52 protein-coding genes (1 of these 52 only partly in view) are annotated in these 56,926 nt (G+C 63.4%); 19 read left to right on the forward strand and 33 right to left on the reverse strand.

What is annotated here, in order from left to right:
• Positions 1–2: 2 nt before the first annotated feature.
• The 10 genes from ACSSVY_RS12370 to ACSSVY_RS12415 form a co-directional block, all read right to left on the reverse strand.
• Positions 3–1,787 carry a peptidoglycan D,D-transpeptidase FtsI family protein gene (locus tag ACSSVY_RS12370; RefSeq protein WP_454269848.1) on the reverse strand — a complete coding sequence of 595 codons (1,785 nt, stop codon included), beginning with the start codon at positions 1,785–1,787 and terminating at the stop codon, positions 3–5.
• The gene (ftsL, locus tag ACSSVY_RS12375) at positions 1,784–2,131 is read right to left on the reverse strand and encodes a cell division protein FtsL (RefSeq protein WP_454269849.1); all 348 of its coding nucleotides are present in this window, start codon (positions 2,129–2,131) and stop codon (positions 1,784–1,786) included. The genes ACSSVY_RS12370 and ftsL overlap by 4 nt, the downstream gene beginning before the upstream one ends.
• Positions 2,128–3,120 carry a 16S rRNA (cytosine(1402)-N(4))-methyltransferase RsmH gene (gene rsmH / locus ACSSVY_RS12380; RefSeq protein WP_454269851.1) on the reverse strand — a complete coding sequence of 331 codons (993 nt, stop codon included), beginning with the start codon at positions 3,118–3,120 and terminating at the stop codon, positions 2,128–2,130. Before rsmH ends, ftsL begins: the two co-directional genes overlap by 4 nt.
• 3 nt (positions 3,121–3,123) lie before the next feature.
• On the reverse strand, positions 3,124–3,627 hold the full coding sequence (gene mraZ / locus ACSSVY_RS12385; RefSeq protein WP_454269853.1) for a division/cell wall cluster transcriptional repressor MraZ: 504 nt from the start codon (positions 3,625–3,627) through the stop codon (positions 3,124–3,126).
• A gap of 726 nt (positions 3,628–4,353) precedes the next feature.
• On the reverse strand, positions 4,354–5,757 hold the full coding sequence (locus ACSSVY_RS12390; protein WP_454269854.1) for a PepSY-associated TM helix domain-containing protein: 1,404 nt from the start codon (positions 5,755–5,757) through the stop codon (positions 4,354–4,356).
• A gap of 69 nt (positions 5,758–5,826) precedes the next feature.
• Positions 5,827–6,219 (reverse strand): hypothetical protein, encoded by a 393-nt coding sequence (locus ACSSVY_RS12395; protein ID WP_454269856.1) that lies wholly within the window; start codon positions 6,217–6,219, stop codon positions 5,827–5,829.
• Positions 6,220–6,239: 20 nt separating this feature from the next.
• The gene (locus tag ACSSVY_RS12400) at positions 6,240–6,791 is read right to left on the reverse strand and encodes a GNAT family N-acetyltransferase (RefSeq protein ID WP_454269857.1); all 552 of its coding nucleotides are present in this window, start codon (positions 6,789–6,791) and stop codon (positions 6,240–6,242) included.
• Between the two features lie 102 nt (positions 6,792–6,893).
• The gene (rpmG, locus tag ACSSVY_RS12405) at positions 6,894–7,061 is read right to left on the reverse strand and encodes a 50S ribosomal protein L33 (protein ID WP_007799108.1); all 168 of its coding nucleotides are present in this window, start codon (positions 7,059–7,061) and stop codon (positions 6,894–6,896) included.
• A gap of 127 nt (positions 7,062–7,188) precedes the next feature.
• Complete coding sequence (locus tag ACSSVY_RS12410) at positions 7,189–7,800, reverse strand: cell wall hydrolase (RefSeq protein WP_040650757.1); 612 nt, start codon at positions 7,798–7,800, stop codon at positions 7,189–7,191.
• 164 nt (positions 7,801–7,964) lie between these two features.
• A complete protein-coding gene (locus ACSSVY_RS12415) occupies positions 7,965–10,505 on the reverse strand; it encodes a putative PEP-binding protein (RefSeq protein WP_454269859.1) in 2,541 nt (846 codons plus the stop codon).
• A gap of 260 nt (positions 10,506–10,765) precedes the next feature.
• Here ACSSVY_RS12415 and ACSSVY_RS12420 point away from each other — a divergent pair, with 260 nt between their 5' ends.
• The gene (locus ACSSVY_RS12420; RefSeq protein WP_454269861.1) at positions 10,766–11,053 is read left to right on the forward strand and encodes a GIY-YIG nuclease family protein; all 288 of its coding nucleotides are present in this window, start codon (positions 10,766–10,768) and stop codon (positions 11,051–11,053) included.
• 165 nt (positions 11,054–11,218) lie between these two features.
• Here ACSSVY_RS12420 and glyS read toward each other — a convergent pair whose 3' ends face one another.
• Genes glyS through ACSSVY_RS12435 form a run of 3 tightly spaced genes read right to left on the reverse strand, consistent with a single transcriptional unit; the run spans position 11,219 to position 14,880 of the window.
• A complete protein-coding gene (glyS, locus tag ACSSVY_RS12425; protein WP_454269862.1) occupies positions 11,219–13,423 on the reverse strand; it encodes a glycine--tRNA ligase subunit beta in 2,205 nt (734 codons plus the stop codon).
• A gap of 3 nt (positions 13,424–13,426) precedes the next feature.
• Positions 13,427–13,951: a DUF6446 family protein gene (locus ACSSVY_RS12430; protein WP_454269864.1), complete on the reverse strand. Its 525-nt coding sequence runs from the start codon at positions 13,949–13,951 to the stop codon at positions 13,427–13,429.
• Entirely contained in the window at positions 13,951–14,880 is a 930-nt protein-coding gene (locus tag ACSSVY_RS12435; protein WP_454269866.1) for a glycine--tRNA ligase subunit alpha, read from the reverse strand. Before ACSSVY_RS12435 ends, ACSSVY_RS12430 begins: the two co-directional genes overlap by 1 nt.
• Before the next feature lie 188 nt (positions 14,881–15,068).
• Here ACSSVY_RS12435 and ACSSVY_RS12440 point away from each other — a divergent pair, with 188 nt between their 5' ends.
• Positions 15,069–16,817: a serine protease gene (locus tag ACSSVY_RS12440; protein ID WP_454269868.1), complete on the forward strand. Its 1,749-nt coding sequence runs from the start codon at positions 15,069–15,071 to the stop codon at positions 16,815–16,817.
• Between the two features lie 36 nt (positions 16,818–16,853).
• Here ACSSVY_RS12440 and ACSSVY_RS12445 read toward each other — a convergent pair whose 3' ends face one another.
• The 6 genes from ACSSVY_RS12445 to ACSSVY_RS12470 form a co-directional block, all read right to left on the reverse strand.
• Positions 16,854–17,795 (reverse strand): TonB family protein, encoded by a 942-nt coding sequence (locus ACSSVY_RS12445; RefSeq protein ID WP_454269870.1) that lies wholly within the window; start codon positions 17,793–17,795, stop codon positions 16,854–16,856.
• Positions 17,792–18,187 carry an ExbD/TolR family protein gene (locus ACSSVY_RS12450; protein ID WP_454269872.1) on the reverse strand — a complete coding sequence of 132 codons (396 nt, stop codon included), beginning with the start codon at positions 18,185–18,187 and terminating at the stop codon, positions 17,792–17,794. Before ACSSVY_RS12450 ends, ACSSVY_RS12445 begins: the two co-directional genes overlap by 4 nt.
• A complete protein-coding gene (locus ACSSVY_RS12455) occupies positions 18,184–18,567 on the reverse strand; it encodes a biopolymer transporter ExbD (RefSeq protein ID WP_454269873.1) in 384 nt (127 codons plus the stop codon). The genes ACSSVY_RS12450 and ACSSVY_RS12455 overlap by 4 nt, the downstream gene beginning before the upstream one ends.
• Entirely contained in the window at positions 18,560–19,240 is a 681-nt protein-coding gene (locus tag ACSSVY_RS12460; protein ID WP_454269875.1) for a MotA/TolQ/ExbB proton channel family protein, read from the reverse strand. Before ACSSVY_RS12460 ends, ACSSVY_RS12455 begins: the two co-directional genes overlap by 8 nt.
• Entirely contained in the window at positions 19,237–19,689 is a 453-nt protein-coding gene (locus tag ACSSVY_RS12465; RefSeq protein ID WP_454269877.1) for a hypothetical protein, read from the reverse strand. The genes ACSSVY_RS12460 and ACSSVY_RS12465 overlap by 4 nt, the downstream gene beginning before the upstream one ends.
• Positions 19,690–19,955: 266 nt before the next feature.
• Complete coding sequence (locus ACSSVY_RS12470) at positions 19,956–20,942, reverse strand: siderophore-interacting protein (RefSeq protein WP_454269878.1); 987 nt, start codon at positions 20,940–20,942, stop codon at positions 19,956–19,958.
• 232 nt (positions 20,943–21,174) lie between these two features.
• Between ACSSVY_RS12470 and ACSSVY_RS12475 the strand changes: the two genes are divergently transcribed.
• From ACSSVY_RS12475 to ACSSVY_RS12505, 7 genes are read left to right on the forward strand one after another with little or no spacing between them, the layout of a single operon-like run.
• Complete coding sequence (locus tag ACSSVY_RS12475) at positions 21,175–22,113, forward strand: helix-turn-helix domain-containing protein (RefSeq protein ID WP_454269879.1); 939 nt, start codon at positions 21,175–21,177, stop codon at positions 22,111–22,113.
• Between the two features lie 32 nt (positions 22,114–22,145).
• Positions 22,146–24,257 carry a TonB-dependent siderophore receptor gene (locus tag ACSSVY_RS12480; protein WP_454269881.1) on the forward strand — a complete coding sequence of 704 codons (2,112 nt, stop codon included), beginning with the start codon at positions 22,146–22,148 and terminating at the stop codon, positions 24,255–24,257.
• Positions 24,251–25,129: an ABC transporter substrate-binding protein gene (locus ACSSVY_RS12485; protein WP_454269883.1), complete on the forward strand. Its 879-nt coding sequence runs from the start codon at positions 24,251–24,253 to the stop codon at positions 25,127–25,129. The genes ACSSVY_RS12480 and ACSSVY_RS12485 overlap by 7 nt, the downstream gene beginning before the upstream one ends.
• Positions 25,126–27,090 (forward strand): Fe(3+)-hydroxamate ABC transporter permease FhuB, encoded by a 1,965-nt coding sequence (gene fhuB / locus ACSSVY_RS12490; protein WP_454269885.1) that lies wholly within the window; start codon positions 25,126–25,128, stop codon positions 27,088–27,090. Before ACSSVY_RS12485 ends, fhuB begins: the two co-directional genes overlap by 4 nt.
• The gene (locus ACSSVY_RS12495; protein ID WP_454269887.1) at positions 27,087–27,860 is read left to right on the forward strand and encodes an ABC transporter ATP-binding protein; all 774 of its coding nucleotides are present in this window, start codon (positions 27,087–27,089) and stop codon (positions 27,858–27,860) included. The genes fhuB and ACSSVY_RS12495 overlap by 4 nt, the downstream gene beginning before the upstream one ends.
• Positions 27,861–27,888: 28 nt before the next feature.
• Positions 27,889–29,589, forward strand: coding sequence for an ABC transporter ATP-binding protein (locus ACSSVY_RS12500; protein ID WP_454269889.1), 1,701 nt, complete (start codon positions 27,889–27,891; stop codon positions 29,587–29,589).
• A 17-nt stretch (positions 29,590–29,606) separates the two neighbouring features.
• Entirely contained in the window at positions 29,607–29,810 is a 204-nt protein-coding gene (locus ACSSVY_RS12505; protein ID WP_454269891.1) for a hypothetical protein, read from the forward strand.
• Positions 29,811–29,934: 124 nt separating this feature from the next.
• Here ACSSVY_RS12505 and ACSSVY_RS12510 read toward each other — a convergent pair whose 3' ends face one another.
• The 7 genes from ACSSVY_RS12510 to ACSSVY_RS12540 all read right to left on the reverse strand — a co-directional run bounded on the left by ACSSVY_RS12510 (position 29,935) and on the right by ACSSVY_RS12540 (position 37,294).
• Complete coding sequence (locus tag ACSSVY_RS12510) at positions 29,935–30,417, reverse strand: hypothetical protein (protein WP_454269893.1); 483 nt, start codon at positions 30,415–30,417, stop codon at positions 29,935–29,937.
• A complete protein-coding gene (locus ACSSVY_RS12515; RefSeq protein ID WP_454269894.1) occupies positions 30,414–32,504 on the reverse strand; it encodes an oxidoreductase in 2,091 nt (696 codons plus the stop codon). The genes ACSSVY_RS12510 and ACSSVY_RS12515 overlap by 4 nt, the downstream gene beginning before the upstream one ends.
• On the reverse strand, positions 32,501–33,199 hold the full coding sequence (locus ACSSVY_RS12520; protein WP_454269896.1) for a TetR family transcriptional regulator C-terminal domain-containing protein: 699 nt from the start codon (positions 33,197–33,199) through the stop codon (positions 32,501–32,503). Before ACSSVY_RS12520 ends, ACSSVY_RS12515 begins: the two co-directional genes overlap by 4 nt.
• 48 nt (positions 33,200–33,247) lie before the next feature.
• On the reverse strand, positions 33,248–34,369 hold the full coding sequence (locus tag ACSSVY_RS12525) for an ABC transporter ATP-binding protein (protein WP_454269897.1): 1,122 nt from the start codon (positions 34,367–34,369) through the stop codon (positions 33,248–33,250).
• Positions 34,366–35,166 (reverse strand): ABC transporter permease, encoded by an 801-nt coding sequence (locus tag ACSSVY_RS12530; protein ID WP_454269899.1) that lies wholly within the window; start codon positions 35,164–35,166, stop codon positions 34,366–34,368. The genes ACSSVY_RS12525 and ACSSVY_RS12530 overlap by 4 nt, the downstream gene beginning before the upstream one ends.
• Positions 35,163–36,098: an ABC transporter permease gene (locus ACSSVY_RS12535; RefSeq protein WP_454269901.1), complete on the reverse strand. Its 936-nt coding sequence runs from the start codon at positions 36,096–36,098 to the stop codon at positions 35,163–35,165. The genes ACSSVY_RS12530 and ACSSVY_RS12535 overlap by 4 nt, the downstream gene beginning before the upstream one ends.
• A gap of 71 nt (positions 36,099–36,169) precedes the next feature.
• On the reverse strand, positions 36,170–37,294 hold the full coding sequence (locus tag ACSSVY_RS12540; protein WP_454269903.1) for an ABC transporter substrate-binding protein: 1,125 nt from the start codon (positions 37,292–37,294) through the stop codon (positions 36,170–36,172).
• A 276-nt stretch (positions 37,295–37,570) separates the two neighbouring features.
• Between ACSSVY_RS12540 and ACSSVY_RS12545 the strand changes: the two genes are divergently transcribed.
• Positions 37,571–38,323 (forward strand): cupin domain-containing protein, encoded by a 753-nt coding sequence (locus ACSSVY_RS12545; RefSeq protein ID WP_454269905.1) that lies wholly within the window; start codon positions 37,571–37,573, stop codon positions 38,321–38,323.
• Between the two features lie 3 nt (positions 38,324–38,326).
• Complete coding sequence (locus tag ACSSVY_RS12550) at positions 38,327–39,658, forward strand: flavin monoamine oxidase family protein (RefSeq protein WP_454269907.1); 1,332 nt, start codon at positions 38,327–38,329, stop codon at positions 39,656–39,658.
• On the opposite strand, the gene ACSSVY_RS12555 is transcribed toward ACSSVY_RS12550, so the two are convergent.
• Positions 39,655–40,293 carry a TetR family transcriptional regulator C-terminal domain-containing protein gene (locus ACSSVY_RS12555; protein WP_454269909.1) on the reverse strand — a complete coding sequence of 213 codons (639 nt, stop codon included), beginning with the start codon at positions 40,291–40,293 and terminating at the stop codon, positions 39,655–39,657. The genes ACSSVY_RS12550 and ACSSVY_RS12555 overlap by 4 nt on opposite strands.
• A gap of 147 nt (positions 40,294–40,440) precedes the next feature.
• On the opposite strand from ACSSVY_RS12555, the gene ACSSVY_RS12560 reads away from it, so the two are divergent.
• Genes ACSSVY_RS12560 through ACSSVY_RS12580 form a run of 5 tightly spaced genes read left to right on the forward strand, consistent with a single transcriptional unit; the run spans position 40,441 to position 46,991 of the window.
• Positions 40,441–42,078 carry a phytoene desaturase family protein gene (locus ACSSVY_RS12560; protein ID WP_454269910.1) on the forward strand — a complete coding sequence of 546 codons (1,638 nt, stop codon included), beginning with the start codon at positions 40,441–40,443 and terminating at the stop codon, positions 42,076–42,078.
• Positions 42,075–43,634 carry a phytoene desaturase family protein gene (locus ACSSVY_RS12565; protein ID WP_454269912.1) on the forward strand — a complete coding sequence of 520 codons (1,560 nt, stop codon included), beginning with the start codon at positions 42,075–42,077 and terminating at the stop codon, positions 43,632–43,634. Before ACSSVY_RS12560 ends, ACSSVY_RS12565 begins: the two co-directional genes overlap by 4 nt.
• Complete coding sequence (locus ACSSVY_RS12570) at positions 43,631–44,803, forward strand: aminomethyltransferase family protein (protein ID WP_454269914.1); 1,173 nt, start codon at positions 43,631–43,633, stop codon at positions 44,801–44,803. The genes ACSSVY_RS12565 and ACSSVY_RS12570 overlap by 4 nt, the downstream gene beginning before the upstream one ends.
• Positions 44,804–44,821: 18 nt before the next feature.
• A complete protein-coding gene (locus tag ACSSVY_RS12575; RefSeq protein ID WP_454269916.1) occupies positions 44,822–46,201 on the forward strand; it encodes an aminotransferase in 1,380 nt (459 codons plus the stop codon).
• The gene (locus ACSSVY_RS12580) at positions 46,194–46,991 is read left to right on the forward strand and encodes a phytanoyl-CoA dioxygenase family protein (RefSeq protein WP_454269917.1); all 798 of its coding nucleotides are present in this window, start codon (positions 46,194–46,196) and stop codon (positions 46,989–46,991) included. Before ACSSVY_RS12575 ends, ACSSVY_RS12580 begins: the two co-directional genes overlap by 8 nt.
• Here ACSSVY_RS12580 and ACSSVY_RS12585 read toward each other — a convergent pair.
• The 3 genes from ACSSVY_RS12585 to ACSSVY_RS12595 form a co-directional block, all read right to left on the reverse strand.
• Positions 46,973–47,569: a GNAT family N-acetyltransferase gene (locus ACSSVY_RS12585; RefSeq protein ID WP_454269918.1), complete on the reverse strand. Its 597-nt coding sequence runs from the start codon at positions 47,567–47,569 to the stop codon at positions 46,973–46,975. The genes ACSSVY_RS12580 and ACSSVY_RS12585 overlap by 19 nt on opposite strands.
• On the reverse strand, positions 47,566–48,345 hold the full coding sequence (locus ACSSVY_RS12590) for a methyltransferase domain-containing protein (RefSeq protein ID WP_454269919.1): 780 nt from the start codon (positions 48,343–48,345) through the stop codon (positions 47,566–47,568). Before ACSSVY_RS12590 ends, ACSSVY_RS12585 begins: the two co-directional genes overlap by 4 nt.
• A 71-nt stretch (positions 48,346–48,416) precedes the next feature.
• The gene (locus ACSSVY_RS12595; RefSeq protein WP_454269921.1) at positions 48,417–49,220 is read right to left on the reverse strand and encodes an alpha/beta hydrolase family esterase; all 804 of its coding nucleotides are present in this window, start codon (positions 49,218–49,220) and stop codon (positions 48,417–48,419) included.
• 182 nt (positions 49,221–49,402) lie between these two features.
• On the opposite strand from ACSSVY_RS12595, the gene ACSSVY_RS12600 reads away from it, so the two are divergent.
• Complete coding sequence (locus ACSSVY_RS12600) at positions 49,403–49,798, forward strand: hypothetical protein (protein WP_454269923.1); 396 nt, start codon at positions 49,403–49,405, stop codon at positions 49,796–49,798.
• Between the two features lie 5 nt (positions 49,799–49,803).
• Positions 49,804–51,948: an ATP-binding protein gene (locus ACSSVY_RS12605; RefSeq protein ID WP_454269924.1), complete on the forward strand. Its 2,145-nt coding sequence runs from the start codon at positions 49,804–49,806 to the stop codon at positions 51,946–51,948.
• A 12-nt stretch (positions 51,949–51,960) separates the two neighbouring features.
• On the opposite strand, the gene ACSSVY_RS12610 is transcribed toward ACSSVY_RS12605, so the two are convergent.
• Positions 51,961–53,628, reverse strand: a complete 1,668-nt coding sequence (locus ACSSVY_RS12610; RefSeq protein ID WP_454269925.1) for an NAD+ synthase — start codon at positions 53,626–53,628, stop codon at positions 51,961–51,963.
• A 153-nt stretch (positions 53,629–53,781) separates the two neighbouring features.
• On the opposite strand from ACSSVY_RS12610, the gene ACSSVY_RS12615 reads away from it, so the two are divergent.
• Positions 53,782–55,194 carry an MORN repeat-containing protein gene (locus ACSSVY_RS12615; protein ID WP_454269927.1) on the forward strand — a complete coding sequence of 471 codons (1,413 nt, stop codon included), beginning with the start codon at positions 53,782–53,784 and terminating at the stop codon, positions 55,192–55,194.
• Here the strand turns inward: ACSSVY_RS12615 and ACSSVY_RS12620 are convergent, their stop codons facing one another.
• A complete protein-coding gene (locus tag ACSSVY_RS12620) occupies positions 55,195–56,724 on the reverse strand; it encodes a cryptochrome/photolyase family protein (RefSeq protein WP_454269928.1) in 1,530 nt (509 codons plus the stop codon).
• On the reverse strand, positions 56,718–56,926 hold the 3' portion of the coding sequence (locus ACSSVY_RS12625; protein WP_454269929.1) for an SDR family NAD(P)-dependent oxidoreductase. Its footprint extends 457 nt past the window's final position; the window shows 209 of its 666 coding nt (coding positions 458–666); the start codon falls outside the window, past its right edge; it ends in the stop codon at positions 56,718–56,720. Before ACSSVY_RS12625 ends, ACSSVY_RS12620 begins: the two co-directional genes overlap by 7 nt.

Below are 56,926 nucleotides of genomic sequence, written 5' to 3' on the forward strand. Positions count from 1 at the left end.
GCTTAATTCGATGTCAGGCTTATAGCAGCAAGCGGGCTGGGTTCAATCTCGGGTCGCAGCCCAAGCAAAGGGGCTACGCGACGTATGATTTCCGCGGCCACCGGCACGGCGGTCCACCCCGCGGTGCGGCGGGGCTCATCCCCAGAGGTCTCGACCGGCTCATCCAGCGTGACCACCAGCACATATTTCGGGTCATGCGCCGGAAACATGCTGGCAAAGGTAGAGATGACCTTGTCCTTGTAATATCCGCCCCCGCGTTCCTTGGGCTTGTCGGCAGTGCCGGTCTTGCCCCCCACCGCATAGCCGGGCACTTCGCCAAGGCTTGCCGTGCCCTCGGACACGACCTGCCGCAGCATCTTGCGCATGGCGGCCGATGTCTCTTCGGACATCACCCGCTCGCCCGGCGCGCGGGTCGGATCGCGCAAAAGCGTCGGCGTCACCCGACGCCCGCCATTGGCAATCGTTGCATAGCCCGCCGCCAGATGCATCGGACTGACCGACAGACCATGCCCGTAAGAGATCGTCATGGTCGACAAGTCTGACCAGTTCTTCGGCAAGAGCGGCGTGCTCCCCGAGGCTTCGGCAATCTCCAACTGCACAGGGTCGATAAAGCCAAGCTGATCGAGGAATTCGCGCTGCCGCTTGGCCCCGATTTCCAGCGCGATGCGCGCGGTGCCCACGTTCGAAGATTTGACGATCACCTTGGTGACGCTCAATTCCGGCCCGTAATTCTTGAAATCCCGGATACGGAACTTGCCCCATTGCATCGGGCTCTTGGTGTTGACGATCGTGTCCGGCGTGACAAGTTTCAGCTCCATCGCCTGCGCAATCGGAAACACCTTGAACGTGCTGCCCAGCTCATAAACCCCCTGCACCGCCCGATTGAAAAGCGGGCTGTCACTGGGACTGCCCGATGTCGGCAGTGCGGGACGATCATTGGGATCAAAATCCGGAAGCGAGGCCACCGCCACCACTTCGCCGCTCTTTGCATCCATCAGGATACCCGCCGCGCCTTTGGCGTTCATGATCTTCATGCCACCATAGAGCACCCGCTCCATCGCCGCCTGCACACTCAGATCGAGCGACAGAACAAGCGGTTCATGCGCCTGCGCCGGATCGCGCAGCCGCGCGTCCTGATGCCGCTCGACACCGGCGACTCCAACCAATTCGGCGGCATGCACCCCCTCACGGCCAAAACTGGTGCCGCCCAACACATGTGCCGCCAGCCGCCCATTGGGATAGAGCCGCATTTCGCGTGGGCCAAACAACAGACCTGGCTCACCGATATCATGCACCGCCTGCTTTTGCTCGGGGCTCAGCTTCCTCTTGATCCACAGGAATTTACGCGGCCCCGTGAAATCCTTGATCAGCCTTTCCCGCTCCAGATCGGGAAAAATCTCGACCAGCCGGTCAGCGGCATGGCCCGGATCAACCATCATTTGCGGCTGCGCATAGAGGCTATGCGTGTCGAAATTGGTGGCAAGGATGCGCCCCTCGCGGTCCACTATATCCGCGCGCTGTGCGAAGATCTGCGATCCGGCAACGCTGGTCGCCGGTTCCGCAGGCTCGGTTCCCGCCAATACCGCCATCCGTCCGCCCACAACGGCAAAGGCCGCAAAGAACACGGCAGACAGAACCAAAAGCCGCCCCTCGGCACGACGTCGCGCCCGGTCGCGCATCTCCTCATGCCGCAGGCGGATATTCTCGCGCTCGATGGCGTCGGGATTCTCGCCACGATTGCGGGCCTCTAGAATACGCGCCAACGGGCGCAGGGGGGTGCGGATCATGGGAACTGCTCCATGTTCGAGACATCAACAGGATTGGTGATCGGCAATTCGACCGGCTTGGGAAAGGCCACCTGATCCACCCGACCGAACTGATAGGGTTGCAGCGGCAAAAGACCCAGCTTGTCGTAGTTCAACTCCACCAGATCCATCAACCGGTCTGGCCGGTTGAGATAGGCCCATTCGGCATTCAGCACCCGAAGCCGCGCGCGCGCCTCGCCGATGCCGCGCTGCAACGCCTGCGCCTGCGCCTGCGCCTCTTGGGTCCGGTAATTCTCGCGATACGCCCAGAACGCCAAACCGATGACCGTGAGCGCGGTCAAAACACAAATCAGACTGCGCATCATCGCTCTCCTTTCAACATGGGCATCCCAAGCTGTGACCGTTCCGTACGCCCTGCCCGCACGTCCGTACGAACCGCCACGCGCAGTCGGGCCGACCGGGCGCGCGGATTGGCGGCCAGTTCGTCGTCATCCGGCCCGATCGCCTTGCGCGATTTGAGGGAAAATTGCGGCTCTTCACGCGCCATTTCAGGCGCGTGACGGCTGCCGGTGCCACCCCCGCCAGAGCGTAACTGCATGAATCTCTTGACCATTCTATCCTCGATGGAGTGAAACGTCACCACCGCCAACTGCCCACCGGGCCTCAACGCCCGCTCCGCCGCCTCTAACCCCTCGATAAGCGATCCATATTCGTCATTCACGGCAATCCGTATCGCCTGAAAACTACGGGTAGCCGGATGCGCCTGCCCCGGCTTGGAACGCGGCAAACAGCGCTCGACAATGCCCGTCAGTTGCAGCGTCGACTCGATCGGGGTGACTTCACGCGCCTTGACAATGGCCCGCGCGATCCGCCGACTTGCGCGCTCCTCCCCATAAAGATAAAGAATATCAGCGAGTTCCGCCTCATCTGTGGTGTTCACCAAATCTGCCGCAGTTGGCCCGTCCTGACTCATCCGCATGTCAAGCGGACCATCCCTCATAAACGAGAATCCCCGCTCCGCCCGATCCAACTGCATCGAAGACACCCCCAGATCGAGCACAACACCGTCTAGGTCTGCGGCATAGTCATCCATCTGCGCGAAATTGCCCTGCACCAACCGCAGCCGGTCGCCATACTCCGCTCCCCACTCCCGCGCCATCTCCAACGCCAGCGGGTCGCGGTCCACACCGACCACCTGATCCGCCCCCGCCTCAAGCAGCCCGCGCGCATACCCCCCAGCCCCCAGCGTGCCATCCAGCCACACGCCGCGCACCGGCGCCACCGCCGCAAGCAACGGGCGCAGCAGGACGGGGATATGTGGGGCGGTGTTTCTTGGGGCGGCGGCAGCAGCCATGGCTTACGCCCCTTTCGGTTGATCCAAGAGGATCAGCGGATCGAAATCCTCGGGGAAGTCTTCCAGCCAATTCTCGGTTTTCGACAATTCATCGGCGTCGTAGGTTTCAGGCTTCCAGATTTGAAACGTATCGCCTGCCGCGATGAAGAACGCCTCATCCTCAAGCTCGATCTTCTTGCGCAGCTTGGCCGGCAGCACCAGCCGCCCGGTTTCATCCACCGATGTGGGAAAGCTCTGTCCGTGGAACATTCGCTGCAGCATCTTGCGTTCCATAGATCCGCGCGGCAGGGCGTTGATCTTGTCATCGACCTCCTGCATCGCCTCAATGGTATAACACTCAAGGTAGCGCCGCCGATGGTCGCCATAAACGATGATCAGTTCGGGATTGAGGCCGTCGGTCCAGTTCGGGTCTGAGGCCTCGATCACACGGCGAAACAGGGCCGGGATTGATACCCTGCCCTTTCCATCCACCTTGTGGAGACTCTCGCCTCTAAATATCCGGCCCACTGTCCCGTTGGTCCCTTCTTATGCCCCAGCTTGAAAACGAACCCTTGAAACACGAAACGGCGGGTTGATCTGCTGCCACTGATCAACCCGCCGCCCTCGTCCCGCTTGAGCGGGGGGTGTCCGACTGCGCACGCCACCTGGGGGGATGTCTGCTCGCTCGCGCGCCGGATCTCTTTGTTCGATGAAAGCGGGGGCCTGTATGAAACCTGACTTGGGAGTTTTCGGGGTCTTTGCGCCCCTCTTTGATCCCGTCCTCATCGTGTAATCTTCATACAATGGGAAATGCTCCCATGGCAACGATTTTTTACGATACTCGATACAGTATCTAGTTCCTAACATACCCAGAAAACAACATCATGTGGCAAAGCATCACAGTATATTACCGTATATTGTGCACAATATTCAAATAATAACAATATATGCGCCAATACTTCTTCTAAAGAATGTCCCGTAATTTCCCAATAAGTTAATAACTTTTCCTCTTAAAAGCCATCTCGCCCCACAACTATTCCCCGAACAACCTCATAAACCCAAGCATCGACAATCGAAATTCCCAGAGTGATTCGCGGAAAACTGCTTATTTTTCGCAATAAAGCACCTCTATCCCATCCATTCCCATGCCAATGCCTCTTTTGGGCTACAAACGACAGAACCCCGCCTGATTGGCGGGGTTCTTGGAGTGGGGGCTGTTGCCAAGTCGCGACGATCAGGGGTGCGCGTAATCGCTCAACTCACCAATCGCCGCAAGGCAGGCACGCGAGACAGGATCAGAGCGTCGAGTGCGAGCACTGTGATCAACGTCACCCCCGCAAGCGGAAAGGCCAGCGACACCGCCAAACCGACCAGCACAGCTCCCTGCCACATCGGCATGTCCTTGGGCAATGGCGGCGCCGAGAGACGTCCGCCTGCCCCGGCGGGGCGGCGTTTCCACCACATCACCACGGAACTGACACACAGAAACAGAACCGCGAGGCAGAACACCGTATTGGCCAGCACACTCCAGAGCCCCATTGTGCCCATATGAAGCGCGATCCCTACCGCCATCGCCTTGCCCGCCAGCGAATAATCCGCAAAGCGCACATCGGCGAGGATATTGCCGGTATATTGATCTACATGCACCGTGCGGTCGCTGGTAGGATCGGTATTGTCAGTATTCATCGAGTCCCGGTTGATCGTCCAGACGCCAGTTTCGCCGTTGGGCAGGTTGAGCTGATACCGCGCGTCAAAGCCGATCTCGCGGGCGAGCACATCCAGCGTGTCGATATTGACGACGGTCCCGGGATCGACCCCCTCGTGCCCTGCGTGACTGCCAGAGGCCGGCATCGGTGTAAGCTCCAGCGCCCAAGGCACCTCTTTGCGATCATGGTTCATGCTGGCATGAATATCGTCCGAGAGCGGCACGTTATCCCATTTCTCAGCGGGAAACTGACTCCAGGCTTGAACCATCTTCTCGCCCCAGATGCCCGCCCAAGCGAGGCCCGAGACAAGAAAAAAAGCCAGAACAATGGATATCCAGAAGCCCAGAACTCCATGCAAAGACCGCCAGAGCGCCCGCCCACGCCCAAATGTGGGGATCAGTGCGGCACGCCAGCCTGCTTCTCGCGGCCACCACATATACAGACCCGTGGCAATCAGAACCATGCCGAGAGAGGCCGCAATTTCCAGCATGCGATCACCGGTCACGCCGAGCATCAACTCGCTGTGAATTCCATCTGCAAAGTCATACCAGCCAGAGCGGCGCGGGAAAATCTCCAGCACCTGCGCCGTATAGGGATCGACAACGACCATATTGGCCTCGCCCTCGAGATCGACACGGAAAATCGCGGCCAGATCATCGCGACGCGGGGCGACGTATTGTTTGAGCGTGCCGCCTGGAATAGCGCTGAGCGCGCCCTCAGCCTGAACCGATACAGACAGCGCCACATCTTGCGGCACCACCGGCGTGCGTTCTCCATCACGCCCATCAACCCATGAAATCCAGAGCATCATCATGCCGGTAACGGCCAATATGCAGAAGAACGGAATCACGAACAGACCGGCGTAAAAATGCCAGCGCCACGCCGCAAAATAGAACTTGTTGACCCCATGGCGCGCCTGCGCAGGGGTGTAGGCCGGATCAATCGACGTCATGTATATCTCCATCAGAGATGGCCCTCTAACGAGAGGGCAGAATTTGAAATGAGCAGGGGTTTAGAAAAATCAGACGCGCGGCGGAGCGCGGCTTTGTGGCAAGACATTCGACCTTGCCAGTCGCAGACCATGAGAGCCATCGGGCCGCAAATCCACGATGCGCGGAGCGAACCACGCCGTATAGGGCATCTCTGCGGACGGCAGTAGCATGCCATCGACCAGACGACAGGCCTCGCAACCGTTTGTCGCCTGATGCTTTGAATGCCCCGACGGATGGCCTTGCGCCACATGGTCTTCACAGAGATCCTGCGCTGAGCCACCCGCGGCGACAAAGGCAAGGTAGTCCGGGTCCATACTACGCGAACCATCGACGCGATGCGCAAAGCCCACGGCTGCCATCGCCACACTGAGGGCGAAGACCAAAATAAATCGTGGAAAAAGGCTCAATGAAACACGCATCATGGACGAAATCCTGACACAGGTTACAGAGTCGCACCAGCCTCAATTACCTCCGGTCGCAGCGCAATTCCTCGCTCCAACTCGTGGCACATCTGCGCGGCGGGCAGGCTCACTTCAGGAGACAGGCCCAGAACCACCTCGCCCATCGACTGAAATCCACCTGCAATGCAGAATGGCACGGCATTCAGAGGACAGAGGCAGTGCAGGCGATGCACGCCTGCCCGGCCCGCTGTCACCTTGAGATGCTCCAACAGAGCGCGGCCAATTCCCTGGCCCTGCCAATCCGGCGCAACGGCCAGATGCCGCAGATGCGCATGTCCCAGAGGGCAGGTCCGACCAAATGGGCTTATATCGCTCCAACCCGCGATGCCCCGCACATCCTCCCCGACCTCAGCCAGATAGTACCGCCCGCCGAACAGGAGCGTCGGTGCCGAGCGGGTGAGAATGGGGACGGCTTGGCGCACCAATGCCTCGGGATATACGCGTTGCATCTGCAGACCATAGGCCGCACGGAGCAGATCTGAGATCGCGGAATGATCGGCGGGAAAGACTGGGCGGATCAGAAACTCGGGCATTGGAGACACCTTGCGGTAAAATCACCGGCTACCGGAGCGCCCCAAAAGAAAAAGCCGCGCTCGGGTTGGCGCGGCTTTGGCTGTCTGGTCTGAAAGGGGATCTTACTTGATCTTGCCTTCCTTGTACTCGACATGCTTGCGCACCACGGGATCGTACTTTCGTACGGTCATCTTTTCGGTCATGGTGCGTGCGTTCTTCTTGGTCACGTAAAAATGGCCCGTGCCCGCGGTCGAGTTCAGACGGATCTTGATGGTCGTCGGCTTCGCCATTGGTTATCTCCTGCGCCGGGCAATCGGGTTACCCGTGAATATCTCATGAAGCCTGCCTTTTACCGACGCGTGCGCCCGAGTCAACCGCGATTGTCGTGAAAGTCAGCTATTTCCTTGTTCAACCCGCTCAGTTCGAGGACAGACGCGTCGGTTGCCGATAGAAATGATGCACGCCAATAGAGGCCGTGCGCGGAAACTGCCGGGCCCAACGCGGCGCGACAGCGCGGGTATGGTAATGCGTTGCGCCGCTGGTCAGGCTGCGAGGGGCACCATCGACCATCAACCGGGCAACTTTGCCCACGGTCTGATAGGCGGCGCGCTCTGCAATGACGTCGGAATGCCCGTCGCAAGTGTATGTAAATTGGCATTCATACTTTCGGCCGGTTCCCTGATGGATCACGCCGCAAACTGTATTGGGATAAGAGGGATCATCAACCCGATTCAGGATGACTTCGGCCACCGCGAACTGTCCCTTGATGCTTTCACCTCGGGCTTCAAAGTAAAGCGCCTCTGCCAGACAGCGCCACTCGGCTCCGCCTTCGGCTGGGCTTTGCTGATCAAGCCATGTGCTCGAATAGCTGATCTCGGTCTCTGGGCGGCTCAAATAGCTCGCCATTCTGTCACCTGAGATCGCGCGCAATGCGCGCATTTCCTGTTCCATCAATCGGGTCACGGGTGCGTCTGCGACGACCGGACCTGCCAACACTGCGAGTGCCGCAGCGAGTGCAATCCGTCTCATACATCTTCTCCAAGCCGATGGACGTATGGTCCACTGCATCAGCGCCCTCTAGACAAAAAGGCCCTTTGCGTCCACCCGAGCCACCGGCAAGTTCCCGCCTATGGCTTTTGCTGTCGCAAAAAGCACCTCGACTTTGTCTGATGTTGCGCAAACGGCGGGTCTGACTACCGCATCTTGTCTTTGACGGTCAGCTGTGCGGCAGCAAGTCGCGCCACCGGAACACGGAACGGAGAGCAGGAAACGTAGTTGAATCCGGCATCCCGGCAGAAAGCGATTGATTCGGGGTTGCCACCATGCTCACCGCAGATCGACAGGCTGATGTCAGGATTGGCCGCACGCCCGCGCTCTGCCCCGATCTTGAGCAACTCGCCCACACCATCGACATCGAGCATGTGGAACGGGTCTTCGGGATAGACGCCCTGCTTGACATACTCCGACATGAACCGCCCTGCGTCGTCACGCGACAGCCCATAGGTCATCTGCGTCAGGTCATTCGTGCCAAAGCTGAGAAAAGACACCAACGGCGCAAATTCACCGGCGCGCAACGCCGCGCGCGGCGTCTCGACCATTACGCCCAGATGATAGGTGAAATCGCGCCCAGTCTCGTTTCGCACTGCCGCTGCCACCGCATCGACCCGGGTTTTCACCAGCTCAACCTCACGCTTGGCACTGACCAGCGGAATCATGATCTCCGGCACCACCGGCGCACCGTCGCGACTGGCCTCGAGCGTTGCTTCAAAGATGGCCCGTGCCTGCATGTCGTAGATCTCGGGCACGGTGATACCCAGACGCACACCCCGCATGCCCAGCATCGGATTATATTCGCTCAGCGCCTCAACCCGCCGTGTCACATCCGACAAGGGCAGATCGAGCGCCTCTGCCAATTGCAGATGCCCCACCCGGTCGGTCGGCAGAAATTCATGCAGCGGCGGATCAAAGAGGCGAATACACACCGGAAGCCCTTGCATGATGCGGAACAAATCCGCCAGATCGGCCCGCTGCATCGGCAAGAGCCGCTCGAGCACGGCGGCGCGATCCTTGCTACCATCGGCAAAGATCATCTCGCGCATCACCGTCAACCGCTCGGTGTCAAAGAACATGTGCTCGGTCCGGCACAGCCCAATGCCACGCGCATCAAAATTGCGCGCAACCACAGCATCGGCGGGGGTGTCGGCATTGGCCCGCACCGCAATATCGCGCACATCATCGGCCCAACTCATCAGCGTCTGAAACGATTCATCCCGCGCGGCCTCGAGCAACGGGGTCTCTCCGGCCAAAACCAAACCGTTGGTGCCGTCGATGGTGATCACATCCCCAGCCTTGACCACCCGACGGTCGGGCATGGTCAATTGCTTGCGATGGGTCTGGAAATGGATTTCTGACGCCCCCACAACGCAGGGTAGGCCAATGCCGCGCCCGATCACCGCTGCATGGCTGGTCATGCCACCGCGCTCGGTCAGCACCGCCACCGCCGCATGCATGCCGCGAATATCCTCGGGGCTGGTTTCACGTCGCACGAGGATGCAGGGTTCGCCGCGCGAATGACCCGCCTGCGCTTCGGCGGCGGAAAACACCACCCGGCCCGTGGCGGCACCGGGACTGGCGGCAATCCCGCGCGCCAGCACATCGCGGGGCGCATTCGGGTCCACTTGACGGTGCAGCAATTCATTGAGCGAGCGCGGCTCGATCCGCATCAGCGCGTCGTCACGGGTAATGATCCCGTCCTCGGCCATGCGCACCGCAATGGCCACCGCCGCGCGCCCGTTGCGTGGCACCCGTAGACCGTCGAGAATCCAGACCTTGCCGTTCTCGATGGTGAACTCAGCCTGCATTTCCTCGCGCAGCTTTGCGCGCATCAATTCCGTATGCGCCCTGATCTCGGCAAAGGCGTCTGGCGCCAGTTCCTCGAGCGAGGGGCCGCGCGGGTCACGCGTCAGATAGAGCGCATCCACCCCGCCGCTCAGCGCATCGCGCCCTTGGCTCTGACTCAGGTAGCGTCCGATGATCTGGCGCGCGCCAGTCACGCCATTGACCAGTTGCATCACGCCAGAGCCGCATTCCCCCTGCCCCAACCCAAGCGCCAATTCCTGCACCACAAGGCCCAACCCCGCATCGGCAGGTGCGCCCTTGGCCTGCCGCAAGAGCCGCGCGGTGGTCCCCTCCCAGGCCCGCGCCATAGAGCGCAGCACCTCGGTCAATTGCTTGCCGGGATCTTGGGGGAATTCCTCTTCGGCCTCGACCTCATAGGCCTTGAGCGCTTGGCTGAGGCCCAGAACCGGGTCTTCGGACACATCCTCGAACACATCCGGGTCCAGCCGCGCCACATGGATCGCATAGGCCTGCACAAAGCGCAGATAGATGTCAGACGCCGCCTGCTTGCCGATCCGGTCCGACAGTTCGACAAACCGCGCATCGTTGATGCCAATGTTCAGAACGGCCCCCGGCCCACCCCAATCGGGGTCTTCGGACGAGGGGCGCACGCAAAGGAGCGGCGCATCGCCAAAAGGGGCGAGAAAGCGCGCCATATCCGGCACTTCCCCCGCCGCGATCCGGTGCACCGCCTCGAACGACAGCGCGATGGTGCGCGGCACCGGCAGATCGAGCCGCACAAGGCGTTGAAGACATTTCGCCCGCCCCCCGTGGGTGTGGGTCTGCACCGGGGCCGAAGGGGTGATGAGGGTGATATGGCTGTCGTCTTGCTGCACTGCGGCACCTTTCGTTTGCCCGCACCATACGCGCGTTGCGGCACAAGGCAAGGGAAAGGATGACGGCGTTGTGACAGCGGGGGCTGTGTGTCCAGCGTGGTAGGAAAACCCGCCCCGGGCTTGACCCGGGGCCTTGCCAATCAGGCACAGAGGCCCCGGGTCAAGCCCGGGGCGGGACGTCAAACCGCAACCAAGGCCTCCCTAGTCAAGGCCGGGACGGCGTTCACACCTTGGAAACCAAAATGCACCAAAACTGCGGAATGACACATTTCGTCTATATCATGGCGTCACGCCCCTTGGGTGCTCTTTACACCGGGCGCACGCGTGACCTGCGCAGCCGGGTCGAGGCGCACCGCGCTGGCCTGCCCACCCATACGGCGAAATACAATATCCGGCGGCTGGTCTGGTTCGAACCGCTGGACGATTTCGAAACCTCCCTCCGGGGGGAGTGGTCGATAAAACGCTGGCACCGCGCATGGAAGATTACACTGATCACCGGGGTAAACCCGGATTGGCGCGATATTACGTCAGAGATACCCGCCCCCTAACGCCCCGCCCCGGAGCCTCACCCGCCCCGGGCTTGACCCGGGGCCTCACCCGTCCAAAGCTTGACCCAAGGTCTCCCCAGCCCCGGGCTTGACCCGGGGCCTCCGTTTCTTTGGGCGAGGCCCCAGCTTTTCTAGGCGAGGCCCCGGGTCAAGCCCGGGGCGCGATCAGCCCTCGATCCGCGTGAGGTCCGCCGCTTGCAGGCAGATGTGCCGGATGCTGCTCAGCAGGTTCAGGCGGTTGCGGCGGATAACTTGGCTTTCGGCATTGACCTGCACGGCGGTAAAGAAGGCATCAATCGGTGCCCGCAGCGCCGCCATCGCCCCCATGGCCCCGGCGAAATCCTCGGCCTTGAGCGCGCTCGCAATCGCAGGCTCTGCGGTTTCGAGGGCGGCAAAGAGCGCCTTTTCCTCCGCCGTTTCCGCGAATTTCACATCCGCGCCGTAGGAATATTCCACCCCGTCCTTTTCCTCGGCTTGGGTGAGGATGTTGTTGGCGCGTTTGAAGCCCTGCAACAGGTTCTCGCCATCGTCGGTCTTGAGGAAATCACTGAGGGCGCGGGCGCGGTGGACCAAGAGCGTGAGATCGTCATTGCCGGGCATGGCCAGACAAGCGTCGATCACGTCGTGGCGGATGCCTTCGTCGCGCAGATGGACCTTGAGGCGGTCGTGGAGGAAGGAGAGGAGGTCGGGCGGAATATGCAGATCGGCTTCCATCGCGGTTTGATATTCTGCAGAAATTATCCCTGCAGCCTCTTCTTCCTCACTGGGAAAAAGAGCACGATCGCCCGCATATGCCTCTTTGGCGGCCAAGCGAAACCCGTTGTCTGTTTGCGGCTGATCACCACCGAGCGCAGCTTCAATCCAGTGCAAGAGTCGAGCCCGCACCCCATTCCCCAACACCAACCGAATAACCCCCAAGGCCGCGCGGCGCAGCGCGTAGGGGTCTTTCGAGCCAGTGGGCTTTTCGTCAATCGCCCAGAAGCCGCACAATGTGTCGATCTTGTCGGCCAGCGCCACCGCCACCGACACGGGCGCGCTTGGCACGGCGTCGCCCGGCCCTAGGGGCGAATAATGCTCTTGGCAGGCCGCTGCCACCTCTGCGGGCAGCCCCGCCGCCTGCGCGTAATAGCGCCCCATCAAGCCCTGCAATTCGGGGAATTCGCCCACCATGGCGGATTGCAGATCGGCCTTGGCCACCTTTGCCGCCTGCTCCGCCAAATCGGCATCGGCGCCCACATGCGGCGCGATTTCACGCGCGAGGGCTGCGATACGCGCGATGCGGTCGGCCTGCGACCCCAGCTTGTTGTGGAAGGTGACATGGGCCAGCCCTGCGCCCATCCCCTCCAACCCCTCGGCCTGCACGGTGCGCAGGTCGTTTTCCCAAAAGAATTTGGCATCCGACAGACGCGCCGCCAACACCTTTTGGTTGCCCGCAAGGATGGTCGCCCCCTGATCGGCGGTTTCGACATTGGCGACGGTGACAAAGCGTTCGATCCGGCCCGTCTTGGGGTTTTTCACCGAGAAAAACTTTTGATGCTCTTTCATCGAGGTTTGCAGCACCTCGGGCGGCAGACCCAAAAACCCCTCGTCGATCCGCCCCATCAGCACCACAGGCCATTCCACCAGCCCCGCCACCTCGGCCAATAGGCCGCGATCCTCGACCAGTTCCAAGCTCGAGGCAAAGGCCTGATTGCTGGCCTCTTGCCAGATATGCTCTGCGCGTTCTTCGGCCTCCAGAATGACATGCGCGCGGCGCAGTTTGGCGCGGTAATCGTCGAACGACGTGACGGCAAAACGCCCCGCGCCCATGAACCGATGCCCCTCGGTCGTGTTGCCCGCGCGGATGCCGTCCACGTCGAGATCGACGACCGTCACCTCGCCCGCCTCGTCGGTCAGAATGCAGAGGATGGAATGCAGCGGGCGCACCCAACGCAACGATCCAGCCCCCCAGCGCATTGACTTGGGCCAGGGGAAATTGCGGATGATCTTGTCGAGTTCCTCGGCCACAATCTCGGCCGCAGGGCGTCCGGCCTTGGTGATGGTGGCGAAATAAACCTGACCCTTTTTTTCGTCGCGGATCTCAAGCTGATCACGGCTCAGCCCCGCACCGCGCAAGAAACCCTCGATCGCCTGTTCGGGCGCATCGACGCGCGGACCTTTGCGCTCTTCTCGGGTGGTCGGGCTCTGGCCGGTCAATCCCTGCACCGTCAGCGCCAGCCGCCGGGGCGTGGAAAACGCCGCCGCCCCCGCATAGGTCAGCCCCGCCGCGACCAGCGCCTCGGTCAGGCGGGCGCGCAGATCGTCGGCGGCCTTGGATTGCATCCGTGCCGGGATTTCCTCGGAGAAGAGTTCGATCAAGAGGTCAGGCATGGCTCAGTATCCTTGGGGCGGTTCGGGGCAATCATCGGGGGCGGGCTGTCCGTCAAACACCACCTCGCCGCAGCGGTTGATCTGATGCCAGACATAGCCGCGCCCGTCCTCGGTGATGGCGACCACGCGGTCGACGCCGTAAATCACGTCACGCTGGCCCAGAAAGGCCAGCGCGCGGCCCTCTTCCAGCGCCTTGCCGATGGCCTGCGCATCGTAGCAGTCGAACCACTCGGGCGCGGTCAACGGCTCTGCCCGCTCGTAAATCTCATAGGTTTCGCTCAGCAGCGCATGGCTCATCGGGGTGGTGAAACAGGCGCGATAGCGGATCGGGCTGCTGTTGGCGTCAATGGCGGTAAAGCCGTCGTAGAGCACCGGTTCGGGCGCGCCCGTGACCAAGGAGGTCAGGACCACATCGTTGGTGCCATCCGCCGCCACCTCTTCGTAGAAGTGATACACTTGCAGATAATACATGGCCGCACCGGCCACCAATGCCGAAATCAAGATCGCCCCCGCCAGTATCTTGCCCATTATGCCGCCTGCCCCCCTGCCTCTGTCTGAACAAAGGCATCGGCGCATTGCTTGGCCAGCGCCCGCACCCGCCCGATATAGGCCTGCCGCTCGGTCACGGATATGACGCCGCGCGCATCGAGCAAGTTGAAGAGATGGCTCGCCTTGATACATTGATCATAGGCGGGATGTGCCATGATGATCCGCTTGCCGGTCTTGGGGTCAACGGCCTCTTGTGCGAGGATGGCCTGACATTCGGCCTCGGCCTCTTCAAAGTGGCGCAAGAGCACATCCGTATTGGCCACGTCGAAATTCCAGCGGCTGTATTCTTCCTCGGTCTGGCGAAAGACATCGCCATATTTCAGCGGAATAGGCGCTGCGGGATCGTTGAAGGGCATGTCCATCACATGATCAATGCCCAGCACATACATCGCCAGACGCTCAAGCCCATAGGTCAACTCGCCCGACACGGGCGCGCAATCATGCCCGCCGACCTGTTGGAAATAGGTGAATTGCGACACTTCCATGCCGTCGCACCAAACCTCCCAGCCCAGCCCCCAAGCGCCGAGTGTGGGGCTCTCCCAGTCGTCCTCGACAAAGCGGATGTCATGCAGGGCCATGTCGATGCCGATGGCGCGCAGGCTGCCAAGGTAGAGGTCCTGCATATCGGGCGGGCTGGGTTTGATCAGCACCTGATACTGGTAATAATGCTGGAGGCGATTGGGGTTTTCGCCATAGCGCCCATCGGTGGGGCGGCGCGAGGGCTGCACATAGGCCGCAGCCCATGGTTTTGATCCCAAAGAACGCAGCGTGGTGGCAGGGTGAAAGGTGCCCGCCCCCACTTCCATGTCATAGGGCTGCATCATGGCGCAGCCCTGAGCGGCCCAATAGGCCTGAAGCCGCAGGATAATCTCCTGAAAGCTGCGCGGTTTGTCGGTGGTGTCGCTCATGCCTGACCCCAATGCTGCCCCTGATTTGCCGCCCCTACCTAGGCCGGGTGTGGGGCGGGGTCAATCGGACGTTTGACGCGTAACACGCCTCAGCCCGGTCCAAATATTTCGAGTGCATCGCCCGGCAATTTTGTTAAAACGCCCAAAAGGTCTAAATGACCGTAACATGTCACGATTTAGGGAAGCTGATGGCGCGTTTTTTTCTGGGGTTCATCCTTGCGGTACTCATGGCCGCTCCCGCAGTACAGGCACAGGAGGACGTGGTCTGGGTCCAGATTGAAGCCCAGCCGAGCCTCAACGAAGCACAAATCGCAACCCGCCGCTATGCAGCGACGCTGGCGGATGTGAACGGGTTTTCACTCGGACGCGGCTGGTATGCCATAGCCCTTGGTCCCTACCGGCGCGACGAGGCCGAGCGCGTATTACAGGTCTATCGGGCAGAGGGCGTGATCGCTCGCGACAGCTACATCGCAGAGAGCAGCGATTATCAGCAACAATTCTGGCCGATTGGCGCGAACCTGCTCGCGCAACCGACCGTGCCCGCAGTCCCCATTCCCGATAGCCCACCTGTTGTATCGCTGGACTCCGCGCCGGAACCAGTCCCCACACCAGAGCCCGCGGATGAGACCCCGTCTGAGGCCCGCGCGAGCGAGAGCCTTCTCACCCGAGACGAGCGTGCAGATTTACAAGTGGCGATGGAATGGGCCGGTGTCTATGACGGCGCGATTGATGCGGCCTTTGGACAAGGCACACGCGCCGCTATGGCTCGCTGGCAGACACTGAACGGCTTTGACACAACAGGCATTCTCACCACCCGGCAGCGCGCCGAATTGCTGCGCCAATACAATGCGGTGTTTGATGGACTCGGTCTTGAGATCCTGCGCGACAATGCCACGGGCATTGCCATGGAATTGCCCACGGCGCTCGTTACATTTGAGCGTTACGAGCCGCCCTTCGCGCATTTCAACGCAGTGGGTGAGATCGAGGCCCGGGTACTGCTGATCAGCCAACAGGGCGACCGAGGCACCCTCGCGGGGCTCTACGATATCATGCAAACCCTTGAAATCGTGCCGGAAACAGGTCCGCGCAGTCTGGAGGGGGATAGATTCACGCTGATTGGCGAGGGGACGCAGAAGATTTCGCAAACGCAGGTCTGGCTGCGGGACGGCGAGATCAAAGGGTTCACCCTGATCTGGCCTGCCGGAGACGAGGCCCGCCGCACCCGCGTTATGGGCCGAATGCAGGACAGCTTTACCTGGCTTCCCGGCACACTCGATCCCACCGAGGGCGCCGGCGCGCAGGACATCGACTTGATCTCCGGGTTGGAAATCCGCAAGCCGAAGCAGTCGCGCTCTGGTTTTTACGTTGATGCGGGCGGTGCCGTATTGACCACCGCCGAGGCGGTCGAGAGCTGTGGACGGATCACAATCGACGAGAGCTACGAGGCCGACGTTGTCTTGGCCGATGCTGCCCTAGGGGTGGCCATCTTGCGTCCGCGGATGGCCCTTGCCCCTCTGCGTATTGCGACCTTTCAGGAATCCACACCGCGTTTGCTAAGTGATGTGGCGGTTGCAGGGTATTCCTATGGTGGCCTCCTGGGGGCGCCGACGCTCACCTTTGGGCAACTCTCGGAATTGCAAGGGCTGAACGGTGAGCCGCACCTCAAGCGCCTCGCGCTGGCCGCGCTGGACGGCGATGCCGGTGGCCCGGTCCTTGATGTTGGCGGCGCGGTGTTGGGCATGCTGCTGGCCCACGCACAGGATGGGCGGTCTCTGCCCGATGACGTCAGCTTTGCGGCCACCAATGGCGCGCTGCAAGAGGTGCTGACCCGTGGTGGCATCACCCCGCGCACCACCTCAGCATTGGACCGGATACCGGCCGAGGCGCTGACGGACCGTGCAGGCGACATGACCGTGCTCGTCAGTTGCTGGGACTAGATGCGGCGCGGACAAGACCACGCGCTGCCGCAGTCTCTAATTGACGCCGTGACCTTTGATCTGGACGGAGAAGCTGCGTTGCGCGCCTTGGGGCGGTGCCGGAAATGGCGCAGCGCGTTGCACGACCGTAAGCGCGGCGCGATCCAGACGGGTAGAGCCTGACGAGCGAGCGAGGCTCACAGAGGCCAACCGCCCACCCTCGGCGATGGAGAATTGCACGAGCGCCTCGCCGCGCGTGTCAGCGCGCGGGCGCGGCACCCGCGCAAGGTGCCGCATGACCTGTCCGGGATAGTTGCTGGCCGCAGCGTTGCCCTGCGCGGAGCTTTGCGACGATGTGTCCCGCCCCGCGCGAGCGGCAGTTGCGGTCTCTCGCCCCGTGATGCTACCCCGACTGGCATCTTGGGTCGCCGTATTGCCGGATCGTTTGCGTGTCTCTTTTTTCTTTTCAGGTTCAGGGGTTTGGCGGGCAGCGATCTCTGCTGCAACCTCTTCAACCTCACGCGGGCGCGCCTCTGGCCGACGCGAAATCTGCAGGCCGGCCTTTGGCTCAGGTTCAGCATTGAGGACCTCTTGCGGCGCGGATTGAGCAAGTGCTTGCGACGTATCTGCAGGCAGAGCCGGCTCTGTGATCTCGCTGGGCTTGACCCGAAGGTCGGGCAAAGCGGCCTCGGTCGCCTGTGAAACGTCGGGCGATGACGATGAGCGGTCCGGTGCCGGAACGGCCTGAGCCCGGTCTGGGTCTGCGGGTTTCACCGCCTGTCCGGTTTGCCGGAGGGGCGTGGCCTTGGTGGCTGTAGCAGGCTGCGCGCTGCCCGCCGCCATATCGGCAAAGCTGCTGCCCAAAACCACCTCGGACGCGCCGGCGCCGCCCTCTGTCTCCATCTCGGCACGGGCCTCGACATACCATGCGCCCAGCCCGTGCAGTGTCACGGCTGTGGCCATCGACAGAAATAGAATGCTGCGTGACGTGCGGATCATTCGAGCCCCCGTTCCGTGATCATCACCACCCGCGCGGCGCCGGCCCTGCGCAGGGCCTCACCAATCCGGATCAGCTCTTGGGCTGGCAAGTCCGCGTCGGGGACAATGCGTACAGCCTGTACAGTTTCCCCCCCGGTTGGGTACGCAGCCTGCACATAGGCGGCGGCGTCGGACAGCGGCGCCCCGCGATAGGTGAGATGACCATCGGCGTGGATCACCAAAGCATCAGGCGGAGCGCGCCCCTCGAGGTCCGCCGTGTGCACCAACCGCAGATCGCCGTCGAGCGGCGGTGCCAGTGTCGCGGCCGCCATGAAGAAGATCAGCATCAGGAAAACGATGTTGATCAGAGCAATCGTCGGCTCGCGGCGAGAGCGGGGGATGGGACGCGTCATGACGGGGTCAAGACCTGAGCCGAGAGGCCAGCGACCCCCCGCAAGGCCAAGAGAAGATCGGTCAACCGTTGCGCCGTGACATCCCCCCCGGTGCTGATCAGCGCGTGGGCGCGGCCCTCTGGCATCAGCGGGGTCAGAGTGTCGCGCAGGGTCTCCAGCGTCACCTCTCTGGCATTGACGCGCAGGCCGCCTGCGCTGAGTTGCACAAAGATCGGCGGTGTTTCGGATGTCGCGGGGCGCCCTGCCCCACCCGTCGCCAAATCCACTTCGGAAAATTGCGAGAAGGTCGATGACAGCATGAAGAACAAGAGCAGCAGAAAGATCACATCAATCAGCGAGGTGAGCGACAGCTTGCGCCGGTGAAAGGGGGGGCTACGCACCTTGGGGCACCGCCTGACGCAGCGGAGGCGAGTCCCGCACCGCGCGGGTGTCAGGGCCAAGCACGACGCTGAGCGCATGATCGGCCAGCGCGCGTTCTTCGGCCATGCGCGATTCGAACCACGACAGCACCACAGAGGCGGGCATCGCGACGGCAAGCCCTGCGGCGGTGGTCAGGAGTGCCACCCAGATGCCGCCCGCCAACAGCGACGGGTCCACTTGGGAGCCCGCCGATTGCAGCGCCTGAAACGCCTCGATCATGCCCAGAACCGTGCCGAAGAGACCCAGCAGCGGTGCCACCTGCGCCACCGTGTCGAGAAAGCGAAACCCGCGTTCGAGCCGGGAAAACCGCGCGTCGGCCTCGGCCGCCAGCCGCCGGACGGCGGCGTTGTCGCTGGCACCGTCGGTCGCGAAGGCGCGCGCGATCACCGGGGCCAGATAGCTGCGCGACCCCTCCAAGGTGCGGCGCGCAGCCGTGCTTTGGCCTTGGTCCCATTCGGCGACAGCGGCGCGCAGGGCCAGATGCCGCCCGACGCCAGAGGCGCGGAACTGCCAGATCTTGTAGAGGACAACCGCCAGTGTCGCCACAGACATCACACCGATGATGGCAATCACCGGCCCACCCATCTCGATCAACCCCTGCAGGCGGTCAAGTATTGACCCGGTTCCGTTCATCCTGTCACCTCGATCTTGGTCTGGGTCGAGAGGCGCAGCGCGTCGAGGCAGGCACCGGGCGCAATCCCAGCCCCTTCACAGGTGCCGATCCCGTTGATCAACACCTGTCCGATGCTCTCGCACGTTTGCCCCGCCAGATCGAATTGCCGCACGCGGGGACGCCCCGCAGGCAGGGTGCCAAAGTCAAAGAGTGTCAGCGTGGCCACCTGCCCCTCCGCATCAAAAAGCACCGCTTCGGCCACCAGTTTCTCAAGCGCCGCCCCCAGATCGTGGCGAATGACAAAGCTGAGCCGACAGCCCCCCGCCTCGGTCGGGGTCACGGCATTGAGTGCGAGGTCAAGCTGGGGGGGCGGGCTGGTGTCTTGCGCCGCACTGGGCGTGGCCAGCGTGAGGCTGGCGGCACAGAGGGCCGCCGCGAGGCAGGGAACGGCGCGATGCGGCGCAGTCATGGCAAGCTCCTTTCGCCCCCGTTTCGGAGGGCGTGTAAACCGCATGGCTGGCGCTTGGCTGGCACGGTGTGAAGAGTAGGATCGGGTCGTATAGGTCCGATGGTCGGCATGTGTTATGTCAGAATAAGTAAAAGAGTCAAGTTTATCATCCAAGCTTTGCGACATATGCCCGCTGCCGGGGTGCCGAGCGTTGCGATGGCGTGACAGGCCTCAAGCTTGGGGTGCCAAGCCGCTGGTATCAAACAAAAGAGCCAAACGTCGCCGCCTTAGCAGATGGTCTCTTTCGCCCAATAGGCGGCCGCTGTGAAGCTGGACCGATCAAACCCTTGAGACGTCAACCAAAGGCGCGCCTCTGTCGCCTCTGTGCGTTCGGCGGCGAAAAAGACATGGCGGTCGTCGGGCGGCGGCGCGAGCGCGCGCAGCGCGTCAAGCGGGCCGATCCGACCCCCGCGAACCACCCATGTCACGACAAGTCCTGACGGATGGGCAAGCGGCCGGATATCCCCCCGCTCGGGCACAAAGAGTGTGGCGTGCCCTCGGGTGTCGTCCGGAGCCTCAGCCAGTATCCGGGCGATCACCGGCAGGGCGGTTTCGTCGCCGACAAGGCCAAGCCATCCCGCGCTGGGGGGCTCGGCGCCGCCGGGACCGGTAAGTCCAACGACGGTGCCGGGCGCGACACCCTCGGTCCAACCCGTGGTGCGCCCGCCTGCGTGCAGGAAGATGTCGATTTCAAGCCGCGCCGCCTGTCCGGTGCCGTAGATAATGCGCCGAATCGTGTAGACGGGGCGATGCCACGCGGTCAGACCGCCGGGCCATTGGGTGACGCCCTGCACGTCTAGCGCGGGCCACCCCGCGCCCTCGGGACCGAACAGAAGGCGCAGGTGATGACCACCTGCGGCAAAGCGCCCAAGGTCTGGCCCCTCGACACTCAAACGGCGATAGGACGGCGACAGACGCCGCATCTCACAGACCCGACCCAGGGCAAAATTGGCGGGATGCGCCCCAGAGGTGGCAGCGTCCCAAGCAAGGGAGAACGCGCCCTGTGCAGCCTGTTCCGCGAGAAAATCCCGGAGCGATTGCAAGGCGGCGGGGGTCTCGGCGCGCAGGTCTATGAGGGTCTCATCCGGCTGCGGCACCAGGGTGATCAGGGAGTCACCGAAGGGCAGGCGCAGCCCCTCGCCGATGCGAATCGCTGGCAGATTGACAGCCCGCGCCATGTCTTCAAAGAGCCGTGTGGCTTGGGGCCCAGCCATAGGCAAACGGGCCTGAGCGGTTTGAGTCATCGTGTCTCCGGGGTCATTTTCGCCTTTGTGATCCAGTACCTGATGTAATTTGTCAACATTTTATCTTTTCCGTCCCGGCACCGCCTTGACCCCGGCTGTGGAATGGGACAGAGCCAGAGATGCTCAGCGAGACACCTCACGGCAGGTGGGCCAGGCCCTTTCGTTCCTCCCTTGGACCGCCCTAGCCCCGGATCGCCCCGCCATGAGCTTCATGCCCCGTATCACCGCCGAAACACGCGCCATCGAAACGCTGCGGCCTTTGGCATGGCGGCGGTGGCCGGGGGTGATTGCCGATGTCTGGCATGTGCGCGGTACGGCGGGGGGCGGCGGCTATTACCTGTCACCCTACCCCCGGCTGGTGGTCTTTCTCGAGGGAGGGGCCGGGGCAATGCGTCTGCGTGCGCAGGCGGATGCCGCATGGTTTGCAGGTGTTGGAGCGTTCTATGTGCCGGGGGATCAACCGCTCTGGAGCGACCTGCGGCAAACACAGGATTTTGCCCATCTCGACCTGCATCTGGAGCCGGGGCCGCTGTTGCACCGGCTGTGTCCCGTGGCCTCGGAGGCGCGGACCGAGGCGCTGCATCTCTTGCCTGCGGCCGGTGCGGGATATGACCGCGTGCGATCCATGGCCGAGATCATCGCGCAAGAGGTCGACAGCCCGCAGCGCTCTGATCTGATGCTGGACGGGTTGGTGACCGCCATTCTGGCCGAGGTTCTGGGGTTGGAGGCCGTGCCCGTCGATCCCATGGAGCGCGGCGGTCTCTCACCCCATATGATCCGGCGACTGGATCAGTTCACGCGGGACAATCTGCATCGGCGGATGACGGTGCCGGATCTGGCAAAGGTTGCGGGTCTCTCGGAGAGTTGGTTCGCGCGGGCCTTCAAGCAGAGCCTCAACACAACGCCGCAACGCTGGCTGATGCAGACCCGCATCGCCCGCGCGACCGAGTTGATGGCGGACCCCGCGCTGGGGCTGGCCGAGATCGCTGCCGCGACCGGGTTCGCCGATCAGGCGCATCTCACGCGCACCTTTGGCGCGGTGCATGGGCAGACGCCGGGTGCGTGGCGGCGGGCGAGATTGGGCGGGACTCGTCCAAAGCCCGGAGGTCTGGTTCAAGCGACAGGTCATATCCTGAGTTAAAGAGTCGGAAAATTTATGACATGGAAACCGATATGAAACAGACCGTCCGCCTTTCTTTGCTTGCCAGTGCGAGCCTCTTGGTGCTGGCCTCTGCCGCTGCGGCCCAATCCACCGCTGACCTGATGTATCTGGGCGAGCTTGAACTGGAGAGTGGCTATGATCCGTCGGCCCCGGTGCCGGGTTATGTCGCCACCACGGCGCAAACCGCCACCAAATCCGGCACGCCGATTCTTGAGACGCAGCAATCGGTGTCGGTGATCACCGGCGAGCAGATCGAGGATCAGGGGGCGACGACGCTGGGCGATACGCTGGGCTTTACCGCTGGCGTTCTGGCGCAGCCCTTTGGCACCGATCCGCGATTCGACAGCCCGTCGATCCGGGGCTTCAACGCCAGCAATGCGCAATATCTCAACGGGTTGCGCATCCTGCGCGATTTCGGCGCGCCTTCTTTCGAGATTTATTCGCTGGAGCGGATCGAAGTGCTGCGCGGCCCGTCTTCCGTCCTCTACGGCTCGGGAAATCCGGGCGGGATCATCAATCAGGTGCAGAAGCGCGCCCAAAAGCTCAGCTTTGGCGAAGTGGGTGTCGGCGTCGGTGACCCCAAGGCGACCGAAGGCTTCGTCGATTTCAACCATGTCTTTTCGGACAAGTTCGCGGCGCGGTTGACCACGGTCGTTCGAGACAGCGAGGAAGATATCGAGGAGCTCGAGACCACCCGCAAGTATCTTGGCCTGGCCACACGCTGGGAGATCACAGATGCCACCGTATTGCAATTTTTAGGCTCCTGGCAAAAGGACGATCCGATCACGCCCGCCGGGATGCCGTTTGATCTGACCCTGACCGAACAGGGCAAGGATCTGCGCGATTTCTATGCCGGTGATCCCAATGATGACCGCAGCGACCGCGAGACCCTCAACCTTGGGTTCGAGTTGCGCCACGAGTTCAGCAATGACTGGTCGCTCGATGCCGGGTTCCGCTATCAGAAGTTCGACTGGGATTATACCGGGCTCTATGTCGATAACGCGGTGCCGGATGGTGACACCATCACGCGCGGCGGCATCAATCAGGTCGAGGACAGCAAGACGCTCAACCTCGACACCCGCATCAGCGGTTCGGCGCAAACAGGGGCTGTGACGCATGATCTGCTCTTTGGTGTCGATCTGCGGCATTACGATGCCGAGGACCGCACGGAATTCATGTTCGCCGACCCGATCAGCTTTGACAACCCGGTCTACAACGGGGCCAATCTGACCGCGCCGTGGTTCATCCAGAGCAATGATCTGGAACTGGATCAGATGGGTATCTATGCGCAAGACGAGATGAGCCTTGGCAATTGGCGCGGCTCGCTGGCGTTGCGGCATGACTGGGCAGACCAGAGCGGCACGACCTTTACCAATTTCGCAGGCACATCCCCTGTTGACCAGAGCGACGAGGCCACCACCTATCGGTTGGGTCTGTCCTATGTCACAGACCAAGGGGTCGCGCCCTACCTGAGCTATGCCACCTCGTTCGATCCTGAAATCGGGGTGGATATTGCCGGCAACACGCTTGATCCAACCGAAGGCAAGCAGTGGGAAGTCGGGGTGAAATATCAACCGCTCGGGTTCAACGGGTTCTTCAGTGTCGCCCTCTTCGATCTGGAACAGAGCAATCTGAGCACAACCGTCACAGAAGGCGGCATCACCGGCATCCGGCAGATCGGCACTGTCCGCTCACAAGGGTTGGAGATTGAAGGAACGGTCGATCTGGAGAATGGTTGGAGCCTGCGCGGCGCCTATACCTATAACGAGGCCGAGCAGCGCCGTGGCGACAATCCCGGCAACGTTCTGCCCAATGCGCCGCAGCATAACGCAAGCCTCTGGGTAAGCTATGAATTCGCCAACACCTCGACGCTCGATGGGCTGCAACTGGGCGGTGGCGTGCGCTATATTGGCGAACGGTTCGGTGACGCGGCCAATCTCTTCAAGTCCGAGGACGTGACGCTGCTTGATCTACGCGCGGCGTATGAAATCACCGAGAACACGCATTTTTCGGTCAATGTCACCAATCTGACCGATGAGGTCTATGTCGCGAATTGCGGTGGGTTCGGGTGTTTCTACGGGGATGGTCGAACGGTGCAGGCGCGTTTGACCTACAAGTGGTAGACGCGGCACGGATCGGACGCCGCGCCTTTCTCGGAGGGATGATGGCGCTTTGGGGGCTGCCCGCACAGGCCGGCGGTCCCCGACTTGCAGCCATCGACTGGGCGATGCTCGAGACCGCGATGGCGCTGGGCGTGGTCCCGGTCGCGGCCTGCGAATTGATCCGCTACCGCGCCGATGCGGTCCGACCAGAGATTCCGGCGCAAACGGTCGATCTGGGGCTGCGCGGATTGCCGAATTTCGAACTGTTGCAGCTCACCCGGCCCGATCTCATTCTGTCGTCGCCCTATTACACACAGATCGCACCGCGTCTGGGTTCGATCGCAGAGGTGATGAGCCTGCCCTTTTATATCCCTGGCGAGTCGCCTTGGCCCAAGGCGCTGGCGGCGTTGCACGCGCTGGCGGACCGGCTCGACCTGCCGCATGTGGCTGCACGCGTCGCGGCAGAGACCGAGGCGGAACTGGCCGCGCACGCGCGCCGACTGGCCCTGTGGCGGGATAGACCCGTCTATATCATCGAGATCGGCGATGCGCGGCATGTCCGGGCCTTTGGCGCAGACAGCATGTTTGGCGCAGTCCTCGAACGGCTGGGGCTGGAAAACGCGTGGTCGCGCAGCACGCGCTTTGCCTTTGCCGCACCCCTGCCCCTTGAGCGGCTGGCGGAGCGACCCGAGGCGCGACTCATTCTGGTGTCAGATATCCCCCTTGTGGCGCGGCGGGCGCTGGCGCGTTCAGTTCTGTGGAACAGGCTGGGGCCGGTGGCCAATGGTCGGGTGTCGATGTTGGGCGAGATCAACCCCTTTGGCGGCGTTCCGGCCGGGCTGCGGTTTGCGCGGTTGATGACGACCGCGGCCAAGGCGGAGCAGGCGGGATGACCGCGCGCGCGGCGCTCTGCTATGGGGTGGCCTTGGGGCTGTCCCTGACGCTCTGGGTCCTGGCCGCACCCGTGCTGCCGACTGGTGGCTGGCCTCTGCCGCCCTATGATGCCGAGGTGTTGGGGCTGGATGCAATTCTGCTGGTCTATGGGCATATGCCGCGCGGGTTGATCGCCTTGGTCGCCGGGGCGGCGCTTGGGTTGTCGGGGGGGCTCTTGCAACTTGTGCTGCGCAATCCCATTGCCGATCCCTCGACGCTGGGCCTGTCGTCGGGGGCGCAACTGGCGCTGATCGCAGCGACGGTCCTGATGCCGGAGTTGCTCGGATTTGGCCGGTGGCCGGTGGCCCTGACCGGAGCGGCGGCGGCGGCGGCGCTGGTGATGGGGATTGGTGCCGCGCGGAATTTTCATCCCGTGACCATGGTGATCGCGGGTCTGTTGGTCGGGCTCTTTGCCTCGAGTCTTGCGGCGGCGATGACACTGGCACAGGGCCAATACCTGTTTTCACTGGTGGTCTGGACGGGGGGATCGCTGGTGCAGACCGGCTGGGCCCCGGTTGGCACGCTGGCGCTGGTTCTGACAGCGGCTGGCGGTGCGGCGGCGTTGATCCTGCGCCCGCTGGAGGTGATGCGGATCGAGGAGACAGGCGCTCGGGCGCTCGGGCTCAATGTCGGACGGTTGCGCCTCTTGGCGGTGCTGCTTGCGACCGTGCTTGCGGCGAGCGTGTCGGCAACGGTGGGGCTTGTCGCCTTTGTCGGGCTTGCGGCTCCGGCACTCGCGCGGGGTCTGGGCGCGCGCAGCCCGGCGCAGATCCTGCTCCATGCGCCCCTTGCCGGGGCGCTGCTGCTGTCGTTGTGTGACGGGCTGGTGTTGATGGCGGCGCAGGCGGGGGGCGAGATGTTTCCGACCGGGGCGATCACCGGGCTGATCGGTGGGCCGCTCCTGCTCTGGCTCTTGCCGCGAGTGCGCGGCACACCGCCACCTGCAAGCGAAGACGTACCGCGCCGTCTGAGGCGGCCGAGCCTGTTGCTCTGGACGTTGCTGGGGCTGAGCTGCGCGGCCTTGACGGTGCTCGCGCTGGTCGGGCGTGTGCCGGGGGGCTGGGCGCTGCTTGACGCCGAAACGCTGGCGATGTTTCTGCCCAACCGTTTGCCGCGCCTTATGGGGGCAGCGGCGGCAGGTGGGTTGCTGGCCTTGGCCGGTGCGCTCTTGCAACGGCTGACGGCCAATCCTCTGGCGTCGCCCGAGGTGCTGGGTGTCTCTGGCGGTGCAGCGATGGGCTATGCGGCGGTGCTCTTTGCCACGGCGGCCCCCTCGGCTCTTGGGCTCACCGGCGGGGCGGCGGCGGGTGGGGCGCTGGCCCTTGTGGTTCTGGCGGGCGTCGCTCTGGGGCACGACCTGCGGCCCGAACGGGTGCTCTTGGCAGGCATCGCGGTTTCGGCGCTGGCGGCGGCCGTTCTGTCAACGCTGATGGCGGCGGGAACGGCGAAATCCTTTGCCATTCTGGCATGGCTGAGTGGCTCGGCCGCCACCCTTGGACCTCTGGGCGCGGCGCTCTTGTGTGCTATCCTGCTGGTGCTCTTTGCGGTGGCGATGGCGATGGGGCGCTGGCTCTCGATCCTGCCCCTCGGGGGGGCTGTGGCGCAGGGCTTGGGCGTGCCGGTGCGCCGGACCTCGGGGCTGATCGTGCTGGTCGCGGGACTGGCAACGGGGGCCGCGACGGTTCTGGTCGGGCCGCTGAGTTTTGTCGGGCTGATGGCGCCGCATCTGGCGCGGCGGATTGGATTGGCGCGGGCGGTCGATCATGTTGCGGGCAGCGTGTTGATCGGGGCGATCCTGATGCTGGCCGCCGATTTCGGGGCGCGCATGGCGAGCTTTCCCTATGACCTACCGCTTGGTCTCTTTGCCTCGCTCTTGGGCACGCCCTGGCTGATCTGGTTGATGGTAAGGAGACCCGCATGACGGACGCATTCGAGATTGACCACCTGTCCTATGCGGTCGCTGCCCGCCAACTGCTGGAGGATGTCACCCTGCGCCTGCCTGCGGGTCGGGTGATCGGGCTGATTGGCCACAACGGATCGGGCAAGTCGACCCTCCTGAAACTTATGGCGCGGCAGATCAAGGCCACGGCGGGTCATATCCGGCTGGATGGCAAACCTTTGACGACGTGGCCGAACCGCGCGTTTGCGCGGCGTCTGGCCTATCTGCCGCAGCATCTACCGCCCGCCGAGGGACTGTTGGTGCGTGAGTTGGCTGCGCTTGGGCGCTATCCCTGGCATGGGGCGCTCGGGCGACCGGGAGCCGCCGATCACGCCGCGATCGAGGCTGCTCTGGCGGCCTGCGCGCTGGGGTCGCTGGCCGACCGGCGCGTGGCGACCCTGTCGGGGGGCGAGGCGCAGCGTGCATGGCTTGCGATGTTGATTGCTCAGGAGGCGGGCGTCTTGCTGCTTGACGAGCCGATTTCGGCGCTCGACATCACCCATCAGGTCGACGTTCTGCGGCTTGTGCAAAGCCTCAGTCACAGGCAGGATCGCACGGTGATCCTCGTGCTGCATGATCTCAACATGGCGGCGCGGTTCTGTGACCATATTGTTGCCCTGAGCGGCGGGCGTCTGGCCTATGACGGACCTCCCGACGCGCTGATGACCCGCGGGATGCTGCACCGCGTTTACGGCACCGGGATGGAGGTTCTGACCCGCGCCGATGGTACGCCTGTGGCGCTGCCCGACTGAACCCGACCAATACGGAGATCCCGCCCGGATGCTACGCCAATTCGCCGACTACTACCGCCCTCACATGGCCCTTTTCTGGCTCGACTTCGGCTGCGCCGTGCTGTCGGGACTGTTGGAACTGGCCTTTCCTCTGGCGATTGCCGGGTTCATCGACCATCTGTTGCCACGGGGCGACTGGACGCTGACGGTTCTCGCCGCCTGTGGTCTCATCGCGGTTTATGTCGTCAATACCGGGCTCATGACGGTGGTGATGTATTGGGGGCACAAGCTGGGCATCAATATCGAGACGGAACTGCGCGCACGCGCCTTTGCGCATCTCACGCGGATGAGTTGGGGATGGTTCGACCGCGCCGAAACCGGCAAGCTGGTGGCGCGTGTGACCCGCGATCTCGAAGAAATCGGCGAGGTCGCGCATCACGGTCCAGAGGATCTCTTTATTGCGATCATGACCTTTGCCGGGGCTTTTGCCCTGATGCTCTGGCTGCATCCGCCGCTGGCGGTCATCACACTGGCAATTGTGCCGGCGATGGTCTGGCTGGTGGCGGTCTATGGCGGGCGGATGACGCGGGCCTGGCAAGAGATTTATGGCCGGGTCGGGGCATTCAACGTCCGGCTGGAAGAGGCGATTGGCGGGATTCGGGTGGTGCAGGCCTTTACCAACGAGACGCATGAGGCCGCGCTCTTTGCCGGGGACAACGGGCGCTACCGCAGGACCAAGCTCGAGGCCTACCGGATCATGGCCGCCCTCACCGCGCTGCAATACATGGGGCTGCGGCTGGTGCAGGTGGTGGTGATGGTGGCCGGTGCGGCCTATGTGTTCGAGGGCACGCTGACCACCGGAGCCTTTGTCGGATTCCTGCTTCTGGTGGGGGTGTTCTTTCGCCCGCTGGAAAAGATCGCAGCGGTGCTCGAGGTCTATCCGCGCGGAATTGCCGGGTTTCAGCGCTATCTGGACCTGATCGGCGACGCGCCGGATATCGTCGATACACCGGGGGCCGTCGCCGCGCCGAAGCTGAAGGGCGAGATCGTTTTTGACACTGTAGAGTTCAGCTATGATGGCCACCGCCCGGCCTTGCGCGGCGTGTCGTTGCGGGTGTTGCCCGGTCAGACCGTGGCATTGGTCGGTCCCTCGGGGGCGGGTAAATCCACATTGATGGCTCTGGTGCCACGGTTCTACGAGCCGACAGGCGGTGAGATCAGGATCGACGGCGTGCCGCTCCGCGAGATGACGCTGGCGTCGCTGCGGGCGCAGATCGGGCTGGTGTCGCAGGATGTGTTCCTGTTCGGTGGCACGCTGCGCGAGAATATCGCCTATGGCCGTCTGGACGCGACCGAAGCGGATATTCGCACGGCTGTGGCCGAGGCGCAGCTTGGGCCGCTGGTCGAGAGCCTGCCCGATGGTCTGGAGACGCTGGTCGGTGAGCGGGGTGTCATGCTCTCGGGCGGGCAACGGCAGCGGGTGGCGATTGCACGGGTGTTCCTGCGCAATCCGCCGATCCTGCTCTTGGATGAGGCGACATCGGCGCTCGACCGGGGGACGGAGCGCGAGGTGCAGGCGGCCCTAGCGCGTCTGTCAGAGGGGCGCACGACGCTGGTGATCGCCCACCGGCTGAGCACGATCGAACATGCCGATCATATCGCGGTGATCGAGGATGGCAGGCTGGTCGAGGCGGGGCAACATGCGGAGTTGATGACGCGGGGCGCGAAATATTTCAAGCTCGCCAGTTGAGACCCTAGCCACCGATCATGGCCCCGCTCTGCGCCCTGTCTTGTGGAGTGGCCGATCATCGGCGCGGGCCTGAGGCGGGGCTCATGCCGGAGTCGGGTGCGGTCAAATCAGAGCCGGCGCGCGGCACTGTCAATGTCGGGCGCGCGGCCGGTGGTGTGATGGCCCGGTCTGCCGATGGACGCGCCGCACCAGCCCGCGCCGCACTGGCCCGCGCCGCCTGAAGCGACTGAAGCCCCCGGTGGCGGGCCTGACAGGTGTCACACTCCGTCAACGGCGCGACGGCAGCCTCCTGAGCGCTGAGACCAGAGGCGCCGCAGAGCAAAACTGCAAGCAGGACGCCTGCCCTCATGCGGGCACGGGGGCTGAGGCGAGGTAGCGAACGAGCGGCGCGTAGGACTGCGCCGCACCTGCGTTTTCCAGCGCGAGATAGTCGAGTGCGGCGACCTCATGCTGGGTCAGGAACCGCAAGCGGGTTTGATCCGCCTCTGGCCCCATCGCCTCGAGCGCCTCGAACGCCGCGAGATAGGCGGGGTATGTGCGGTTCATCTCATCCAGAAGCCCTGCCCATGTGGCGGGCGCGCGGCGCGCCTGCTCATGACCGCTCATGGTCAGGCTCTCGACCGACCGGGGCGAGAGGGCGTACTGCGCGATGAGCGGTGCGACACCCTGGGCCGCGTGGCGTTCGACCTCGGCCAAGAGCGTGAGGCGCTTGTGCTGCGCGGGGTCGGGAAAGCGGCGGGCGAGACCCTCAAAATAGGCCTCCCCCTCGATTTCCTCCTCGTAATAGAGCAAGAGCTTGGCAAGATAGGTTTGGTCCGGTTGGGTCATATCGGCTGTTCTCCTGTCGTCCAGGCGGCACCACCGGGCGCGCCCACGTCGATCCGGTCGTGTTTCATCGGCAGGTCGGGATCAACCGGAGCGTCCAGTTCCTGCGCATAGCGGTGCCCGGCATGAACCGCTGCCGCGATGATCGCCGGGGCCTCACAATCGCCGATGCGTGTGAGGGTGAAGGGGAGCGGACCGGCCAAGGCGCGCAGATCTTGGTAAAGCCCATCCTCGGGACGCCGCGCGCTGACCATCACGAGATGGGTGGCGGGCAGGGTCAACTCTGCCCCGCCATAGGCGCAAGGCAGGACGACCGCGCGCCCGTCAAAGCCCGCTATCTCGCGCGCAGGCTCGAACCGGACGCCAAGGCCTTGCAGATGGCTTCGCACCCGCCAGCGTTCGGCGGTATTGCCCGCCCAGCGCGACAGGCTGTCGTCGGGGGTGGTCAGGGTCACGTCAAGCCCCGCCGCGCGCAGGTGCTCGGCCACGACGCCGCCCATGTAATAGCCGTCGCCATCATAGACCACGGTCGGCCCATCCGGCAGGCGACCAGCCATGATATCGTCGGGCGTGAGGATATGCGCCTCCGCCGCGCCCTCGGCCACGGACTGAAACACCTCGCCGTCGAACACGTCCGTGCGCCAATGGGCGCCGGTGGCGATGGCTACATGATCCGCGCCCACATCCAGCACGTCCTGCGCCGTCAGGCGGCTTTCGCGGAAAATCTCGACATTGGTCATGTCGCGCAAGGCTTGCTCGCGGTAGTCGCGCACGCGGATATATTCGCGCATCCCCGGCAAAGACGCTTCGCGCAGAACGCGCCCGCCCAGATCGCGCGTGGCCTCGGCCAGCGTCACACGGTAGCCGCGTGCGCCAAGCGCGCGGGCCGCCTCCAGCCCCGCCGGTCCCGCCCCGACGACGAGCACATGCGCCGCGCTGCCCTGTGGCGCGATGCGTTCGGGATGCCAGCCACGCCGCCATTCCTCGCCCATGGTCGGGTTTTGCGTGCAGCGAATGGGCACGCCCAGACTGTCGCCGGAATAGCAGATATTGCAGCCGATACATTCGCGGATCGCTGACAGCCGACCCTCCTCAATCTTGCGCGGCAAGAACGGATCGGCAATCGAAGGCCGCGCCGCACCGACGAAATCCACGATGCCGCGCTTGACCTGACTGGCCATCGTATCGGGCGAGGTAAAGCGGCCCACGGTCACGACGGGCTTGGTCGTGACCGATTTCACCCATGTCATATAGGGCTCCAGCGCGCCCTCCTTGACAAAGCGCGAGACACCCATTTCCAGCGAATAGTCAGCGATGTTGATATCCCAGAGGTCGGGCAGGTCGGCCAGCATCGCGAACATGTCGCGCCGCTCTCCCCAGACCGGGTGCCCGTCGCGATCCGCCTCTTCATCCGCTGAAAACCGCACCGCCACGGCGCAGCGGTCGCCGACCGCGTCTTTGGTCTCGGAGATCAGCTCGCGCACCAGACGCACCCGGTTTTCAAGGCTGCCGCCATATTCATCGCCCCGCGTATTCATGCGCGGGTTGAGGAAATTCGAGATCAGATAGCCATGGGTGGCATAGACATAAACGATGTCAAAGCCCGCGTCGCGGGCGCGCAGCGCGGCGCGTTTGTGCCAGTGGCGGAACTGGCGGATATCGGATTTGTCCATGGCGCGGGTCTGATAGGGGTGTCCGGCCAGATTGGGCAGCGAGGCCAGATCCATCGGCGGCAGGCGGGTCATCATGTTGGGTGTGCGCGCGCCCCCATACCAAAGCTCTGCCCCTGCCAGCGCGCCATGCGCATGCACCGCCTCGGTCATCAGGGCATGGGCGCGCACGTCGCTGTCGTCCCAGAGCGAGGCGGAGGGGTGCGGCAGGTCATCCGAAGTGGGGTGGATGGAATTGTATTCGGTGCAGACCACGCCCCAGCCGCCCTCGGCCTTGACCCCGCGCATGGCCGCAAGAGTGCGCGGGCGCATCCAGCCCATGCCGGTGCAATGCGGCACCTGATAAAAGCGGTTGGGCGCGGTCACGGGACCGATGCGGACCGGCTCGAACAGGATGTCGTGGCTTGGGTCTCTGCTCATCTGCGGCGCTCCATTTGAACCAGCCGTCCCGCTGTCTCTTGCTGCGGCAGCTCGAAATGGCGGGGAAAGGCGAGGGCCAGATAGGCATGCACGTTGGCCCGCGCCGCATCCCGGTCAAAGGTATCGGGATACATCAGGATATTGAGCCAGAGCCCGTCATAAAGCCCTTCAAGGGTGCGGGCGATGGTCGTGACCGGCTGGCCAGAATATCCGCCCTCGTCTGTGATCTGCTGGCATAGCCCCAGCGACAGGGCAAAGCGTTCGTCGTCGATGGCATCCACCAACGCGCGATAGACGGTGCGCCGCCCCGCCTCGCCAAAGAACGCATACCAGACAGCCAGCTTCCTGCGCGTGCAGATATTGGAATGGAAATGCGAGTCCACAATCGCCAGAAGTTTGTCGCGCGCGCTCAGCCCCGCATCCTCATAGGCGCGGCGCCAATGGTCATGGTGTTCGCGCGACAGAAATTTCAAGGTTTCCTCAAGCAGGTTCTGCTTGCTTTGGAAATGGAAATTGACCAGCCCGATGGAGAGACCGGCAATGTCGGTGACAGTCGACATTGTGGTGCCCGCGATTCCGTATTTCGCAATGGAATCGATGGTCGCCTCGATCAACTGTCTGCGCCGGACCTGTTTGGGTTCGGTGCGGCGGGGCTTGCCGGGATCGGGCGAGAGCGGGGGTGCGGTCCTTTGCATGGGTGTGTCGGGGTCACGTCCGTCGTGCGGCCTGCCCCTCTCCTTTGATCAATCGGTCTCGAGAATGACGATGGCCTCGGGCGACCACGAGAGCCAGAGCGTTTGGCCCTCGGGTGCGTCCTGCGCACCGATCAGGCGATGCGTGTTCGGCGAAGACACCGCGACCGGCTCTTCCTTGCCGGGGATGCTCAGGTAATACTGGCTGCGCTCGCCCATATAGGACGCGGTGCGCAACGCTCCCTCAATGGCGAGGCCGGTGTCCGGTCGGGTCGGTGAGAGGCTGAATTTCTCGGGTCTGAGGCCAATCTGCACCGGCGCGCCATCGGGTTTGGTGAGCTCAGCCGTCGACATCGGGATGGTGCCCAGCCCCTCGGCCTCGATGGTCGCCATGGCAGAGCCATTGCGCCGGACAGTGCCGCGAAAGAAGTTCATATTGCCAATGAAGCTGGCGACGTCGCGCGTCTTGGGCGTCTCGTAGAGGCCTGCGGGCGTATCCACCTGCAACACCTTGCCCCCTGCCATGACCGCGATCCGGTCCGAAAGGGTCAACGCCTCTTCCTGATCGTGGGTGACAAAGACAAAGGTGATGCCGACCTGTCGCTGCAAGGCGCGCAATTCAAGCTGCATCTGCTCGCGCAACTGCTTATCGAGCGCGCCCAAGGGTTCGTCGAGCAACAGCACCTTGGGCCGCAGGATGAGCGCACGCGCCAAGGCGATGCGTTGGCGTTGGCCGCCCGAGAGCTCGTTGGCCTTGCGATTGCCATAGCCCGGCAGCTTGATCAGATCGAGCATGTCCTCGACCATTTCCGCGCGACGGGCGGCGGACAGTTTCTGTTTGCGCAGGCCATAGGCGATGTTGTCGCGCACGTTGAGATGCGGAAAGATCGCATAGCTCTGGAACACCATATTCACCGGGCGGTGATGCGGCGGCACGTCCGACATCAGTTGATCGTCGATGAAAATCTCGCCCTTCGTGGTGGATTCGAACCCCGCCAGCATCCGCAAGAGCGTGGTCTTGCCACAGCCCGAGGCCCCGAGGAGGGAAAAAAACTCGCCCTGCCGGATATCCATGGACACATCGTCGATGGCCTGAAAGGCACCAAAGGATTTGCTGACTTTGCGGATGGATATGAACCGGTCGGCGGATGCCATCTCTGAGGTGCCCTTCATTCTTGATCCTCCAGCCCCTTGCGCCCGACCCATTGCGCGACAAAGACCAGAGCGAACGAGACGAACAGGATCAGCGCGGCCATGGCCAGCACCGAGGGGAATTCCTTGGGAAAGCGCAATTGCCCCCAGATATACATCGGCAGGGTCGGATCGGTGCCGGTCAGAAAGAACGCCATGATGAATTCGTCAAACGAGATGGTGAAGGTCAACAAGAGGCTGGCCACGATCCCCGGCATGACCATCGGAAAGGTCACCCGCCAGAAGGTCCACCAGCCGTTTTCCCCCAGATCGGCCGAGGCCTCTTCGATCGAGGGATCGAAGCCTTCAAAGCGCGGCAAGAGCGTGGCCACGGCAAAGGGCAGGCAGATGATGAGATGTCCCAGTCCCACCGTGTAGAGCGAGAGCGGCACGCCCAACCGGCTGAGCAGGACCAGGAGCGCCACGCCAAAGATGATGCCGGGAATGACCAGCGGCATCATAATGAAGGTGACGAGCGCCCCCTTGCCCCTGATCCGGGTGCGGGTGATCGCGCGCGCCGCCATCACGCCCAGCACGGTCGAGATGACCGAGACCACCAGCCCCACCTTGACGCTGTTCCAGAGTGCGTTCCACACCGGCTCGCGCGTCCAGAGTTCGCCATACCATTTGACGGTAAAGCTCTGCAGCGGAAAGCGGACGTAGATGGAGTCGTTGAAGCTGAAGAGCGGGATAAAGAGCACCGGCACATAGAGCACGATCAAAAAGATCACCGCGTAGAGTTGCAGCGCCCGGTTGGGGCGTTTGATATAGCTGCTCATGTGATGCGCCCCTGTACCTTGCGCGTGACGAGCAGAAACACCAGCGCCACTGCCGCAATCCACAGCATCAGCACAATCGACAGCGTGGCCCCCATCGGCCAATTGTTGACCGCGCCGAATTGCAGCTGGATGAGATTGCCGATCATCGCCCCATCCGGCCCGCCCAAGAGCGCGGGGGTGATGTAATCGCCAGTGGTGGGGATGAAGATCAGGAACGAGGCCGCGATCACCCCCGGCATCGACAAGGGCAGCGTGACGCGGAAAAATCGCGCCATCGGTCCGTCACCCAGATCTGTCGCAGCCTCCAGCAGCGATTTGTCGATCTTTTCCAGCGACACATAGAGGGGCAGGATAGCAAAGGCCGCCCAGGCATGCGCCAGCGTGATGATCACCGCCGTGGGGCTATAGAGCAAGAAACTGAGCGGCGCGTCGATCAATCCCGCCGACATCAACCCGGAATTGATCACGCCCTCATACCCAAGGATCACCTTCCACGCGAAAACCCGCAAGAGATAGCTGGTCCAGAATGGCAGGGTCATCAGGATGATCCACATCATCTTGTTTCTGTGGACGTGAAAGGCGACGTAATACGCCATCGGATAACACAGCAGCACCGTGACCACCGTCGCCACGCCGGAAATCCAGAAGGACCGCAGCATCAGCGCGCCATAAATCGGCTCGTTCCAGCTTCGGCCGTAGTTGGCGAGCGTGAGCGTCGTGTCAAACCCAAAACCCTGACGGGTCCAGAGGCTGATCACCAGCAGGATGAAAAACGGCACCACGATGCCAAAAGTCATGATCACGAGCGTGGGCGCCATCATCAGATACCCGCGCGCGCTCTCGCTGCGGCGCAAGAGGCGCAGGAGGGGCGAAGCAGGGGCGCGGGGTGGCGCACCTGCTGACCGGCGTTTCGGTAATGAGGTTTCGGTCATCCCTGCGCGGTCTCCTCGATGGGCGGATCAAGAGGCTCGCCCGCCGGGGCGGGCGGGCGGTGCAGGCGGGGTCAGAACCCGGCCTTGATCTGCTCGAAGAGCTCGTTCATCTGGGTTTCCCATTCCTGCGTCTGCGGCTGCTGGAAATGCCCCGCATTCAGGATCTCGACCGGGTTCTTGCTCAGGCCCAGCCCCACCAGGGTTACTTCGTCGAACTTGTCGAAGGCCTTGCTGTTGGAATGTCCATAGCCCCAGTCGTTGATCATGAAATGGCCAGTCTCAACGCTGAGCAGCGAGTCGATCACGTCATAGGCGCGGTCGAGATTGGGCGCGTCCTTGTGGATCATCACGCCGCAGACCCATGTCAGCGCGCCCTCCTTTGGCTTGGCGAACTTGACCGGAATACCCTCGGCCTGAAGCAGCACCGCAGAGCTGTTCCAGGTCATCGAGGCCACCATTTCCCCCGCCGAGAGCGCCTGTTCCAGCGTGGTCGTGTCGTCGGTATAAAGGCGGATCAGCGGGCGCTGTTCGCGCATCACGGCGGCAATCTTGTCAAAGGCTTCGGGCGTGTCGATATTGGCGAAATCCACCCCCGCCTTGATCGCCCCGCACCACCACGCATCCCCGCCCGAGGCCAGCGACCCCAGCCGCCCGGAATAGCGCTCGTCCCAGAGGATATCCCAGCTTTCCTCGCCCTCAATCTCCACAAGATCTGTGCGATAGGTGACAGAGGTCTGCCCCCAATCAAACGGCGCCATCCAGACCTTGCCCGCCTCGGGGTCATTGCCCGGAAGATCGACCAATTCGGGAATCACATCGCCCCAGTTGGCGACGCGTGATGTGTCAATCGGCTGAAACAGCCCGGTCTGAACCCAGCGCGGCATCGACTGGTTGCAGGGGTGCGAGACATCGACGACAAAGCCGCCGCGCATCTTGGTCAGCGCCTCTTCCGAGCCGCCGAAAATGGCGAAATTCGGCAGTGCGCCGTTCTTTTCCTGATAAGGACCAAAGAGTTCGGGGATGTCATAGCCCCCCCAGGTGAAATAGGTGGCCTGATCGCCCTCGGCGGCACGCGCACGCCGCGCAGGCAGCGGCACCGTGGTCATCGCCACCCCCGCCGCAAGCAACCCCTTGGTGAATTTCCGACGGCTGAGCTTGCCTTCGCGCACAGCGCCCAATTGGTCCAGAATGTCCATGAAGTCCCAGTCTCCCCTGTTGGCGCGGGCCCACCTTGGCGGTGAGTCCCGTCACGCAATCATTAGCGTTGCATGCGTCCGGCGATCACTTTGGGCAGTTGACATTTGCCGTCGCTCGGGCATGTCATTGAATGGTCATTCAATCATTTCAGGGTTTCCTGAATCGAGTCAAGAGTTTTGCGCGCCCCCTGCCCGCGACGCGACGCGGATGATCCGAATGACCGAAGATTAAGCAGATCACGGCAGGCCGGACATATGATTTTCAAGGAGACCACCATGAGCGATACGACCGGGATCATCCGCCTAAGCCCGACGGGGCCACATGACCTGACGCCGCTAGCGGTTGATGCGGCTGACTTTCAAACCCCGCCTGAGGCGCAAAACCTGCATGTCTGCTTTGCCGACGAGACGCTCGGCCTCAGCGTGGGGATCTGGGATACGACGAGCATGCAAGAGGCGTTCGGCCCCTATCCGGGCGATGAGTTCATCGTTGTGCTCGAGGGCGCTTTCCGCCTGCTGGATGACACAGGCGCGGGTGTGGCGGCCAAGGCGGGGCAGTGTGTGGCCATCCGCAACGGCATCCCGGTCAGTTGGCGACAGGACGGGTATCTCAAGAAATTCTACATGACCTACAAGGACCCACGCGCCACATCCCCGCAGGATCTGACGGCGGAGGGGGGCGTGATCGTGCTCTCGCCCGACATGAGCCTGACCGATGCCGAATTGATGGAGGACACCAGCACGCCGCAACGTGACCGCATCCTCTACAGCAATGCACACGGCAATTTCGATGTCGGGCTCTGGGATACGCAAGTGCTCAATACCGAGTTGGAGCCCTTTCCCTATCACGAAATGGCGCAGGTTCTGGAGGGCGAGGTCACTCTGACCGAAGCGGACGGCACGCGGCATCATTTCACCGCTGGCGATGTGTTCTTTATCCCGGCGGGCACGCCCTGCATCTGGCACGTGCCAAAATACCTGCGCAAATTCTACGCGGCGCTTGATCCCGCAAATCGCCCCGAGGGGTGATCCATGGCCGGCCCACTCAAACGCCGCACCGTGCTGGCCGGTTTGACGATGGCCGGTGCCACCTCGTCTCTGGCGCAGACGCGTCCGACCAATCCCGATGTGATCATCATCGGCGCAGGCGCGGCGGGTCTCTCTGCCGGGCGGGCGCTGCGGGACAAGGGCAAGACCTGTCTCATCGTCGAGGCGGCTGGACGCATTGGCGGCCGCGCCTTCACCGAGAGCCAGAGCCTTGGGCAGCCGTTCGATCACGGGTGTTCGTGGATTTCGGGATCAAACCGCAATGTCTTTACCGGATTGGCGCGCGACAGGGGCTTTACCCTCGTCAATCACACCGATGCCGAGGATCATATTTTCGGTCTGGCTGGAAAACCGGCGACTGACGCGGAGTGGGCCGCCTATGACCGGGCGTGGGGGGCCATTGAGCGCGCCCTCGAGCGGGCCGGAGCGCAGGGCAAAGACGTGGCCGCAGCGTCGGTCATCCCGGATCTCCCCTTTGGGGCGACCATCCAATCCTGGATCGGCGCGATGGACCACGGCGTCGATTTCGACCAGTTGTCCACCGTTGATTACTGGGAAGGTGCCGAGGATCAGCCCAGCTATCTGGTGCGCGAAGGGCTAGGGGCGGTGGTCGCCACCTTGGCGCAGGACCTTCCCATCGTGCTGAACAGCGCAGCCCATACCATTGACTGGTCCGGGGCCGGTGTGACGGTCGAGACCACACAAGGCACGTTGCGCGCGCGCGCCTGCCTGATCACCGTGTCCACTGGCGTGCTTAATGCCGGGCGCATCCGCTTTCGCCCCGCCCTGCCCGATTGGAAGCTGGAGGCGGCGGCGGATATTCCCATGGGCCTTCTGGTCAAGGTGCCGCTGCTCTTTGACGGGGCGCGGCTGGGTCTGACGGAAAATGCCTGGATCACCTATCAAATCCCCGAAGATCGCGCCGGTGAGGCCTGTTACTTTGTCGCGTGGCCCACAGGACATGACTATATCTTTGGCAATATCGGCGGGCGTTTGGGCTGGGAGCTGTCGCGCGCCGGTCAGGAGGCGACTGTTGACTATGCGCTGGAGCAGCTTGTGCGCCTTGTGGGCAGTGATGCCCGCACGCATTTCCTGCGCGGGTTGGCGACGGATTGGGCAGAAAACCCCCTGACCTATGGCGCCTATGGCGCGATGCGTCCGGGACAGAAGGGCGCGCGCAAGCGGCTGGCAGAGCCCTTGGCCAAACGGCTCTATTTCGCGGGCGAGGCGATGGGCGGAGCGCATCGCACTCTGGTCAATGGCGCCTATGAAAGCGGCAAGGCCACCGCGCTCCGCATCGCCAAAGACCTAAATTAGGTGGGCATCGCACCAGAGAGCGGCAAATCCGGCACCAACCGCGACAGGCACACTTTGCTCGCGGCAAGGGCGCGTTGCCGGTCATAGCTGTCCGGGGCCAGATGCAAGCGCTGCCAATAGCCATCGGTCAGCGATTCCATCCATTCGGCCAGTTGATCCGCCTCGGTGGATCGGGCCTCGGGCAAAAGCTGCGCCCAGATTTCGGACAGGACCGCGTGCCGTGTGGCATCGAACTCTGCCGCCACCTCGGCATAGTGGCCGGTAAAGCGCAATTCGCCCCAGAAGGCGAACCAGAGTGGCAGCACATCGGGGCCACAGGCCTCGGCACTGAAATCCGCCGCCAGCAGGGCCATCAGCCGGTCGAGCGGCGCATCGCCCGCCGCCGCCAGCGCCCGCATCCACAGGCTCTCGTAGCCTTCATAGAGATCGCGCAGCGTTTCGGTGAGCAAGCCGCCCTTGGACTTGAAATAGAACACCGCCACGCCCTGCGACAACCCCGCCTCATCCGCGACGGTGGCGAGTGTGGTGCGCGCCAGACCATGCGTCAGGATCGACCGCCGCGCCGCATCCAAGAGCTGCCTGCGGCGGCGTTCGGCATTCTCCTTGCGCTCTTTTCGCGGTTTTCTGGTCGTCACCTCGCCCACGTCTGACCCTTTGTCCGGTGGTTTCCCCATCCATGCCACAGGCGGTGCGGCACGTCAGCCCAAAAATATTTATTTGAGCGCTCAAAAAAACTTTACGCCGAATTCGGCTTTGGCTAGGATGACGACAGGAGCAACGCCATGCGACCCCAATCCTCATTTGACGCCATCATCATCGGCGCGGGCCATAACGGGCTGACTGCCGCCGCCTATCTGGCACGCGCCGGTCGTCAGGTGCTGGTCGTGGAAAAGAACGACTGGATCGGCGGCGCGGCGGTCAGCCGGTCGCTGCACGAGGGCTGGACCTATTCCAACTGCTCGTATGTCTGCTCGCTCTTGCGGCGCGAGATTGTCCGCGATCTCGACCTGCCGAAGTATGGCCTACAGGTGATCCCCTACGGGGGTGGTGCCAGTTTCACGCCTGAGGGCGATTACTTCGCTTATTATTCGGATCATCACGCCCTGCACCGCGAAATGGCGCGCCACTCGCCCCGCGATGCCGATGCCTATCCGCGCTATGCGCAGATGATCCTGCGGCAATGCCGGTTCATCCGCCCCTTCCTCTTGCGTGATGCACCTGATCCCGCCTCGCTGCGCCCGCGCGATCTGGGCGAGATGGCCTATATGGTGAAACAGGCGCATGGGCTGGGGCGCAAGGAGCTTGCCGAAACGTTGCGGTTCTGGACCATGTCCATTGGCGATCTTCTGGACGAGCATTTTGAGAGCGATCTGATCAAGGCGCATCTGGCCGGGTCGGGCATCATCGGCACGGGGCTAGGCGTCTATTCGCCGGGCACCGCCTATGTGCTCTTACATCATTACATGGGCGATATCGACGGCGGCATCGGGGCCTGGGGCTTTGCCCGGGGCGGAATGGGGGCGATTTCAAATGCGCTCGGCGCGGCGTTTGAGGCGGCGGGCGGCACCATTCATGTTGGCGCAGGTGTTGCGCAAATCCTCGTCAAAGAGGGGCGTGTGACCGGCGTGGCGCTGGAGGATGGCACCGAATTTCATGCGCCGGTCGTGGCGTCGAACATGGATGTGAAACGCACGTTCCTGAACCATGTCGACCGCGCCGCCCTGCCCGAGGACTTCACCCGAGCGGTGGAGCGGTTCAAGATCCGCGGTTCCTCGGCCAAGCTCAACATCGCGCTCGACCGCCTGCCCGCCTTTCCCGCCGCGCCCGCGCATGCCAGCTTTCTGCGCGGCGACCTGCATGTGTCCCAAAGCCTCTGGGAGTTGGAGCGCGCCTATGACGACTGGAAGGCCGGGCGCTGGTCGGCGCGCCCCTATATCGACATGCTGATTCCCAGCCAGATCGACCCGACCATGGCCCCGCCCGGCAGCCACATGATGACGGTCTTTGTACAATACGCGCCCTATGATCTGGCGTCCGAGGGCCAGCGCAGCGGCCAGAACTGGACGGACGCCGCGCGTCATGCGCTGGCCGAGACAGTGCTTGATCAGATCACCATCGCCTGCCCGGATATCCGCGAGCGTATTCAGCATATGGAGGTCCGCTCGCCGCTGGAGTTGGAGACCGAGGTGGGGCTGACCGAGGGCAATATCTTTCAGGGCGAGTTGACCTTTGATCAGCTTTTCTTGAACCGACCCGTGCCCGGCTATTCCGGCTATGGTTCGCCCATCGGGGGCCTCTATCTGTGCGGCTCGTCCGCCCATCCGGGCGGCGGGGTGATGGCGGCACCGGGGGCCAATGCCGCCCGCGCCATCCTGCGCCGCGAATGGCCCCGCGCCCCGCGCAAGGGCTATGCGGCATGAGCGCCACGCGCACCTTTGACAGCGTCGTGATCGGCGGCGGGCTGAATGGTCTGGCGGCGGCGGGGGTGCTGGCGCGGGCGGGGCAATCGGTCTGCCTGCTGGAGCGCGCGCCGCATCTGGGCGGCATGGCCGCCCCCGATGCCAGCGGCGCGCCGCGCATGGCGCATCTGCTCTATAATCTCAACCCATCGGTGCGCCGCGATCTGGGGCTGGGTGCCCGCGATTGGCCGTTCGAGAGTGTGGCGCTCCCCACTGTGGCGCTGTCCGAGGATGGCCGCCATGTGGTCACGCAAGGCTCAGTTGTGCGCTTTGCCGATGGCGGCCCCCATCCCGATGCGGCGGCCTTTGCCGCGCTTACCGAACGGCTGACCACCTATGCCGCGCTCTTGCGGCATCTGGCCGAGGCCGCCCCGCCGGGGGGCGATGCGCCCCTGCTCTCGCCGGATCGGATCAAGGAGATATGGCGCTTGGGCCGCATGGGCCTTGGCCTGCGCCGCTTGGGCAAGCCAGAGATGCGGCGGTTCCTGCAAATCCTGCTGTCGAATGCCTATGACCTCATTCTTGATGAGATCCCCGATGGCCCTCTTGCGGGCCTCTTGGCGGCGGATGCGGTGCGCGGGGCGGCGGCGGGGCCGCGCGCACCCGGCACGGTCTTTGGCCTGCTCTACCGCATGGGGCATGGCGGCGGCGCAAGCCTGCCAATGGGCGGCATGGCCGCGGTGATCGACGCCTTTGCCGGGGCGGCCGAGCGGGCTGGGGCGGTGATCGTGACGGATTGCGGCGTGGCGCGTATCCTGACCGATCAGGACCGCGTGACAGGCGTGATCACCGACCGGGGCGAGACATTGCAGGCCGCCCGAGTTCTGAGCAGCAGCGGCGCGCGGATCACCGCAGAAATGACAGGGCTCGCGCATTTCGACATCGAAACCTCCCGCCGCCTGCGCCATATCCGCGCGCGCGGCACGGCAGCCAAGATCAACCTCACGCTTTCCTCTTTGCCCGCGATTCCCGGCTTGCCCGATGATCTGCTCTCGGCCCGCATGGTGATCGCGCCTTCTGCAACCTATGTCGAAGAGGCGTTCAACCCGTCGAAATACCGCGAAATGTCGCCTCATCCGGTGATCGAGGCGCTCTTGCCCGGTCAAACGGACCCTGCCCAGCGTGGGGCCACAGGCCATGCCCTGTCGCTGATCGTGCAGTATGCGCCGGTCGATCTGGCGGGCGGCTGGGATGACGTCGCGCGCGACGCCTTGCTCCAGACCACGCTCAAAACACTCACCCGCTATGCCCCCGGCCTATCCGACCTCGTGATCGGGGCCGAAGTCATCCCGCCCGACCGGATCGAGGCCGAGACCGGCGCGCCGGGCGGGCATTGGCATCATGCGGAAATGAGCCTTGATCAGCTTCTCACCCTGCGCCCCGCCATCGGCATCGGACGCTATCGGATGGGACCATCAGGGCTTTATCTCTGCGGGGCCTCCGCCCATCCCGGTGGCGATCTGATGGGGCTGGCGGGGCGCAACGCGGCGCACGCAGCCCTCCGAGGCGCGCCATGAGCATCGCCACCGATCCCAAGCTGGGCCTCATCGACGGGCCGGTGCATCCCCGGCTTGCCGCGCTCAACCGGGCGCAGGGCTGGTATGGCTGGGCCGGATATGCGGCCCCGTCCATGCTCGACACGGTGGAGTTCGAATATTTCGCCCTGCGCAATCAGGCCGCGCTCTTTGATATCTCGCCGCTGCACAAATACCGGATCACCGGGCCGGATGCCGCGCGCGTGCTCAACCGCCTTGTCACCCGCGACGTGACCGCGATTCCCGTGGGCCGGGTCGGTTACGCGGTCTGGTGCGACGAAGAGGGCATGGTGATCGACGATGGCACGCTCTTTCACCTCGGGCCCGAGGATTGGCGGCTCTGCTGTCAGGAGCCGATGCTGACATGGCTGTTGGAGGCGGCATGGGGATTTGACGCGAGCGTCCTCGACGAGAGTCGGGAGATTGCCGGCTTGGCCTTGCAAGGCCCGACCGCTTTTGCGGTGCTGTTTGCCGCGGGCCTTGATTTAGCAAATATGCGCCCCTTCGATCTGGCCGAAGTGGAGCCGGGGCTGATGGTGTCTCGCACCGGCTTTACCGGCGATCTGGGATACGAGCTTTGGACCGCGTGGGGCGATGCCCTGCCCCTCTGGGACCGGCTGTGGCAGGCGGGCGAGAACCTCGGACTACGCGCCATCGGCTATGAGGCGGTGAACATCGCCCGGATCGAGGCGGGATTCATGGTCGCGGGCGTCGATTTCCAGCCCGCCCATGCCACCGAACGCCTGCACCGCGGGCACACACCGCTCGAGTTGGGCCTTGGCCCTATGGTCGATTTCACCAAGGGGCATTTCAATGGCCGCCGCGCGCTTTTGGCGGCCGCGCCCCGCAGCCTCTTGATGCGGCTTGATGTCGAGGGGTTCAAACCCGCCCAAGGCGCGCTGATCTATCAGGCCAAGCGGCGTGAGGTCGGGCATGTCACCTCGGGCGTGTGGTCGCCCACCGCCAAGCGCAACATCGCCCTCGCGCATGTGCAGATGCCCTATGCGGCGCGGCACCCGAGCACCCTCTGGGCAGAGATCTACACGCTGGAAGAGGGGAAATGGGATCGCCGCATGGCGCGGCTGACGCCGGTCAAATCGGCGTTTTTCCGCCCGCCCCGCGCCCGCGCCACGCCGCCCGGCAAAACCTGACTTCAGACGGAGAAGACCATGAACACCCACGCCAATACCCCCGCCCCCGATGAGCTGACCCTCTGGGATCGCCGGCACTACCTGCATCCTTGGACCGGCATCCGCGACTGGCGCAAATCCGATCTCTTGCGGGTGAATTCAGCGCAGGGCATCCACATTTGGGACAGCAACGGCAAGCGCCATATCGACGGGCCGGGGGGTATGTGGTGCGTGCAGATCGGCTATGGCCGGGCCGAGATGGCCGAGGCGATTGCGGCGCAGGTGATGGCGATGCCCTATGCCTCGCCCTGGTCCTTTGCCACCGAACCCGCCGCGATGCTGGCGCGCAAACTGGCGGAATTGACCCCCGGCGATCTCAACACCGTGCATTTCACCACCGGCGGCTCCACCGCCGTCGATACCGCCATCCGCGTCATGCAATTCCTCAACAACCGGCTGGGCCGCCCCGAGAAGAAAATCGTGCTGTCGCGGGAGAAGGCCTATCACGGCTCGACCTATCTGGCGGCAACCATGACGGGCAAGGAACGCTTCAAGACAAGGTTCGACAAGGCCGATGATCTGGTGCGATTCCTGCCCGACGTAAACCCCTATCGCCGCCCAGCAGGCATGAGTGTGGCCGATTGGGGCGATCTCAAAATCGCCGAATTCGAGCAGATGATCGCAGAGGTTGGCCCCGACCGCATCGGTGCCTTTATCGCCGAACCGATCCTGTGTTCCGGTGGCGTTGTCGTGCCGCCCCCCGGCTATCACCAACGCACCGCTGAAATCTGTCGCCGCCACGACATCCTCTATATCTCGGACGAGGTTGTGACCGGCTTTGGCAGGCTTGGCCATTGGTTCGCCTCGCAGGATGTGTTCGGGTTCACCCCTGATATCATCACCTGCGCCAAGGGTCTCACCTCGGGCTATGTGCCGCTGGGGGCCTGCATCCTGTCCGATGCGCTGATGGAGCGCTTGGCGGGGGTCGAGGGTGATGATGTGTTCTACAACGGCTATACCTATTGCGGACATCCCGTGGCCTGCGCCGCTGCGCTCAAGAATATCGAGATCATGGAGCGCGAGGATATTCTCGCTCATGTCCGCCGCATCACCCCGCAGTTTCAGGCGCGGTTGCGCGCCATCGGCGAGAGGTTTGACATCGTCGGCGACGCACGCGGCATGGGCCTTTTGGGCTGTCTCGAATGTCGGCCCGACCTCAGCGACGAAAGCTACGCCAAACATCTGCAATTCGGTGCCAAGCTCGATGCCGCCTGCGAGGCGCGCGGCCTCTTGCTGCGCCCCTACGGCAATATGGCGGTGTTTTCACCGCCATTGATTATCACCACAGAGGAGATAGATGAAATGTTCGATATCATGGAGGCGGGGCTGACCCAACTCAGCGCCGAATACAATGGTTGAGGTCGCGCGCCTGAAGGCGGACGCCGACGCGGGCACCGTCGCCGACACCCTGCTCAGGGATGGCGGCGTTGTGGTCAATGCGGTGGCGGGGGCCGATCTGCTGGATCGCATCACCGCCGATCTGCGCGGGCCGTTCGATGCGCAGGGGCATAAGTTCGCCAATGATTTCAACGGCTACAAGACGCGCCGTCTGGGCAGTATCCTCAAGATTTCCGAGGCGGCGGCGGATATTCTGGCACATCCGCTGGTGATGGACGTGGCCGACCGTGTGCTCAAACGTCATTGCATCAATTACCGCATCGGCTCGTCCACCGCGATCGAGATCCTGCCGGGGGAAAAGCCGCAGGTGCTCCACCGCGACGATGATTTCTACCCAATCCGCATTCCGGGCGTGGAATTCCAGCTCTCGGCGATGTGGGCACTGGATGATTTCACCGCCGAGAATGGCGCGACGCGCGTTGTGCCCGGCTCTCAGGATCTGCGCCCGATCAAGAGCATCACCGAGGATCAGATCACCCAAGCCGTGATGCCGCGCGGCTCGGTGTTGTTCTACCTCGGGGCCACGGTGCATGCGGGCGGCGCCAACCGCGCCAATGCGCCGCGCAAGGGGCTGATCACCACCTATTCATTGGGCTGGCTCCGGCAGGAGGAAAACATGTATCTCTCGGTGCCCAAATCCAAGGCGGATAAATACCCCGACGCCGTGCGCCGGTTGTTGGGCTATCAGGGCCACGGGCGCAATCTGGGCGTCTACCCCGGCGATCCCGATGGCTATTGGTTCGACGCCTGAGCCCGCCATTCGGCCCGGGTCATCTCGAACCACGCCACATCGCTGGCATAGGCCCGCGCCGGGCCGCAATCGCGCAGTCCGCATTTGCGCAGCACGTTTTGCGAGGCGCGATTGTCCGGGTCGGTGCAGGCCACGACCTGCGCCAAGGCCGTCTGTTGAAACGCAAAGCGCAGCAGCCGGGCGCAGATTTCGGTGGCGAATCCCTGCCCCCATGCGCCGGGTTTGAGCAGATAGCCCACCTCGATTGCCGCGTCAGGATAGGCGTCGGGCACCAGTTGCGCCCAGTCCGGTTCCTCGGTCTCGATGGGGATCGGTGTGAGCACACCATCGCCGATCTTTTCGCCAGTCGCACGATCCAGAACGCACCAGATACCCAGCCGCCCACCGGCACCGCGCCGGAGCGCGTTGGGCATGTGGGCGCGCGCATCCGCTTCGGTCAGCGCGTGACCCACAAATCGCATCACCGCAGGATCGCAGAGCAAATCAAGACACAAATCCTCGTCCTCCGAGGCCCAAGGCCGCAAGCGCAGACGTGGTGTGTCAAGCACCAGCGCGCGTCGCTCGATAGGCACGATCATCCCGGCTTGCGACCCCGGATATGGTGCGGGCAATGCTCGCCCGACCGCACAACCGGCACCATCGCGGTCCATGTCTCGATCTGATGCGCGATGAACTCCGCGCCATGCCGCGCCTCCCATGTCGCGCGGCGCGGGCCTGACAACTCCTGCAATTCCGCCACCGCAACTTGCGCATACCACGGGCTGCGGTCCACCAACGCCACATCGACAAACCCCGCCGCCGTCAGCGCCGCGCGGTAGCGCGCGGGCGAGGCCATGGCGAAATCGAGCGCCTCAAGGGCGATGTAATGCGCCATTTCCGGCGAGGGCGCGCCGTCATGCGCGCGCAACCAGTCCGAGGCCGCAAAGATACCGCCGGGTTTCAGCACCCGAAACACCTCGGCCGCGAGCGCCTCCTTGTCGGGGATATGGATGATCGAATCCTTGGAGAACACCACATCAAAGCTCTGATCCGCATAGGGAAACGGCCCCGGCGTGACCTTGTCGATGGTGATCTGCCCCGCCAGCCCCGCCGTATCGGCACGGGCGCGCGCAGCGGCGCATACCGGGTCTTCGACGTCGATACCCGTGACATGCGCCGCGCCGTGGTCGCGCACCAGAATGACCGCAATCGCCCCTGACCCACAGCCGATGTCGAGCACCCTTGCCCCTGTCAGATCAATCCCATCCAGAACCCTCGCCACTTCCTCCGGGCCACCGGGGGACAGAAATCCCTCGCCCCAAAGCTCCTCGAGAAAGCCGATATGGCTCTGATCGTAGAGAATATCTTCTGACATGCGCAGCCCCCGACTGAATACCCATTCAGCCGAGTATTCCGCGAACGGGGCTGTCAGGCAAGCCCTCTGCCTCAGAGTTGCCCCGCCGCGTGTAGCCGGTCCCATGCAAAGCGCAAATAGCTGCTGCGAAACGAATGCCCGCCCGGATGCAGACAGAAATCGAGCACGTCGCCCGTGGTATTGCGACCGGTCTGACACTCGAGATCCTCGAATTCCATCTCGCCATTCGGGCGGAAGCCGCCCAGCGCCTGATACATGTCCAACGAGTCGGCCACATCGCCCTGGCGCGTCTCCAGAATAGGCCGCCCGGCCAAGGGCACCGTCGGATCAGTCGTGCCGTGAATATGCACAAGGCTCGCCGCAGGCGTGGCGCAGGTCTCGGGCGGTTTCATCCAGAAGGTCCCGGAAATCGCGGCAAAGCCCGCGAACCGCTCTGGCATGGTGCAGGCGAGGTTCCAGACCATCATGCCGCCTGCGGAAAATCCCGCCGCCATCAACCGCTTGGTATCAATCGGAAACCGCCGCGCGGCATCCTCGATCACCGCCTCGACATAGCGGAATTCCACCGATCCGTCGCTGTCCATATGGCGCGGCGCGTAGGGAATCACCCAGTCATCATCAGCAGATTTGAGCGCGATCAGCGCCAGCCCCATATCCGACACGACCTGACGCAGGTTCTGGTTCTGCATCACCGCCGCCGCCGATCCGCGATAGCCATGGGCAAAGACCACAGCCCCTACCGGGCCGCCCGTCTGCCCCTCGGGCATGGCAATGCGGTAATGCCGGTCGCCCAGCATGCAATCGGTATCCGGCCCGCAGGCCAGCGCGGGCCCCGTAAGTGCCGAAAATGTCAGCAAAATTGCAAAAACCCGCATCGCGCCCTCCTGAAACCGACTGGCCGTAACCTGTGCCTAACCCTGACAGAGGCAAGTCACAAGCGCGTGGCGCGTGGCCCCTGATCACGCGGTTGTGATCGGAGTGCCCGGTGCGGATCAACCCTTTGGTAACGGCAATGCGCTTGGATGGATACCAACCTGCCCGCTCACGGAGCCGCCCCATGACACGATTTGCCTTCTTCGCCCTGCTGGCGCTCTGCCTGTTTTCTGGGGCCGGCGCGCAGGCGGAATCCTTGACAGAGGTGCGCACGCAGCTTCAGGCTGCGCTGCAACGCAGCCTGAGCCGGTCGATGATGGATGGCGCGCTGCCGCATCTCGACCTGACCACCGGGCAGTTGACCAAATTCTACCCAACCGAGAATCACGAGATCATCCTCAAGATGGACGAGGTTTATGTCATGTGCGCCACCCTCATCGGTCCCGATGGCAAAGAGGTGCCGGTGGATTACTACATATCGCAAAACGCCGGGCGCTACGGCGTGGTCCGCACCGAGATCGACAACCGCACCCCGCTCAAGGCGCTGATGGACGCAGGCCGCGCCACTCGGCTGGAGTGACCCTGATGGCCATGACGGATGGGGCGGCCCTGCGCACGCCGACGCTGGGACTGTATCTCAAACTGACGGCGGTGATGGTGCCGACCTTTTTGCTCTTTGCCGCCTCCGGGCTCTTGTGGCTCAGCGAAAAGAACCTCTTGCGCAGCGAAGAGGCGATGGCCATGCGCATCGGCAATGCCACGTCACGGCTGGGCGGCGCGCTGGAGCGCTTCAGCGATCAGAGCGATGGCGCGGTCAATTGGGCCAGCCCCTTTGTGACCGACCTCATGCAGACGCTGCTGGGCGATCCCGCGATCCGCTGTGTCGAATTGGTGGACCCGGCCAATCGCTCCGTGCTGGCCGTTGTGCCCGAGGGGCTGGGCTGTCAGGGGGCCGACACCGCGCTGGCCCTGCCCTATGAGGTATTTTCCTGGCCTATAACAGAGCTTGTCACGCGCTTTGACGAGCGCGAGATTGCCACCGTCAAACGCTATCAGCGCGATTTCCTGCTCTTGCTGCTGGCGGGCGGCATCCTCATCGCCGCCCTCGCCAATTGGCTCTCGTTTCGGGTCATCGTGGGCCGCCCGCTGCGCCGCCTCATCACCCGGCTGGAAGAGGCGCGCGAGGTGGCGGTGATCGCCAATGACGCGAAGTCCGATTTCCTCGCCAAGATGAGCCATGAGATCCGTACGCCGATGAACGGGATCATCGGCATGGCCGACATGCTCTCGGAAACCGATCTGACCCCGGAACAGGACAGCTATGTCAGCACGATGGTCCGCTCGGGCGATGCGCTTTTGACCATCATCAACGACATTCTCGATTTCTCCAAGATCGAGGCGGGCAAGCTCACGCTCGCTTCCGAGCCCTACCGCCTGCGCGAGATTGTCGAGGATGTGACGCAGCTTCTCGCCCCGCTGGCCGCGCGCAAGGGGCTGATGCTCTATTCCGATGTCGCCCCCGACCTGCCCGAAATCATGCTCGGCGATGCCGGGCGTTTGCGCCAGATCCTCGTGAATATCGCGGGCAATGCGGTGAAATTCACGCTTGAGGGGCATGTCGCCCTGCGCGCCCGCGCAGGCGGCCCCGGCCAGATCGTGATCCGCGTCCATGACAGCGGCGTGGGCATTCCTGCGGATCAACAGGACAAGGTCTTTACCGCTTTTGAACAGGTGGACAACACCGCCACCCGCAGCTTTGGCGGCACCGGCCTTGGCCTTGCGGTCAGTCGCCAGTTGGTGACGCTGATGGGGGGCACGCTGACGCTCCATTCCCGCGAGGGTGAGGGCACGCGGTTTGACATCGCCCTGCCGCTGATCCCGCAAGAAAGCGGCGGTCGGGGCCTGCGCGCCACGCCTCTGGCGCAGCCCGGTCCGGATGCGCCGGTGATCTGGCTGCTGGATCCCTGCGCCGACCGCCGCGCCGGGATCGCCGCCCCGCTCACCCATCTGGGGGCCCGCGTGATCGCCGGGGGTAACGTCGCCGATATGGCCGTTGCGCCCAAGCCCGCGCTCATCCTGCGCGATGACCGGGTGCCTGACGATGATCTGACCGAGGCAACGCCACAGATCCTGCTGTCCGACCGCGCCGTTGCCCCCTCGGATGCCATCCGCTCCGTGCTGCGCAAACCGCTGCGCCACGCCCTTTTGATCGAGGCTGCACGCGCCGCCCTCAACGGCCATCTCTCAGCACTTCCGTCCGAGCCTGCGCCCGCGCGCCGCGCCGAGAACTGGGCTGCGGACTGGGCCGAGGGGCTGCATATCCTTGGCGTCGACGACAATGCCACCAACCGCCTCTTGCTCGAGCGCTATTTTGCCCGCTCCGGCGCGCAGCTCCGTCTTGCCGCCAGCGGGGCCGAGGCGGTCGCGTTTTACGGCGCGCAGCCCGCAGATCTGGTGCTAATGGATGTCTCGATGCCCGGCATGGACGGCTATCAGGCGACCGGCCTGATCCGCACGCAAGAGGCGGCGCAGGATCTGCCACCCGCGCATGTGGTGGCCGTGACCGCCAATGTGCTGGAGCAACACCGGCAAGAGGCGCATCTTGCGGGCATGGACGGCTTTCTCGGCAAACCGCTGCGCAAGGCGGATCTTATTGCCTATATCGCCCGCCTGCGTGAGAGTGGCGATCTCATACCGCGCCCCGCCGCACATCGCCCCGCCGCCGAATAACCCGAGTCGCGCTCAGGCCTCTCCCGACCCGTCCCGCCAGCGATTGACGATCGGATAGCGGCGATCGAGCCAAAAGGCCCGATGGCTCAGCCGCGTGCCGGGGGCGGCCTGAAACCGCTTGTATTCGCTGATACAGAGCAGATGTTCGACCCGCTTGGCATCGCCGAGGGTATAGCCCGCCGCCACACAATCCGAAATCGAGCCGTCCTGATCGACCAGAATATCCAGAATGCCGTCCAACACCGGATAGTCGGGCAACGAATCGCTATCCTTCTGATCGGCGCGCAATTCCGCACTGGGCGGTTTGTCGATCACCCGCGCGGGGATCACCACGCCCGCGCCACCCCTCATCCAGTCGCGATGCTGGGCATTCCGCCAGCGGCAAATCTCGAACAGCCGCGTCTTGTAGAGATCCTTGATCGGGTTATACCCCCCCGCCATATCGCCATAAATGGTGGCATAGCCGACCGCCACCTCGGATTTATTGCCCGTGGTCAGCAGCATCTCGCCGAACTTGTTGCTGAGCGCCATGAGCAACAGCCCGCGCAGTCGCGACTGGATATTCTCCTCGGTCAGGTCCGGTTCTGTGCCGTCAAAGAGCGGGGCCAAGGTCTCCGTGATTGCCGCGCGTCCGGCATCAATCGGAACGAAATCATAGCGGCAGCCCAAATTTTCCGCGACAGCCTTGGCATCCTCCAGCGACTCGGGCGAGGTATACTCTGACGGTAGCATCACGCAGCGGACATTCTGCGCCCCCAGCGCATCGACGGCAATCGTCGCCACAATGGCGCTGTCCACCCCGCCCGAAAGGCCAAGCAAGACCTTTGAGAACCCGGATTTGCGCAGATAGTCGCGCAAGGACAGAACCATCGCGGTATAATCCTGCTCCAGATCATCCGGCAGATGCGCCAGAATGCCCGGGGTCGCGCGCCAGCCTTCCCGTCCCCGCTCCAGATCGACATGCACCACCGCCTCCTGGAACACCGGCAGTTGCACCGCCAGCGCCCCACCGGGGTTGAGCACGAAAGAGCCGCCATCGAACACCTGATCGTCCTGTCCCCCCACCATATTGAGGTAGACGAGCGGTAATCCGGTCTCGATCACTCGCGCCACCATCATGTTCTGGCGCCGGTCCATCTTGTTGCGGTAATGCGGTGATCCATTGGGTACGAGCAGGATTTCGGCCCCGGTCTCGGCCAATGTCTCGGCCACATCCTCATGCCAGGCATCTTCACAGATCGGGCTGCCGATCCGCACGCCTGCCACCGTATAGGGCCCCGCCACCGGCCCGCTCTCATAGAGCCGCACCTCGTCGAATACGGTCTCATTGGGCAGGTGATGCTTGAGCACGCGGGCGCGCACCGCGCCGCCCTGCAAGACGTAATAAGCGTTAAAGAGCCCAACGCCGTCCAGCGCCGGTCCGCCAATCGCAAGCGCCGGACCCTCGGCGCAGTCGGACGCCAGCGCCTCGATCGCTGCAATCGCAGCCTGATGAAACGCGGGCTTTCGCACCAGATCCTGCGTGTTGTAGCCGGTGATGAACATTTCCGGCAACGCCACCAGATCGGCCCCCGCAGCGCGTCCCTCTTCCCATGCCGCACGCGCCATGCGCGCATTGCCTGCCAGATCCCCCACCGTCGGGTTCAACTGCGCCAATGTCAGGCGAAACCTGTCACCCATGTCCGTGCCCTCTGCTTATCCTCGCGCCTGATGTAGCAGATCGCCGCCGGAGGGAAAGACGATTTGGCCAAAAGCCGTTGTCAGCCCCTGCCCCGTCCTCTAGATTTGGCGCAGCCGCCGTATCATCGGGCGGGATCGGGCATCGGGGCAGATATGAACTTTTCGCGCACAAGAGCCATCCTTCTGAGCATCGCCCTCAGCGCCGCCAGCATGGCCGCCGCTCAGGACGCCGAGGTCCAGACCAAGCAATATGACGATGGTGGCATCTATGAGGGCACGTTCAAGGACGGGCTGCAGCATGGCACCGGCACCTACACCCTGCCCAATGGCTATGAGTATACCGGCGACTGGGTCGAGGGTGAGATTCGCGGCACGGGTGTCGCGCGCTTTCCCAATGGCTCGGTCTATGAGGGCGAATTTGCGCGTGGCAAACCCAATGGCATCGGCAAGATCGTGTTCACCGACGGCGGCACCTATGAGGGCGCGTGGGAGGATGGCAAGATCACCGGCCAAGGTGTTGCGATCTACGCCAATGGCGTGCGCTACGAGGGCGGTTTTCTCAATGCGATGCACCACGGACGCGGCCGGATGCAGAGCCCGGGCGGCTATATCTATGACGGCGATTGGGTCAATGGCGTCAAGGAAGGCATGGCCAAGATCACCTATCCCGATGGCGCCGTTTACGAAGGCGCGGTTGCGCGCGGCGCGCGCGAGGGGATTGGCACGCTGACCATGCCCGACGGGCTGATCTACGAGGGCACATGGCGCGCCGGAGAGATTGACGGCAGGGGCAAGCTCACGCAGCCCAATGGCGATGTCTATGAAGGCGATCTTGTCGCCGGGCGGCGCGAGGGTACGGGCCGCGTTACCTATGAGAATGGCGATCTCTATGAGGGTGCCTTTAAGGATGACCGCCGCCACGGTCAGGGCAAATTCACCGGCACCGATGGCTATCTCTATGAGGGCGAATGGGTCGCGGGCAAAATCTCGGGTCAGGGGCGCGTCACCTATCCCGATGGCTCGGTCTATGAGGGGCAGTTCCGCGATGATCTCGCCAATGGCGAAGGGCGCATCACGTATCCGGATGGCTCAACCTACGAAGGATCATGGGTCGGCGGCGTGATCGAGGGCACGGGGCGTGCCACCTACCCCAATGGCCTTGTCTATGAGGGCGAGTTCCAGAACGCCCGCAACCATGGCACAGGGGTCATGACCTACCCCGACGGCTATCGCTATGAGGGCGAGTGGCAGGACGGTCAACGCCACGGCACCGGCACCGCGAGCTATCCCGATGGCACGATCTATGTCGGAGAGTTCGTCGACGGTCAGCGCCATGGGCAGGGCAAGATCACCATGCCCGATGGCTTTGTCTATGAGGGCGAATGGCAGGACGGTGAAATCTCGGGGCGCGGCGTGGCCACCTACACCAATGGCGATGTCTATGAGGGCATGTTCCGCGCCGGCAAACGGCAGGGCGAAGGCACCATGCGCTATGCCAGCGGTCAAGAGGCCAGCGGCACATGGGACGACGGCGCGCTGTCCGAAAACACCACCCAGACCGAGTGATCAGACCGGTCGGCCCGCGTCCAGATCGTCCAGCACCCGCGCGGCCCCGTCCAGAACGGCCGCGCGCCGTGTCTCCTCCATCTTGTCCCATGTGCGGTAAACCGGCCCCATGCGCGGATTGCGGCCAAACTTATCGCGATGCCGGATCAGGAAATCCCAATAGAGCAGGTTAAAGGGACAGGCATTCTCGCCCGTCTTGTCCTTGACCGAATAGGCACAGGACCGACAGTAATCCGACATCTTGTCAATGTAATTGCCCGAACTCACATAGGGTTTGCTGGCGATGATGCCGCCATCGGCAAACTGGCTCATGCCGATCACATTCGGGGCCTCGACCCATTCAAACGCATCGGCATAGACCGCGAGATACCACTCATGCACCTGTCCTGGATCAATCCCGGCCAGAAGCGCGAAATTGCCCGTTACCATCAACCGCTGGATATGATGCGCATAGGCCTCTTTTGCCGTCACCCCAACAGCTTGCGAGACGCAGTTCATCCGCGTCTCGCCCCCCCAATACATCCCTGGCAGAGCGCGCTTGTGGCCCAGCGCGTTGCGCGTCACATAGTCCGGCCCCTCGCGGAAATAGAGGCCGCGCATGTATTCCCGCCAGCCGATCACCTGCCGGATATACCCTTCGGCGGCATTGATCGGCACCCGGCCTGCGTGCCATTCCTCAACAACTCGGGTGCAGATATCGACAGGATTGAGCAGGCCGATGTTCATGTAGATCGAAATCACCGAATGATGCAGAAACGCATCCCCTTCCAGCATGGCATCCTGCGTGTCGCCAAACCCCGGCAGCAGGTGCCGCGCGAAATGGTCAAACGCTTGGGCGGCCTCGGCCCGTGTCACGCCAAACCAGAAGGGGCGTAGGGTGCCGAAATGCCCACCAAACCGCGCCTCGACCAGATCCAGCACCTCCGCCGTGATCGCATCCGGCTCAAACCGCAGCGGCCTTGCGCGCAGCAGGTCCACTTGCGCGCGCTTTCGGTTGTCATGGTCAAAATTCCACTTGCCCCCCGCCGGTTGGTCGCCCTCCATCAGGAACCCGGTCTTGCGCCGCATCTCGCGGTAAAAATACTCCATCCGAAGCTCTTTGCGCCCCTCGGCCCAGCGGTCGAACTCTTCCAGCGTACAAATGAACCGGTCATCGGGCAGTTGCCGAACGGTCAAGGGGGCCTCATTCAGCGCCGCAATCAACCGCCATTCTCCGGGCTGCGTGGCGATCACCTCGCCTGCACCGAATTCCTCGGCCCGTCGGATCAATTCGCCGACAATCGACGGCGTGGCCTCGGGATCATCCAGCCGCGTATAGGCCACCTGCCAGCCCTCGGCCCGCAACTCATCGGCAAAATGCCGCATCGCCGACAGGATCAGCGCGATCTTCTTGGGATGGTGGGGTACATAGCGGCCCTCGTCCATCACCTCGGCCAGGACCACCACGTCGCGTGCCTTGTCCGCCGCGCACAGCGCCGACAGATCAAGGCTGAGTTGATCCCCCAGCACCAGCACCAGCCGCGCTACCATGGCACGGGTTTCCCCTGCCAATCAAAGAACCCGCCACTCTCCTCGGGCCGCAGCCCTTCGATCACACTTAGCAGGTTTTCCGCCGCCTCTGGCGCGGGCACCGCCGGGTGCCGACCCAGATATTTGCGGGTAAAGTCGGTCTCGACCGTGCCGGGATGCAGCGCCACGCAAATCGCCGCGCGGTGGCTGCGCCCCAGTTCAA

Source organism: Roseovarius sp. MBR-51, from assembly GCF_053628575.1.

Coding starts and splice junctions, on each gene's coding strand:
- rpmG (WP_007799108.1), bottom strand. CDS start 7,061: ATGGCGAAGCCGACGACCATCAAGATCCGTCTGAACTCGACCGCGGGC.
- ACSSVY_RS12605 (WP_454269924.1), top strand. CDS start 49,804: ATGGCCATGACGGATGGGGCGGCCCTGCGCACGCCGACGCTGGGACTG.
- ACSSVY_RS12445 (WP_454269870.1), bottom strand. CDS start 17,795: ATGATCCGCACGTCACGCAGCATTCTATTTCTGTCGATGGCCACAGCC.
- ACSSVY_RS12615 (WP_454269927.1), top strand. CDS start 53,782: ATGAACTTTTCGCGCACAAGAGCCATCCTTCTGAGCATCGCCCTCAGC.
- ACSSVY_RS12500 (WP_454269889.1), top strand. CDS start 27,889: ATGCTACGCCAATTCGCCGACTACTACCGCCCTCACATGGCCCTTTTC.
- ACSSVY_RS12620 (WP_454269928.1), bottom strand. CDS start 56,724: ATGGTAGCGCGGCTGGTGCTGGTGCTGGGGGATCAACTCAGCCTTGAT.
- ACSSVY_RS12595 (WP_454269921.1), bottom strand. CDS start 49,220: ATGCGGGTTTTTGCAATTTTGCTGACATTTTCGGCACTTACGGGGCCC.
- ACSSVY_RS12570 (WP_454269914.1), top strand. CDS start 43,631: ATGAGCATCGCCACCGATCCCAAGCTGGGCCTCATCGACGGGCCGGTG.
- ACSSVY_RS12530 (WP_454269899.1), bottom strand. CDS start 35,166: ATGAGCAGCTATATCAAACGCCCCAACCGGGCGCTGCAACTCTACGCG.
- ACSSVY_RS12565 (WP_454269912.1), top strand. CDS start 42,075: ATGAGCGCCACGCGCACCTTTGACAGCGTCGTGATCGGCGGCGGGCTG.
- fhuB (WP_454269885.1), top strand. CDS start 25,126: ATGACCGCGCGCGCGGCGCTCTGCTATGGGGTGGCCTTGGGGCTGTCC.
- ACSSVY_RS12580 (WP_454269917.1), top strand. CDS start 46,194: ATGGTTGAGGTCGCGCGCCTGAAGGCGGACGCCGACGCGGGCACCGTC.
- glyS (WP_454269862.1), bottom strand. CDS start 13,423: ATGCCTGACCTCTTGATCGAACTCTTCTCCGAGGAAATCCCGGCACGG.
- ACSSVY_RS12520 (WP_454269896.1), bottom strand. CDS start 33,199: ATGCAAAGGACCGCACCCCCGCTCTCGCCCGATCCCGGCAAGCCCCGC.
- ACSSVY_RS12590 (WP_454269919.1), bottom strand. CDS start 48,345: ATGTCAGAAGATATTCTCTACGATCAGAGCCATATCGGCTTTCTCGAG.
- ACSSVY_RS12535 (WP_454269901.1), bottom strand. CDS start 36,098: ATGACCGAAACCTCATTACCGAAACGCCGGTCAGCAGGTGCGCCACCC.
- ACSSVY_RS12410 (WP_040650757.1), bottom strand. CDS start 7,800: ATGAGACGGATTGCACTCGCTGCGGCACTCGCAGTGTTGGCAGGTCCG.
- ACSSVY_RS12600 (WP_454269923.1), top strand. CDS start 49,403: ATGACACGATTTGCCTTCTTCGCCCTGCTGGCGCTCTGCCTGTTTTCT.
- ACSSVY_RS12510 (WP_454269893.1), bottom strand. CDS start 30,417: ATGACCCAACCGGACCAAACCTATCTTGCCAAGCTCTTGCTCTATTAC.
- ACSSVY_RS12515 (WP_454269894.1), bottom strand. CDS start 32,504: ATGAGCAGAGACCCAAGCCACGACATCCTGTTCGAGCCGGTCCGCATC.
- ACSSVY_RS12440 (WP_454269868.1), top strand. CDS start 15,069: ATGGCGCGTTTTTTTCTGGGGTTCATCCTTGCGGTACTCATGGCCGCT.
- ACSSVY_RS12610 (WP_454269925.1), bottom strand. CDS start 53,628: ATGGGTGACAGGTTTCGCCTGACATTGGCGCAGTTGAACCCGACGGTG.
- ftsL (WP_454269849.1), bottom strand. CDS start 2,131: ATGATGCGCAGTCTGATTTGTGTTTTGACCGCGCTCACGGTCATCGGT.
- ACSSVY_RS12370 (WP_454269848.1), bottom strand. CDS start 1,787: ATGATCCGCACCCCCCTGCGCCCGTTGGCGCGTATTCTAGAGGCCCGC.
- ACSSVY_RS12390 (WP_454269854.1), bottom strand. CDS start 5,757: ATGACGTCGATTGATCCGGCCTACACCCCTGCGCAGGCGCGCCATGGG.
- ACSSVY_RS12450 (WP_454269872.1), bottom strand. CDS start 18,187: ATGACGCGTCCCATCCCCCGCTCTCGCCGCGAGCCGACGATTGCTCTG.
- ACSSVY_RS12505 (WP_454269891.1), top strand. CDS start 29,607: ATGGCCCCGCTCTGCGCCCTGTCTTGTGGAGTGGCCGATCATCGGCGC.
- ACSSVY_RS12545 (WP_454269905.1), top strand. CDS start 37,571: ATGAGCGATACGACCGGGATCATCCGCCTAAGCCCGACGGGGCCACAT.
- ACSSVY_RS12460 (WP_454269875.1), bottom strand. CDS start 19,240: ATGAACGGAACCGGGTCAATACTTGACCGCCTGCAGGGGTTGATCGAG.
- ACSSVY_RS12430 (WP_454269864.1), bottom strand. CDS start 13,951: ATGGGCAAGATACTGGCGGGGGCGATCTTGATTTCGGCATTGGTGGCC.
- ACSSVY_RS12400 (WP_454269857.1), bottom strand. CDS start 6,791: ATGCCCGAGTTTCTGATCCGCCCAGTCTTTCCCGCCGATCATTCCGCG.
- rsmH (WP_454269851.1), bottom strand. CDS start 3,120: ATGGCTGCTGCCGCCGCCCCAAGAAACACCGCCCCACATATCCCCGTC.
- ACSSVY_RS12495 (WP_454269887.1), top strand. CDS start 27,087: ATGACGGACGCATTCGAGATTGACCACCTGTCCTATGCGGTCGCTGCC.
- ACSSVY_RS12540 (WP_454269903.1), bottom strand. CDS start 37,294: ATGGACATTCTGGACCAATTGGGCGCTGTGCGCGAAGGCAAGCTCAGC.
- ACSSVY_RS12470 (WP_454269878.1), bottom strand. CDS start 20,942: ATGGCTGGGCCCCAAGCCACACGGCTCTTTGAAGACATGGCGCGGGCT.
- ACSSVY_RS12560 (WP_454269910.1), top strand. CDS start 40,441: ATGCGACCCCAATCCTCATTTGACGCCATCATCATCGGCGCGGGCCAT.
- ACSSVY_RS12585 (WP_454269918.1), bottom strand. CDS start 47,569: ATGATCGTGCCTATCGAGCGACGCGCGCTGGTGCTTGACACACCACGT.
- ACSSVY_RS12575 (WP_454269916.1), top strand. CDS start 44,822: ATGAACACCCACGCCAATACCCCCGCCCCCGATGAGCTGACCCTCTGG.
- ACSSVY_RS12395 (WP_454269856.1), bottom strand. CDS start 6,219: ATGATGCGTGTTTCATTGAGCCTTTTTCCACGATTTATTTTGGTCTTC.
- ACSSVY_RS12420 (WP_454269861.1), top strand. CDS start 10,766: ATGACACATTTCGTCTATATCATGGCGTCACGCCCCTTGGGTGCTCTT.
- ACSSVY_RS12550 (WP_454269907.1), top strand. CDS start 38,327: ATGGCCGGCCCACTCAAACGCCGCACCGTGCTGGCCGGTTTGACGATG.
- ACSSVY_RS12480 (WP_454269881.1), top strand. CDS start 22,146: ATGAAACAGACCGTCCGCCTTTCTTTGCTTGCCAGTGCGAGCCTCTTG.
- ACSSVY_RS12475 (WP_454269879.1), top strand. CDS start 21,175: ATGAGCTTCATGCCCCGTATCACCGCCGAAACACGCGCCATCGAAACG.
- ACSSVY_RS12525 (WP_454269897.1), bottom strand. CDS start 34,369: ATGAAGGGCACCTCAGAGATGGCATCCGCCGACCGGTTCATATCCATC.
- ACSSVY_RS12435 (WP_454269866.1), bottom strand. CDS start 14,880: ATGAGCGACACCACCGACAAACCGCGCAGCTTTCAGGAGATTATCCTG.
- ACSSVY_RS12465 (WP_454269877.1), bottom strand. CDS start 19,689: ATGACTGCGCCGCATCGCGCCGTTCCCTGCCTCGCGGCGGCCCTCTGT.